The organism is Streptomyces sp. NPDC002888 (assembly GCF_042888465.1).
Classification (GTDB): Bacteria; Actinomycetota; Actinomycetes; order Streptomycetales; family Streptomycetaceae; genus Streptomyces.
This window is the reverse complement of sequence record NZ_JBIAPU010000053.1, coordinates 1-41,722: the sequence shown is the minus strand read 5'-3', so window position 1 is coordinate 41,722 and position 41,722 is coordinate 1. Positions and strand designations below refer to the sequence as shown.

General features: G+C 68.6%; 40 protein-coding genes and 6 pseudogenes. 32 read left to right on the top strand and 14 right to left on the bottom strand.

Annotated features, from left to right (window positions below; translation table 11 throughout):
- Positions 1-469: 469 nt before the first annotated feature.
- From ACFYWX_RS46880 to ACFYWX_RS46825, 12 genes are all read left to right on the top strand, one after another.
- Positions 470-1,858 carry a DNA-binding protein gene (locus ACFYWX_RS46880; RefSeq protein ID WP_389431659.1) on the top strand — a complete coding sequence of 463 codons (1,389 nt, stop codon included), beginning with the start codon at positions 470-472 and terminating at the stop codon, positions 1,856-1,858.
- Positions 1,859-2,027: 169 nt separating this feature from the next.
- On the top strand, positions 2,028-2,936 hold the full coding sequence (locus ACFYWX_RS46875; RefSeq protein ID WP_389431658.1) for a TnsA-like heteromeric transposase endonuclease subunit: 909 nt from the start codon (positions 2,028-2,030) through the stop codon (positions 2,934-2,936).
- On the top strand, positions 2,933-4,942 hold the full coding sequence (locus ACFYWX_RS46870; RefSeq protein WP_389431657.1) for a transposase: 2,010 nt from the start codon (positions 2,933-2,935) through the stop codon (positions 4,940-4,942). Before ACFYWX_RS46875 ends, ACFYWX_RS46870 begins: the two co-directional genes overlap by 4 nt.
- Positions 4,936-7,035, top strand: a complete 2,100-nt coding sequence (locus tag ACFYWX_RS46865; RefSeq protein WP_389431656.1) for a Mu transposase C-terminal domain-containing protein — start codon at positions 4,936-4,938, stop codon at positions 7,033-7,035. The genes ACFYWX_RS46870 and ACFYWX_RS46865 overlap by 7 nt, the downstream gene beginning before the upstream one ends.
- Entirely contained in the window at positions 7,032-8,063 is a 1,032-nt protein-coding gene (locus ACFYWX_RS46860) for a TniB family NTP-binding protein (protein WP_389431655.1), read from the top strand. The genes ACFYWX_RS46865 and ACFYWX_RS46860 overlap by 4 nt, the downstream gene beginning before the upstream one ends.
- The gene (locus ACFYWX_RS46855; protein WP_389431654.1) at positions 8,060-8,212 is read left to right on the top strand and encodes a hypothetical protein; all 153 of its coding nucleotides are present in this window, start codon (positions 8,060-8,062) and stop codon (positions 8,210-8,212) included. The genes ACFYWX_RS46860 and ACFYWX_RS46855 overlap by 4 nt, the downstream gene beginning before the upstream one ends.
- A 213-nt stretch (positions 8,213-8,425) precedes the next feature.
- Positions 8,426-8,974, top strand: a complete 549-nt coding sequence (locus tag ACFYWX_RS46850; RefSeq protein ID WP_389431653.1) for a hypothetical protein — start codon at positions 8,426-8,428, stop codon at positions 8,972-8,974.
- Between the two features lie 285 nt (positions 8,975-9,259).
- Positions 9,260-10,138: a helicase associated domain-containing protein gene (locus tag ACFYWX_RS46845; protein WP_389431662.1), complete on the top strand. Its 879-nt coding sequence runs from the start codon at positions 9,260-9,262 to the stop codon at positions 10,136-10,138.
- A 35-nt stretch (positions 10,139-10,173) separates the two neighbouring features.
- Positions 10,174-10,737, top strand: a complete 564-nt coding sequence (locus tag ACFYWX_RS46840) for a helicase associated domain-containing protein (protein ID WP_389431652.1) — start codon at positions 10,174-10,176, stop codon at positions 10,735-10,737.
- Between the two features lie 28 nt (positions 10,738-10,765).
- Positions 10,766-11,014 carry a hypothetical protein gene (locus ACFYWX_RS46835; RefSeq protein ID WP_389431651.1) on the top strand — a complete coding sequence of 83 codons (249 nt, stop codon included), beginning with the start codon at positions 10,766-10,768 and terminating at the stop codon, positions 11,012-11,014.
- The gene (locus ACFYWX_RS46830; RefSeq protein ID WP_389431650.1) at positions 11,011-11,988 is read left to right on the top strand and encodes a hypothetical protein; all 978 of its coding nucleotides are present in this window, start codon (positions 11,011-11,013) and stop codon (positions 11,986-11,988) included. The genes ACFYWX_RS46835 and ACFYWX_RS46830 overlap by 4 nt, the downstream gene beginning before the upstream one ends.
- A 62-nt stretch (positions 11,989-12,050) precedes the next feature.
- Positions 12,051-12,374: a hypothetical protein gene (locus ACFYWX_RS46825; RefSeq protein WP_389431649.1), complete on the top strand. Its 324-nt coding sequence runs from the start codon at positions 12,051-12,053 to the stop codon at positions 12,372-12,374.
- Positions 12,375-13,317: 943 nt separating this feature from the next.
- Here the strand turns inward: ACFYWX_RS46825 and ACFYWX_RS46820 are convergent.
- Positions 13,318-15,180, bottom strand: a complete 1,863-nt coding sequence (locus ACFYWX_RS46820) for a WD40/YVTN/BNR-like repeat-containing protein (protein WP_389431648.1) — start codon at positions 15,178-15,180, stop codon at positions 13,318-13,320.
- Positions 15,181-15,786: 606 nt separating this feature from the next.
- Here ACFYWX_RS46820 and ACFYWX_RS46815 point away from each other — a divergent pair.
- The 3 genes and pseudogenes from ACFYWX_RS46815 to ACFYWX_RS46805 all read left to right on the top strand — a co-directional run.
- Positions 15,787-17,553: an amidohydrolase gene (locus tag ACFYWX_RS46815; RefSeq protein WP_389431647.1), complete on the top strand. Its 1,767-nt coding sequence runs from the start codon at positions 15,787-15,789 to the stop codon at positions 17,551-17,553.
- 1,001 nt (positions 17,554-18,554) lie between these two features.
- A complete protein-coding gene (gene ltrA / locus ACFYWX_RS46810) occupies positions 18,555-20,075 on the top strand; it encodes a group II intron reverse transcriptase/maturase (protein ID WP_389431646.1) in 1,521 nt (506 codons plus the stop codon).
- Positions 20,076-20,190: 115 nt separating this feature from the next.
- Positions 20,191-20,391: pseudogene (locus ACFYWX_RS46805) on the top strand (ATP-binding protein); the annotation flags it as partial.
- A 335-nt stretch (positions 20,392-20,726) separates the two neighbouring features.
- Here the strand turns inward: ACFYWX_RS46805 and ACFYWX_RS46800 are convergent.
- Entirely contained in the window at positions 20,727-21,236 is a 510-nt protein-coding gene (locus ACFYWX_RS46800) for a hypothetical protein (protein ID WP_389431645.1), read from the bottom strand.
- Positions 21,237-21,240: 4 nt separating this feature from the next.
- Positions 21,241-21,492: a MerR family transcriptional regulator gene (locus ACFYWX_RS46795; protein WP_389431644.1), complete on the bottom strand. Its 252-nt coding sequence runs from the start codon at positions 21,490-21,492 to the stop codon at positions 21,241-21,243.
- Positions 21,493-21,995: 503 nt separating this feature from the next.
- Here ACFYWX_RS46795 and ACFYWX_RS46790 point away from each other — a divergent pair.
- The 4 genes and pseudogenes from ACFYWX_RS46790 (at position 21,996) to ACFYWX_RS46775 (ending at position 23,350) form a co-directional block, all read left to right on the top strand.
- Positions 21,996-22,175 (top strand): hypothetical protein, encoded by a 180-nt coding sequence (locus ACFYWX_RS46790; RefSeq protein ID WP_389431643.1) that lies wholly within the window; start codon positions 21,996-21,998, stop codon positions 22,173-22,175.
- 51 nt (positions 22,176-22,226) lie between these two features.
- A pseudogene (locus ACFYWX_RS46785) lies at positions 22,227-22,628 on the top strand (hypothetical protein); the annotation flags it as partial.
- Positions 22,629-22,737: 109 nt separating this feature from the next.
- The gene (locus ACFYWX_RS46780) at positions 22,738-23,061 is read left to right on the top strand and encodes a TnsA-like heteromeric transposase endonuclease subunit (RefSeq protein WP_389431642.1); all 324 of its coding nucleotides are present in this window, start codon (positions 22,738-22,740) and stop codon (positions 23,059-23,061) included.
- Positions 23,062-23,140: 79 nt separating this feature from the next.
- Positions 23,141-23,350 carry a hypothetical protein gene (locus tag ACFYWX_RS46775; protein ID WP_389431663.1) on the top strand — a complete coding sequence of 70 codons (210 nt, stop codon included), beginning with the start codon at positions 23,141-23,143 and terminating at the stop codon, positions 23,348-23,350.
- Here ACFYWX_RS46775 and ACFYWX_RS46770 read toward each other — a convergent pair.
- Positions 23,310-23,528 (bottom strand): annotated as a pseudogene (locus ACFYWX_RS46770) (MFS transporter); the annotation flags it as partial. The gene ACFYWX_RS46775 and the pseudogene ACFYWX_RS46770 sit on opposite strands and share 41 nt — an antisense overlap.
- Before the next feature lie 145 nt (positions 23,529-23,673).
- Here ACFYWX_RS46770 and ACFYWX_RS46765 point away from each other — a divergent pair.
- From ACFYWX_RS46765 to ACFYWX_RS46755, 3 genes are all read left to right on the top strand, one after another.
- A complete protein-coding gene (locus ACFYWX_RS46765) occupies positions 23,674-24,171 on the top strand; it encodes a hypothetical protein (protein ID WP_389431641.1) in 498 nt (165 codons plus the stop codon).
- Positions 24,168-24,473, top strand: a complete 306-nt coding sequence (locus ACFYWX_RS46760) for a transcriptional regulator (protein ID WP_389431640.1) — start codon at positions 24,168-24,170, stop codon at positions 24,471-24,473. Before ACFYWX_RS46765 ends, ACFYWX_RS46760 begins: the two co-directional genes overlap by 4 nt.
- 161 nt (positions 24,474-24,634) lie before the next feature.
- Positions 24,635-24,907: a helix-turn-helix domain-containing protein gene (locus tag ACFYWX_RS46755; protein WP_389431639.1), complete on the top strand. Its 273-nt coding sequence runs from the start codon at positions 24,635-24,637 to the stop codon at positions 24,905-24,907.
- 26 nt (positions 24,908-24,933) lie between these two features.
- On the opposite strand, the gene ACFYWX_RS46750 is transcribed toward ACFYWX_RS46755, so the two are convergent.
- The 4 genes and pseudogenes from ACFYWX_RS46750 to ACFYWX_RS46735 form a co-directional block, all read right to left on the bottom strand.
- Positions 24,934-25,956: a GNAT family N-acetyltransferase gene (locus ACFYWX_RS46750; RefSeq protein WP_389431661.1), complete on the bottom strand. Its 1,023-nt coding sequence runs from the start codon at positions 25,954-25,956 to the stop codon at positions 24,934-24,936.
- A 154-nt stretch (positions 25,957-26,110) separates the two neighbouring features.
- Positions 26,111-26,824 (bottom strand): alpha/beta hydrolase, encoded by a 714-nt coding sequence (locus ACFYWX_RS46745; protein WP_389431638.1) that lies wholly within the window; start codon positions 26,822-26,824, stop codon positions 26,111-26,113.
- A 47-nt stretch (positions 26,825-26,871) separates the two neighbouring features.
- Positions 26,872-28,067 (bottom strand): annotated as a pseudogene (locus ACFYWX_RS46740) (phosphotransferase family protein); the annotation flags it as partial.
- A gap of 442 nt (positions 28,068-28,509) precedes the next feature.
- Entirely contained in the window at positions 28,510-28,674 is a 165-nt protein-coding gene (locus ACFYWX_RS46735; protein ID WP_389431637.1) for a hypothetical protein, read from the bottom strand.
- A 1,165-nt stretch (positions 28,675-29,839) separates the two neighbouring features.
- Between ACFYWX_RS46735 and ACFYWX_RS46730 the strand changes: the two genes are divergently transcribed.
- The 4 genes from ACFYWX_RS46730 to ACFYWX_RS46715 all read left to right on the top strand — a co-directional run bounded on the left by ACFYWX_RS46730 (position 29,840) and on the right by ACFYWX_RS46715 (position 32,550).
- Positions 29,840-30,094, top strand: coding sequence for a transposase (locus ACFYWX_RS46730; RefSeq protein WP_389431636.1), 255 nt, complete (start codon positions 29,840-29,842; stop codon positions 30,092-30,094).
- A 39-nt stretch (positions 30,095-30,133) separates the two neighbouring features.
- Positions 30,134-30,529, top strand: a complete 396-nt coding sequence (locus ACFYWX_RS46725) for a GNAT family N-acetyltransferase (protein ID WP_389431635.1) — start codon at positions 30,134-30,136, stop codon at positions 30,527-30,529.
- Between the two features lie 651 nt (positions 30,530-31,180).
- Positions 31,181-31,795 (top strand): DUF1326 domain-containing protein, encoded by a 615-nt coding sequence (locus ACFYWX_RS46720; RefSeq protein ID WP_389431634.1) that lies wholly within the window; start codon positions 31,181-31,183, stop codon positions 31,793-31,795.
- Positions 31,792-32,550: a DUF2182 domain-containing protein gene (locus ACFYWX_RS46715; protein ID WP_389431633.1), complete on the top strand. Its 759-nt coding sequence runs from the start codon at positions 31,792-31,794 to the stop codon at positions 32,548-32,550. The genes ACFYWX_RS46720 and ACFYWX_RS46715 overlap by 4 nt, the downstream gene beginning before the upstream one ends.
- Before the next feature lie 547 nt (positions 32,551-33,097).
- On the opposite strand, the gene ACFYWX_RS46710 is transcribed toward ACFYWX_RS46715, so the two are convergent.
- A complete protein-coding gene (locus tag ACFYWX_RS46710) occupies positions 33,098-33,406 on the bottom strand; it encodes a hypothetical protein (RefSeq protein WP_389431632.1) in 309 nt (102 codons plus the stop codon).
- Positions 33,407-33,895: 489 nt separating this feature from the next.
- Here ACFYWX_RS46710 and ACFYWX_RS46705 point away from each other — a divergent pair, with 489 nt between their 5' ends.
- On the top strand, positions 33,896-34,150 hold the full coding sequence (locus tag ACFYWX_RS46705) for an ATP-binding protein (RefSeq protein WP_389431631.1): 255 nt from the start codon (positions 33,896-33,898) through the stop codon (positions 34,148-34,150).
- Positions 34,151-34,362: 212 nt separating this feature from the next.
- Here ACFYWX_RS46705 and ACFYWX_RS46700 read toward each other — a convergent pair whose 3' ends face one another.
- Positions 34,363-35,742 carry an IS1380 family transposase gene (locus ACFYWX_RS46700; RefSeq protein WP_389431630.1) on the bottom strand — a complete coding sequence of 460 codons (1,380 nt, stop codon included), beginning with the start codon at positions 35,740-35,742 and terminating at the stop codon, positions 34,363-34,365.
- Between the two features lie 280 nt (positions 35,743-36,022).
- Between ACFYWX_RS46700 and ACFYWX_RS46695 the strand changes: the two genes are divergently transcribed.
- A complete protein-coding gene (locus tag ACFYWX_RS46695) occupies positions 36,023-36,985 on the top strand; it encodes an SDR family NAD(P)-dependent oxidoreductase (RefSeq protein ID WP_389431629.1) in 963 nt (320 codons plus the stop codon).
- A 115-nt stretch (positions 36,986-37,100) separates the two neighbouring features.
- Here ACFYWX_RS46695 and ACFYWX_RS46690 read toward each other — a convergent pair whose 3' ends face one another.
- Complete coding sequence (locus ACFYWX_RS46690) at positions 37,101-37,415, bottom strand: DUF6221 family protein (protein WP_389431628.1); 315 nt, start codon at positions 37,413-37,415, stop codon at positions 37,101-37,103.
- Between ACFYWX_RS46690 and ACFYWX_RS46685 the strand changes: the two are divergent.
- Positions 37,399-38,166, top strand: a pseudogene (locus ACFYWX_RS46685) (transposase). The gene ACFYWX_RS46690 and the pseudogene ACFYWX_RS46685 sit on opposite strands and share 17 nt — an antisense overlap.
- 168 nt (positions 38,167-38,334) lie before the next feature.
- On the opposite strand, the gene ACFYWX_RS46680 reads toward ACFYWX_RS46685, so the two are convergent.
- A complete protein-coding gene (locus ACFYWX_RS46680) occupies positions 38,335-38,751 on the bottom strand; it encodes a hypothetical protein (protein ID WP_389431627.1) in 417 nt (138 codons plus the stop codon).
- A 262-nt stretch (positions 38,752-39,013) separates the two neighbouring features.
- Positions 39,014-39,364 (bottom strand): hypothetical protein, encoded by a 351-nt coding sequence (locus ACFYWX_RS46675; RefSeq protein WP_389431626.1) that lies wholly within the window; start codon positions 39,362-39,364, stop codon positions 39,014-39,016.
- A 288-nt stretch (positions 39,365-39,652) separates the two neighbouring features.
- Between ACFYWX_RS46675 and ACFYWX_RS46670 the strand changes: the two are divergent.
- Positions 39,653-40,081: pseudogene (locus ACFYWX_RS46670) on the top strand (ATP-binding protein); the annotation flags it as partial.
- A gap of 221 nt (positions 40,082-40,302) precedes the next feature.
- Positions 40,303-40,512, top strand: coding sequence for a hypothetical protein (locus ACFYWX_RS46665; protein ID WP_389431625.1), 210 nt, complete (start codon positions 40,303-40,305; stop codon positions 40,510-40,512).
- Here the strand turns inward: ACFYWX_RS46665 and ACFYWX_RS46660 are convergent.
- Positions 40,496-41,038 carry a GNAT family N-acetyltransferase gene (locus tag ACFYWX_RS46660; protein ID WP_389431660.1) on the bottom strand — a complete coding sequence of 181 codons (543 nt, stop codon included), beginning with the start codon at positions 41,036-41,038 and terminating at the stop codon, positions 40,496-40,498. The genes ACFYWX_RS46665 and ACFYWX_RS46660 overlap by 17 nt on opposite strands.
- Positions 41,039-41,216: 178 nt before the next feature.
- Here ACFYWX_RS46660 and ACFYWX_RS46655 point away from each other — a divergent pair, with 178 nt between their 5' ends.
- Positions 41,217-41,618, top strand: a complete 402-nt coding sequence (locus tag ACFYWX_RS46655) for a helix-turn-helix domain-containing protein (protein WP_389431624.1) — start codon at positions 41,217-41,219, stop codon at positions 41,616-41,618.
- The last annotated feature ends 104 nt before the right edge of the window (positions 41,619-41,722 follow it).

The following is a 41,722-nucleotide window of genomic DNA, read 5'->3' as shown; positions in this document are numbered from 1 at the left end:
CTACGAACGCAAGGCCGAGCACTTTCTGGCCTTCACGAGCATCGCCTGCACCCTCATCTGCTACCGCAGGCTCACCAAATGAGATGTCCTCTAAATGCCGAACACGCACGGCCATGGCACGCACCCCACACTCTCCACTCGGTCCGTCACTGGCGTACTCAAAGAGTCCCATGGAGCACTGACAATCGGCAGAGCGAGAACCCAGCCAAGCAGGCAGAGATCCGTACCAGTCTGTGCACCCTCCCGCGTCTGTCACCGCTGTCCCGAAGAAGCGATGCTGGCCAGTCGACGGTGATCACCGTACGGAAGCCTGGGGTGTGTCGACCTGCGTCGACAAGATCCAGGTAGAAACGTGGGCTTGACTGCATCGTGCCCTCGAGCCACTGCTTGGCTCTGCGTGCCCCCGAGAAGCCCTTCACCTACTGCGAACGCGCCCGCTCCGGATCGGCGAACACGAGACCGTAGTGGCGTGACCCATCATCCCGGCCTCCTGCAGACCGCTCCCCTGCAGGGGGAGACGACCTCGTCGCTGATCTGCCGCATCGCAGGCCGCTACGGGATGGAAGCGAAGGTGTTGCGGTCGTGCTGGCAGTGGCACAACTACCCGCCAGGGCAGGACGGCGGGGGCGCGCGGGCCGACGCCGAGGTGCTGCTGAACGCGGCCGGACGGCAGCTCCTGGCAGGCCCGTGCGGCGTCACCGAAGACGTGCTTGCGCGGGCGTTGCCGTCCTGGGGACAAGAGGACGCCAAGCTGCCGGCCGGGAAGAACGGGGTGCCAGCGGCGGCGTGGCGGATCGGCGGCGCGGTCGCCGGGCTGGTCGCCTTCGGCTGCCGACTGTGCGCGGCCCGGCGCACGGGGACAGCCGGGCGGGTGGTGCGGTACGCGTCGCGCTGGCAGCGGGTGTGCGTGCGGCACGGGCAGTGGCTCCTGGACGCGGACGCCGACCAGCCGCTGGAACACCTCGACCTGCGCGGCGTGCCAGAGGTGGCCGCGGCGCAGCGGCGGTGGGCGGGTGTGGCGCGGCGGGCGGTGCGGGCCGGAGCGGAGCCGGAGCGGGTGTTCGCGCTGGCGCATGCGGTGGTCGCCCGGTGGTGGGAACAGGCCCTCAACTGGGATCGGGAGACGGTCTGGCCGCGGCGGCTGCACCAGGTCGCGGGCGGCAACGCTGGTGGTGATCTGGCGCGGTGGCGGATCGTGGGCCGGGACGCGGTCGTCTTCCCCGAGGTGGTGGCCGTCGCCGACGCACTGCTGGACCCCGCCATGGCCCAGCTGGCGTGGACCGACAGCGGCGCCGGGCAGCCGCGGGCGCTGCCCGCCGACGGCGCGTTCTTCCGCAGGCTCGGCGAGCGGGTGGACCGGGACTGGCTGGGGCCGCTGGCCGCCACCGACTACGGCGGCCCGCTGAGCGGCTGGAGAGGCGCGATCTTGCGCGCTCGCCGCGGCAGCGGGCCGCCGGGGTGGGGGGACGATCCGTGGCATCTGAAGCGGGAGCAGCAGCCGGCAACGATGGCCGGCCAGCTGCGTGTCATGGCGGCAGAGGCACAGGCGGGCGGCTCGGGTACCCGGTGGTGTGCCAGCGTTTCTGCCGAACACCGCTTCCACATCACGCGGTTGCTCGACGAGGCCCGCGAGGAGCTGGCGCAGTTGCGCGGCGTGCAGAGCGGCACCACCGCCGAGGTGGCCCGGGAACTGCTGGAGCACCTCAGTCAGGGTGCCGAGCTGATCGACCGGGCCGTGCTGCATACCGCCGCCGCGGCCGTCGCTGCCGGGGTGGCGCTTGAGGAGGTGGCCCGGTGGTCCCGCCTGCCCGCCGAGGAGCTGTCACAGATACTCGCCGCGGTCCGCAGTGAAGACTGACGCACCCGACGCCAGCCAGGCCGTGGCATTACGGTCCGCTCTGCGTGCGGCGAGCAGTGGTCGAAGAAGGGCGGCCCGGAAGCCGAAGAAGTGCAGGAGTGCGCACTGACACCGGCGAGCCCGGGTGGCACCCTGGCCCCCGCGTGCAGCCCAACAGGCTTGCCAGGCAATGCAGTTGACGCGATTGTGGGTTACCGGCCGGTTCGCCTGCGCGGCAGGACAGGCATGGCGTTATGTGGAGTTCGTGATCATCGACAGCAGCCAGGACGGCGCACAGGCCGGCTTGCCCGCTGTCGCGTCCGGCGCCTGCCGGGTGCCGGAACCGGGCGCGGTGGAGGCTGAGTTCGCCGGGCCGGAGGGCATGCTGGTGCAGCGCCGCTGGGTGGAGGCGGCCGTGGCGGTGCGGTTCGAGCAGCTGGGGCCGGTGGCGGCGTTCCCGGTGGTGCCGGGACGGCGGTGGGGGCCGGGCTGGTGGTGGTCGCCCACGACCGGGCGGCATGTGATGCACGGTTCGCAGGCGATGTGCATGCAGCTGATGGTCCTGGACCGCGAACCGCAGGTAGTGGGTTTGTCGGCGCGGCCGGTGCGGCTGATCTGGCGGGATCCGGACAGCGGGCGAACGCTGACGTGGGTGCCCCAGCTGTTCGCCCGCTACGCCGACGGCCGCGCCCTGCTCGCCGACTGCCCCGCCACAGCGGCGCCCGCCGCAGGCCGTGCCGAGCGCGCGGCCGCGGTGCTTGCCGCGGCGTGTGCGGCGGTGGGGTTCACCTACCGGCGCCTGGTGCCGCCGGATTCGGTGGTGGCGGGCAATGTGCGGTGGCTGGCCGGCTACCGCCATCCGCGCCACCGCGACGCCGGCGGACTTGAGCAGGCGGTGCTGGCGGCGTTCACCAGCCCGCGGCCGCTGATGGCCGGGGCCGCGGCGGCGGGCGAGGTCCTCACCGCGCTGCCGGTGCTCTATCACGCGCTGTGGAGCGGCCGGCTGACCGCAGACCTGACACGGCCGCTGGGCGAGCACACTCTGGTTGCGCCCGGCCCGGCCACAGGCGACGGGGAGCAGGAGCAGCACGGCAGGTGAGCAGGCACAAGGTAGCCGCCCCCGGCGGGCGGTGTGTTGAGGTGGGCGCTCAGGTCAGGTTCGAGGCCCGCATCTGGCAGGTGACCGGTCTGGTCGACGGGCGGGTGTATCTGGCCGCCGACGACGGAGCCACCGGGTGCGTGCTGGCCGCCCGCTTGGTGGCCGCTCACGGCTTCGAGGTCGTCGGCCAGGCCGCCTTGCAGGTTCCGGCCGCCGCCGTGTGGGCGGCGCTGCCGCTGCCGGCCCGGGAGCGGGCGATGGCCTGGCTGCGGCACATCCGGGAGGTGGAGACCGGCCTGCCCGACGGCCCCGGCAGCGGCGGGGTACCGCGGCCTGAGTACGACCCGCAAGCCTTCACGCTCGCCGAGCGGGAGCACGCCAAGGCGAAAGAGCTTGTGGGACTGGGCTGGACGAAGGTCAGCCGGCCCACGGTGCAGCGGATGCGGCTGGCCTACCAGCGCCAGGGAATGGTGGGGCTGGTGGACAAGCGGTCCCTGCGCGTCCCCTCCCCCACCGGGCGTACGGACGAGCGGGTGGTGGCCGCCGTGTTGGAGGCGCTGCGCCGACGTCGCAGCCGCCGGGCAACCAGCGTGAAGCAGGTCATCGACCTGGCCGAACAGATCGTGACGGAGACCCATGGCAAGGGCCGGGTGCGGCTGCCGGCCCGGTCGTCGCTGTACCGGCTGGTGAGGGTGCTGGCGGATCCGGCCGAGCCGCCCGGCAGCCCGGCGCGCACCGCCACCGGCCCAGACCGGGCAGGCGGCCCACCGCCTGCACTGCGGCCCGCCGAGCGGGTCCATGTCGCCACCGCCCGCCTGGGCATCGAGGTGGTGGGCGAGGACGGCCGTGCGGTGGCGGTGGCGGTCACCTGCGCGCTGGACGGGGCCACAGGCTGCGTGCTGGCCGCCGTGCTCCATCCGCAGCAAGCAGCGCCGGTCGAACTGTCGGTGCTGCTGGCCGAGATGGCCGTCCCTCTCGCGGTGCGCCCCAGATGGCAGGAGATGCTTCAAACAGCGCACGAAGGGCTGCCCAAGCGGCTGATGCCCCTGGACGCGCGCATCGAGGCAGCGGCGGCGCGACCGGCGGCCGTGCCCGAGACGCTGGTCCTCAACCCGGCGGCGGCCGCCGTCACTTCCTGGTTCCTCACGGTGTGCGAAAGCCTCGGTGTGAGTCTGGAATCCGTCCCCTCACGGCAGGGCGGCGTGCGCAGTGTTGCCGGGGACACGGTGAAGGCTCTCGCCGCTCTGTTCACACGGCACGCCGCCTCCCTGGCCGCTGTCACCGGGTCTGCCGTGCACCCTCAGGACAGCATGGCTCGGCAGGCAGGATCAGAGGTGTTCTTCAGTCTGGTGCACCTGCAGGATGTGCTGGACGAGTGGATCACCGCCCGCTGGCACAACCGCCCCCAACAGGCCTTGCGGCACCCGCTGCTGTCCAAGGCGGCCCTGACCCCCAACGAGATGTGGCGGGTACTGCTGGGCGCCGCGGGGTCGGTACCTCTGCCGCTGACCGGGCAGCACTTCGCCGAGCTGCTGCCGGTACAGCACCAGGCGGTCACCGAATCCGGGATCCGCCTGGGCCGGCGCCGCTACGACCACGAGTGCCTCGATGAGCACCGCGGCCGGGCTTGCCCCACCACGGACGACGGCCGGTGGGAAGTCCACCACCACCCCTACGACATACGGCAGGTCTACATCCGGCTGCCCGACGGTCTCCTCCACGAGATCCCCTGGACCGAACACGCACACGCCTTGCGCCCGTTCGACGACGCCGTGCGGCGGCGCGCCGGGCAGACCTTCGCCGGCCGGAGCGGCCCGCCCGGGCATCCGGCACGACCGGACGGCGGCCTTCAGCAGGAGGCCGGTGTGCCGGTGCTGGTGCCGGGCCAGGGCACGGTGGACAAGCCGGCACCGGGCGGCGGCGCCGTGGCACCGGCCCCGGACGGGCCCGGGCGAGCGGGCGCCTTCGGAGTGTGGGACGCGCAGGCGGAGGCCGAGCAGTGGTGAGCGCACCCGGCCGTCCGGGCCGCCCCGTGGCCGCTGCGAGCAGCAGGCAGGTGAAGCTGGGAGCGTATGTGACATTCCAGGGCGGTACCTGGCAGGTGGCCGCCGTGGCCGGTGCGTCGGTGACGCTGGTCGACGAAGACGGGCAGACAGCGTCGGTCCTGGCCTCGTTCCTGTTCGCCGACCCCGAATTCACGGTGATGGGCTCCCCCGCTACCGGTGTGCAGCCGTGGGGGCTTATGGAGTCGGTGCCCGCCCGGGAGCGGGAGCGGGCTCTTGCCTGGCAGCGGCACATCCGCGAGATCGAGACCGGACTGCCCGACGGCCCGGGCAGTGTCGGGATGCCGCGGCCCGAGTACGACCCGCAGCGCACATCGATGGCCGAGCGGGAGCAGGCCAAGGCCGACGAACTCACCAGACTGGGCTGGCCGCGGGTCAGCCGGGCCACCGTGCGCCGCATGCGCTCCCGCTACCACGACCAAGGGTTGTGGGGTCTTATCCCGCGCCGCAAACCGTCCAGTGCGACCGGGCAGGCCGACGAACGGGTGGTGGCCGCGATCCTGGAGGCACTGCGCCGCCAGCGCGGCCGCTCCAAAGGCACGCTGAAGGGGCTGCGGGAGCTGACCGGGCAGATCCTGGCCGACACCCCCGGGCCGGGCACGGTGGCACTGCCACCGCCGTCGACGTTCAACCGGCTGGCGCGGGTACTGGCCGACCCGCTGGAGCATCCCGGCCGCCCGGCCCGCACCGCCACCGCGCCGGTACGGCCCTTCACACCCACGGTGGCCCTGCGCCCGGGCGAGCTGGTGCAGATCGACACCACCCGCCTCGATGTGATGGCCATCAGTGAGGACGGCAAGCCGCTGCGTCCGGAACTCACCATCGCTCTCGAGATAGCGACCCGCTCGGTGGTGGCGGCCGTGCTGCGCGAGGAGGGCACCAAGGCCGTGGACGCCGCCCTGCTGCTGGCCGAGATGGCCGTACCGCACCCGGTGCGGCCCGGCTGGGGCGAACAGCTGCGTCTGGCCCACGCCGCCGTCCCCTACGACCGGCTGCTCACCCTGGACGAGCGGCTTCAGTCGGCGGCGGCCCGGCCGGTGGTGGTACCGGAGACGATCGTCATCGACCGCGGGGCCATCTTCGTCTCCACCGCTTTCCTGGCCGCCTGCGAAACCCTCGGCGTCAGCGTGCAGCCCGCACCGCCCCGCTCCCCGGCCGCCAAGGGCGCCGTCGAACGGACCTTCGGCAGCATCAACACGCTCTTCGCGCAGCACGTCGCCGGATACACCGGCCCCCACGTCCTCGCACGCGGCGAGACAGTCCAGGGCGAAGCACGCTTCACCGTGGCCCAGCTGCAGGAGCTGCTGGACGAATGGATCACCGCATGCTGGCAGCACCGCCCCCACGACGGGCTGCGCCACCCGGTACTGCCCAAAGCGGCGCTGGCCCCGAACGAGATGTGGGGTGCGCTGCTGGGCGCGTGCGGATACGTGCCGCTGCCCCTGACCGGTGCCGACTACGTGGAACTGCTGCCGGTGCGCTTCCATCCCGTCACCGGCCGCGGCATCCGCATCAACCACCGCACCTACGACCACACCCTGCTCAACGAGCACCGCGGCCAGCCCTCCCCGGCCGCCGGCCGAGGCGGCAAATGGGAGATCCACTACAACCCCCACGACGTACGCCAGATCTACATCCGGCTGCCCGACGGACACCTGCACGAGATCCCGTGGATCCACCGCGAACACGTCCACGCCCCGATGAGCGAGACCACCTGGCGCCACCTCCGCGCAGCCCTCAACCGGCGCGCCGGCCGCGAGAAGCACGAAGCCGCCCTCGCTGAGGCCGCCGACCAGGTCCTGCGCCGCAGCCGCCCCCTGCCCGGCAGCCCCGCGGCTGACACCCCGTCCGGGACGGCAAGCTCCCCGGCCGGGACACTGCCGGCTCAGCATCCCGTCGAGGCCGCCGCGCATAGTCTCGACGCCGGCGACGCCCGCACCCATGACGATGACGACAGCCGAGCCGGTGGCGAAGAGCCCCCGCCGCCGGCCCGATTCGCGCTGTACGACGCCTTCGAGGAGGCCGAGCACTGGTGACCAAACCCGACACCACGCCCCCCGTCGAGGAGACGTCCGCACAGGCAGTCACCACCTTCGACGCCTTCGCCCGGTTCGCCCACGCCGCACCGCCCACGCCGCCGCAGCCGGGCCAGACACCGCGCTCGCTGGAGGAACGTCTGGCCTACCACTCACAGTTCGTCACCGTGCGCACCCCGGCCATCGAGAACCTCTCACGCAGTGTGCGCACCCTGATGATCCTCGGCCGCCACCAGAGCGTCACCGCACGTCCGTCCCTGATCGTCACCGGCCCGGCCACCACCGGCAAAACGACCGCGCTGCTCGAGGTTGGCCGCACCTGCCACCTCGCCCACACCCGCCGCGCCGCCCCGAGCGACGACAGCGTGCCCGTCGCGTATGTGCTGGTGCCGCCGGGCGCCACAGCCAAGACGCTGGCCGGGGAGTTCGCCCGCTTTCTCGGCATCCCCATCACCACGCGCATGACCACCGCACAGATCACCACCGCCGTCTGCCACACCTACACCGCGGCCGGGGTCAAGCTGGTGCTCATCGACGAGATCCACCGGCTCAACCCCCGCACGTCCACCGGCGCGGAGGCCGCCGACTGGCTCAAAGACCTCACCGAACGCGTGCCCGCGACGTTCGTCTACGCCGGCATCGACGTCACCGCCAGCGCCGTGTTCACCGGGGTGCGCGGGGCGCAACTGGCCGGACGCGCCTCCCTGATCGACTGCGGAGCGCTACCCGCCCGCGCCGGCGACCGGGAACCGTTCCGCGAACTGATCACCGCCCTGGAAGCGGCCCTCGACCTGAGCGCGCACCGGCCGGGCAGCCTGCCCCGGCTGGCGCCCTACCTGCACGAACGGACAGCCGGACGGATCGGCAGCCTGGCCCGCCTGATCCGCCAAGCCGCCATCGAAGCCATCCTGAATGGCCAAGAACGCATCACCAAGACGCTGCTGGACGGAATTACGCTGGACCACCTCGCCGAGGAGCACTACCGGCCCCGCACCCCCGGACGCCGCGCCCGGCCCGGCAGCCGGTGACCGCCCACACCGCGAGCCGCCCCGCGGTACGAGCCAACGCCATGTGGCCCACCCCGCCCGGCGCACTGCACGTACGGCCACTGCCCCGCGAGGCCACCGCCTCCTACCTCACCCGCCTCGCCGCCGCCTACCACCTGAGTGCCGCCTAACTGGTCGACGGCCTGCACATCACCACCACCGGCACCCCCGCGGCCCCGCCCGCCACCGACATCCACCTCAGCAACGAAGCCACCCGCCGCCTGTCCGACTTCACCCGCATCCCGCCCGCACACCTCTCCCGCGCACTGCCCCGCCAGCCCCCGCCCGCCGCCATCGGCACAGCCCACGCCGCCACCGCCCGCTGGCAGCCCGTCCAGCCCGCGATGCAGCCGCTGCCCGTGTGCACCGCCTGCATCATCCGCCGCAGCCCCCATCAAGCCGTCCCCGCCTGGATCCACCCGGCACCCGACCTGCCCCGGGCCCTCATCTGCACCCGCCACCAACAGGCCGCCAGCGACCCCAGACAGCGCACCCCCCTCGACATCCGCTCCGCCCCCGAACTCACCCATTCCCGCCTCACCACCCGCCGCCCGCCCACCGCGGCGTCTCTGAGCTGGTCAACAACGATCACCACGCGCTGGTACGACCACCACCAGCACCTCCACACCCGCTGGCACACACGCCTACACCGGCTCCGCGCCGCCAACCCCCACCTCACCCCAGGCCCGGCCTCCCTCACCTTGACCTGCCGGAACCTGATCACCTACCCCGAGACCCTCACCCTCGCCACAACCCTCGACCGCCTGCCCCCACACCCCCTGACACGCACCCAGCAGACCGCCTTCCTCCACCACCTCGCCGGCCGCCTCCAACTGCCCCGCCTCGCACCCGCCGACCACGACCTGCTCTGGCAACGCCTCACCACCCGCTGAACGGCCCACACCCCTTGCCGCCCCAGCCCTCACAAGACCGGCCGGCACCGGTACCTATAGGCGCGCCAACCACACTGAGCAAGAACTGCTGCCCCACTCAGCTCACTGCGCAGCACCAAACAGCCAGCTCAGCCCACGAATCCCCCGGCGCCAGACACTCGACTCCGCGTGAAACCCCACCCACGGAACAGACCCACCGCTCAGCACAGCTGAGCAACACCAGGCCACAACCAAGATCAATAAGCAACCACGTCAGCTACGCCACATGTCCCCACGCCTCGCGCGCTGGCCCTGTCGGCGATCGACCCCTGGTGGAACCCGCCCTGGACGCTGGAATGGCAGCGCTCCTGGCACCAGGCACGCACCCACGTCCAAGACGGCCACGTCCTGGATCCCGCCGCCGGATTCCCCGGCACCAGCAGCGCGCTCGCCACGTGGCTGACCACCCAGTGCGCCCAGTACGACACGCTCCTGCCCGATCAACACGGCCTGCTCGCCTGCATCGGAATCACCGCGGACCAGGCCCGAAGTGCCGCCGCCCGGCCCGCCGAAAGCGAGGCCGACTTCGCCACCGCCCTGGGCTACGCACGCTCCTACCACGCCGTCCACGGCACCCTCGCCGCCGCAGTCGACACCGTCCACGACGGCTTCCAGCTCGGGCGGTGGCTGCGCCGGCAACGCCAGCACGCCCGCGACCACGCCCACCGCGGCACACCTCCATCCGCCCCGACGAAGGCCCTGTCGGCGGTCGATCCCTGGTGGTGCCCGCCCTGGAGCCTGGCGTGCCAGCGCGCCTGGCAGCAGATCCACGACCAGATCAAGGCCGGCCACCGGCTCGACGCCGACCACCACTTCCGCAGCTTCGCCCCCGACCAACGCACCTGGCTACGCGCACAACGCAACCACTACGACGACCTCCACCCCGACCAGCAGCGCCTCCTAGCCGACATCGGTCTGACCCGCGACAGCGCCCGCACCCGGCCCCTCAACCCCTACGCCGAGACCGCCCTCGCCCACGCCCGCGCCTACGCCGACACCCACCACACCCTGGCCGTGGCCTACTCCACCGTCCACGACGGCTTCCCCCTCGGCACCGCTGGCTCAACGACCAACGCCAACAGGCCCGACGCGAGACCACCCCCAGCGCCCGCCACCAGGCCCTGACCGCGATCGACCCGTGGTGGAACCCGCCCTGGGATTTGGCCTGGCAGCGCGCCTGCACCCGCGCCCGCACCACACAAACCCGCCCCCACGGTGTCCCGGCCGACGTACGCACCTGGATCAGAGCACAACACGCCGCCTGGCCCCACCTACGCCCCCAACAGCAACAACTCCTGACCGACCTGGACATCACCCCCGAAGCCGCCGCACGCCGCCGGACCAGCCGCGTCTACCCCATAAGCCCAGGCCTCGCCCACGCCCGCGCCTACGCCGCCCTGAACGGCCACCTCTCCTGCACCAAAGACACCCGCCACGACGGTTTCACCCTGGGCGACTGGCTCGTACAAAAACGCCGCGCAGCCCGCCAAGGCCGCCTCTCCCCCACCACCAACCACGCACTCGACACCCTCGACCCCTGGTGGAACCCACCCTGGCCCAGCATCTGGCAACGCACCTACCAACAAGCCAAGTCGCACCACCACACCGGCCAGCCATACTCCCCCGCCCTCCAGCGATGGACCGACAGGCAACGCACCCGCTGGACCACCCTCCACCCCCAGCAGCAACACCTCCTCACCACCATCGGCATCCACCCCGGATAGAACCGACAACACCGCCACTGTCAGACCCATGCGGAACAATCCCGCCATGGGCGAATCCCTCGCGACACAGTTCCTCAGCGCGGACCTCGAGACGGCCTGCCCTGCCTGCGGCTACCTGATGTGGGTCCGCTACTCGGAGGTCGTGGCCCAGACCGCCGTGACCTGCCCCTGCTGCTACACCCAGGTCTGGCTGGTCGATGAGACCGGCAGCGCGCAGAACGCCGGCGACGCCGTCCAGCAGCAGGTCGCACAAGCTCTGAAAGGCCTCTTCCGGTGAAGTACCAGCAGCGACTCCAAGTCTCCGTACGCGAACGCCTCCGCAAACTCATGACCGCCCCCTTCTCCAGCGCCGGCCACGAAGTCCACCTCGCCGTCACCTGGATCAACAGCCAACCCGCCCTCACAGGCCTCCTCGAAGAGGCGTCCCAAGCAGAACCAGGCCTCGACCGGGAACGGTTCCGCACCGGCCTGACCCGCAGCGGCCGGTTCGTCTGGCCCAGCCGAACCGAACAAGGGCGAGCCACCCTCATCTGGGAACTGATGCAGGACATTGCTGACCAGGAAGCGGACAATCCCGAGATCGGGTGGCAGACCGCTATCGGCTACAGCATCAGCGGGCGCCCCCAAGACAGTTGGCGGGAGTTCACCGAAGACATCCTGCAGCCCCTGTTCGACTTCCTCAGCGAACGCGTCGGCGCCGAGAGCAGCATCCTGCACACCCTCGAGCGCTACCGGACCCGCATCGAATGGTTCGACCGCCAGGAGCTGTACGCGCGCTTCGAAGCCGACCGCGCCAACGGCGAAGAGGTCTACAACCTCGACCTGCAGCGCTTCCTCTTCCTCGAGGGCGACCACATCACCCACGCCAAACCACGCTCAGCCTCCGGCGAAGCCGACCTCATCGGCGACCTCGACGGCCGCGACCCCCTGGTCTGCGACGGCAAGATCTTCGACGGACAGGGCCGCGGCAAGAGCTACCTCGTCAAAGGCGTGCACCAGATCATCAAGTACGCCCACGACTACGGGCAGCACACCGCCTACCTCGTCATCTACAACATCACCGACAAACTCCTCGAACTGCCCACCGACGGCACCCCCGGCACATGGCCTTCGTACACCGAAATCTCCGGGGTCCGCGTCTACTTCATCCACGTCCGCGTCCTGCCACCCACCACCACCGCCAGCAAAGCCGGCAAAGCCACCCGCGTCACCCTCACCAAAGAGAATCTCACCAACCCGGACGCCGCCTGACGTCCGATTCAGCAGGTACTTTCGGCAGAATCCATGCCTCAGCCATTTCGACGGGGAGCACTGTGAACAGCCGTGACCGCATCCCGTACTTCCGCTGGCAGCGCCACTTGCGGCGCCTCATACAGGACCGGAGCACAGGCCTGATGATGGCCGCGGCGGCGGTCATCGCCCTCTCGTTCAGCGTCATCGGCGGTCTCGCTGAGCTGTCCAGCCCATCATCAGATCCGTGCCAGCGGGCCCGCGACATCGCCGACGAAGCCCGCCCCGCCGACGGAAAGGTCGACTCCGGACCTGAGCGCGAGCAAGCCATCGAACCAGCAGACGACTGGCTCGACGCCGCGACCGATTGCCAACACCGCGGCGGCGACCCTGGCCCCGGGTTCTAGCCGCCACACCGCAGTCCCAGAGGCAAGGCCTCAGGACCCCTGACACCACCGACACCTCAAGTAGCGACCCAGGAAAACTGCACTGCGCCCGATCAACCTGCACACACCACATACACGCAGGTCAGAAGCCACCGCCGCGCTCAGCCCCACACTCCGAGCGTCCCGGCCACCACGAAGACGACTCACAAAACTGAGAAGCCCCTGCTCGTAGCCACAGCAACACTCAGAAAGACTGGGCGACGACACAGGCCCTGGCTGCCGACGTGGGGGACACCCTCATCCGCGGCCTGTCCTTCGCCACCCCCGGCTGGCTCAGGCCCAACGGCCAGTGGCCGGGCTAGCCAAGCTCCTGGAGAACCTCCCGGCCGTGAAGGACGACGACCCCACAATCCGCAACCGTTCCCGACGGCGCTGGAGCCGTTCTGGCCGCCAGCCCCGGTCCCTGAGCACTTCAACCGGCACGCCACGGCTCGCGCAGCCGCGATCACGCAGTACACCCCGGTCAACGCCGCAACTGCGGTCATGCTCGCCATCAGCGTGCTCCGAGGCATCGACGACATGGGCTACCCCGTCCAACTCCACGCCTGATCTGAACACCCTGTCCGCCCTCATGGGCTCCCCCGCTGGCCTTGTTCACGAGAACGGGCTCTGGCTCAACTTCTGTGGTGACGGGCCGACGCTCGGCGCATCGGGCTACCGAACGCGGGGAACCGGCAGGTTGGTCCGGCGCCGATACGAGCGCGCACGGCACCGTTCCACAGAAGTTGAGCCAGAACCCGAGAACGGACAGCACCTGTTCACTACTTCGGGAGGCACCTGGTGAGCTGGCAGAAATCGAACTGCTGGGGCGGCACGAGATGCTGCACCGTCATGGGTGTGGCCGGGTTTCCGTACCGTTCGAGGAACGAGGGTAGGGAAACCCTATGCGCCGACAGTGCTGCCGCTACAGGGCCAGCCGGTGCACGCTGCCGCCGCGCAGGCCGGCGTACAAGCACGGCTCCGCGGGATCGATCGCCAGGGCGCGCACGTCGAGGAGGGGCAGGCCGCCGGAGGCGTCGTGCCACGTCCGGCCGTTGTCGCGGGAGCGCAGGACGCCTCGGCCGACTGTGATCCCCGCCGGGTCCCCCTGGTACCACACACTGGCCGTGGCGGCGAACAGGACGCCGTCGTGCTGGGCGAACGCGACGACGCGCAGGGGATCATCAGCGTCCTCGATGCGCGCGGCATGGAACGTGGTGCCGCCGTCGTCGCTGTAGCGGATGGCTTCGCCCCCGATCAGCAAGCGACTGCCTGCGAAGTGAACGGCGCTGGCTTCGTCGGCGGTCTTGGCCTCCCAGGTCTCGCCGAAGTCACCCGAGTAGTAGAGGCCGTTGGTGGAGGAGGCCATCCAGACGCCGTCGGGGTTGCCCGGGTCGGCCACGAGATCGAGGTAGTAGCGGCCGTGGCCGTGCTCCACCCAGGAGACACCACCGTCGTTCGTCGTCCGTACCCCGAGGACCTCCGCACCGTCGTGCACGTAGCCGAAGCTGTGCATGACGCGGTCCGGGTCCTGCGGGTGGATGTGGACGGCGAAGATGGCTTCCGGCCACGATCCCCGCTCCTGCCACGTCAGGCCCGCGTCCAGGCTGCGCTCGGCCGCGCACTTCAGGCCGATCCTCCGGGTCCGCCACACCAACGACCGGTCGTCCGCCCATACGTCCAGGTCGACGACGTGGTTCCCGCTGGCGAACAGCCCACCGGGTGACTCCCAGTCGGGCCCGGCGACAGGCACGGGGGCACGGAGCACGCCCGCCTCGGTCCCTGCCAGGACGGCTCCCTCGGCAGCGGCCAGCGCCGTGACGACGGACGCTGGAACGCCGACGCGTTTGAAGTTCCTCCAGTCCGTCGTGGAGTAGAGGCCGTGGACAGAATCGGCGGCGAGCCAGCCACCCTCGGGCAGAGGGCAGAAGTCGGCCACGGTGTCCGCCGGCCGCTGGACCTTGTGGAAGGAGCCGTCACCGGTGTCGAGCTGGGTGACGTGGTCGGACTGGTGCAGGATCTGGTCACCCTCCCTGGAGGTGCTCACCACCGCGGTGCCTCCGTAAAGATCCTGCTGGGGATCGGCCCACGTGTCGCCGGCGTCCCGGCTGATAACCAGTCCGCCTCCGGGGCCCAGGGCGACCGCCCCGATCGTGTGGCCGGCTCCGTCCCACGAGAACAGGGTCTGTCCGTCCTTCAGGAACTCAAGGAGCGCAGGGGACTGTGGCTCACCGGCGGCATCGCGGACGGCGTAGAGAGCCCTGTCATCCCGCTGGGCCTGGAAGATGAGGTCGTCTCCCAGGAAGGCGAGCTTGGAGACGGCACGACCCGCCATGAGGTCCTCGGCCTTCCAGGTGTCGCCTCCGTCCCGGCTCACGTACGTGTCGCCGGTCGCCGTGAGGGCCACCAGGACCTGCCCCTCCCTGTGCGCGGAGATCGACTCGACGCCCTCCGGCACTTCGACGTCGAGCCGCTCCCAGGACGCGCCCTTGTCGTCGGTGCGGAAGATGCCGCTCTCGTGCGCCCCGGGCAGGGCGGCGGTGGACAGCCACCACCGCCGCGGGTTCGCGTGGCTTCCGACGAGACAGGTGCCCACCGGGTAGCGGGTGGGCGGCTTGACGGGCTGCCAGGTGTCGCCGCTGTTCTCACTCCAGAAGCCACCTGCGGTGGCGGGGGAGGAAGCCAGGATCAGGCGATCCCCGTCGGGCCCGGACAGGCACTCCACCGTCGCAGCCGAACTGTAGGGGCCGACCGACTCCCACCGGTCCGCTTCCGTCCTCGTTGACATCGCATCTCCCTCTGACCGGGGGCTCGGAGCCCTGAGGCGATGACTACTGAAAGTAGTCGAGTGATCTGCCCGCCCGCCGATCACAATGCCCCTGAACTCGCCGCTGAGGACCTTCCACGTCGTCACCGAACCACGCCGGGCACCCACTCCCACGGCCCTGAGAATCGAACAACCGCCGAGCGCGGCGCCTCCCGAAGTGGTGAACAGGTGCTGCCCGTTCTCGGGCTCTGACTCTGGCTCAACTTCTGTGGTGACGGGCCGACGCTCGGCGAATCGGGCTACCGAACGCGGGGAACCGGCAGGTTGGTCTGGCGCCGATACGAGCGCGCACTGCACCGTTCCACAGAAGTTGAGCCAGAACCCGTTCTCGTGACCAAGGCCATGGCGCAAGTCTCAGATGACCTGATCCGCCTGATACCCCACCTCGCGACGGTCGTCTCACGGGTCGGGTTCGCGGCTCTGTCAACGAGTAGCTCAGGTAGCGCCCGGGGCGCGGCGATGCGACTTCATCCTGCTACTGGCGGCGTCGGTCCGTCATGTTTTGCATGCAGTTGATTACCCTTCGTAACGAAGGTTGATCATTCACGGGAGAACAGGTGGTGTGTGATGTCCCAGGAAATCTCGCCGGGAACGCGGTCTGGAGATGCCGACATCATCTTCTCCGGCGGTTCCATCGTGACGGTCACCGACGACAAGTCGGCAGCGCCCGAGGCAGTGGCGGTCAAGGACGGCCGGATCGTCTTCGTCGGCAGCCTGGCCCAAGCGCAGGCCGAGTGGCGGGGGCCGGACACACGGATGCACGCCCTGCTGCCCGACCAGGCTTTGCTGCCGGGCTTCATCGATGCGCACGGCCACGTCACCGGTACCGGCCTGCAAGCCACGATCGCCAATCTCCTGGCCGCTCCCGACGGCGACGTCACCGACATCGCGTCCCTCCAGAACAAGCTGCGCGAGTTCGCCGAGAGTGAGGTGGGGGAACGCTCGGACTGGATCATCGGTTTCGGTTACGACGACTCCATGCTCGCCGAGGGCAAGCACCCCACCCGCGACGACCTGGACGCGGTGTCCACCGAGAAGCCCGTGCTGGCGATCCACCAGTCCTTCCATCTGGGAGCGGTCAACAGCCTGGGGCTGGAACGGCTCAAGTACACCGCCATGACACCGGACCCGGAGGGCGGGGTGATCCGGCGGAGGCTGGAGCGCGGGACGGAAACCGGGCCCCCGTACGGAGAGCCGAACGGGGTGCTGGAAGAGACCGCGTTCAACCCCGCTGCCGACCTGGCCATCGCCGGGATGGACCCCATCGACAGCGCGCAGTTCCTGCCCATGGGCCTCCTGTCCGCGGCGAGCTTCGGTTTCACAACCGTGCAGGAGGGGGCAGCGAGCCTGGAGGTCCTGGGCCTCATGCGACAGGTCGCTGACGCCTACCCCGCCGGCCTGCCCACCGACGTGGTCGTCTACGTCAAGGCCGACCAGGCCATGAAATCTCCTGAGACGGTCCTGGCCAGCCGAAAGTACAGCAAGGGCCTGCGCGCGGCCGGGGTGAAGCTGATTCTGGACGGCTCGCCCCAGGGGCGCACCGCCTGGCTCACCGAGCCCTACCTCACCCCGCCCGACGGCAAGGATGAGAAGTACCGCGGCTATGCGGCCCTGTCGGACAAGGACGCCCTGGCGCAGGTCCAGGCGGGTTTCGCCAACAATTGGCAAGTCATCGCGCATGTGAACGGCGACGCCGCCATCGACCAGCTCATCCAGTGCGTACGCACGGCCACCAAAGAAGCCGGACAGGACCGGCGTACGACGGCGATCCACTGCCAGACGGCCCGCGAGGACCAGATCGAGGTGTTTCGGGAACTCGGGATCATCCCGTCGTTCTTCTCCATGCACACCTACTACTGGGGCGACTGGTACCGCAAGACCGTGCTCGGCCCCGAACGCGCTGTCGACATCTCGCCGGCCCGGTGGGCCGTGGATCGCGGCATGGCCTACACCTCACACCACGACGCCCCCGTCGCCCTGCCCAACTCGATCGCCATCCTGTCCAGCCAGGTCACCCGTGTCACCCGCACCTCAGGAAGCGTCCTGGGCCCGGACCAGTGCGTGTCGGCCCTGGACGCGGTGAAGTCCATCACCATCAACGCCGCCCGCCAGTACTTCGAAGAGGACACCAAGGGCAGCATCGAGGTCGGCAAGCTCGCCGACTTCGTGATCCTCAGCCACAACCCGCTCACGATCCCCGAGCGGAAGATCAAGGACATCACCGTCGTGGAGACCATCAAGGAGGGCAGGACCGTCTACCCGCCCTCTCCCACGCTCCCAGGTCCCGCCCCCGTCCTGCGAAAGGCCATGCCCGCAGCCTTTGCCCACTGCTAACGCCCCGAAGGTCACCCAGCCGAGGGGCTGAGTACCGGCCCGTCTACCGCCGCCCAGCTCGTCACCACCGGCCGACGACACATCCTCCGCCTCGCGAAGCACTGGCCCTGGACCCACCTGATCACGGAAGCCCTGGCCCGTCTCGACACCCTCGCGAACGCTGGCTGACCAGCACTCTCCCGTCCCTGCGAGCAGCACCATCCCGCCGGAGCCGTGGAACCCGGCGCCCACCCGACGCGACAGCCGGGCCCTCAGCCTGCCCATCACCAGCCCGACAATTCCAAACGGCCCACCCGTTGAACTGGCGAGCCGTCACGAAATGCCGAGGTTAAAGATCAAGTTAGGCAGGTAACTGACAGGCCGCGTCGGCCTTCTCTGCATAGACGAACTCGGCTGTGCGCCACGAGGCGCTGATGGATCTCGCGGGATGAGAGGCCCGCCGCCAGTCCTCGCAGGGACCGGTTGAAGCTGGAGGCAGGCTGAACCCCGGATTGGGGGCAAGGCCGGAAAGCAGCCTCGACAACGTAGGGGCGGACCGACACCACCAGACGGTTCGTGCCCGCAAGCGAAGACGGAATGGGTGCAAGGAAACTGAACCAGTGGTTGACGTCCCGTGAGTCGTCAGCGGCCTGCCGAACCTGGTGGATGGGCCGCTTTGCAGTGCTGGAGAGTGCTCTATCCGATGGCCTCTCCTCTCCCGCCGCCTTTATCCCATGGGTTTCGGGAGGCCCGGACCAAGACTGCGATGTGCGGTCCGTGGCGATGCTGCCGGGGTATAGCTGGGCACCGACGTCGTCACAGAGATCCTCAGTGAACGTGGGAAGCGATCTGGCATCGCCCTTCCCGTCCGGCAGCCGGCCGGGCGTCGGGCAGGCGCAATGCCCGCTGATGAAGCCAGATCGTGGCGGAGTCGCCGTAGTACTCGGAGGCCGGGAAAGCCGGTCACATGGGGAAGGGCGACAGCGTGATAGCAGCGGGGCTGCTGTCGGGGAGGAACGTTGTTGAACAACGACGCGCCGCCGCTTTGGCCGGGCAGTATGACGGCCGGGCGACGGGTACTCGATCATCAGATCAAGCTGCACCGATGGGCAAGGAACGAGCCGGAACGCCGGTTCGATGATGTATTCAACTTGATCTGCGACCGGGCCACTTTGGTAGTGGCCTGGGAACGGGTGTCCGGCAACCGGGGTGCCAGGACAGCAGGCGTGGACGCGGTCACCCGCTACCACATCGAGGAACGCCATGGAGTGATCCCGTTTCTGGAGGAGCTTCGCTCCTCGCTCAAGGACGGGTCCTTCACTGCGCTGCCGGTCAAGCAGGCGGTGATTCCCAAGAAGAACGGCAAGGTCCGTTACCTGGGCATCCCGACCCTGCGGGACCGCGTCGCGCAGATGGCCCTCAAGCTGGTCCTGGAGCCGATTTTCGAGGCCGATTTCTACCCGTCCAGTTACGGGTATCGGCCTGGTCGTCGAGCCCAGGATGCCATCGCCGAGATCCACCGCCTCACCCGCAAGCCGTCGACCTACGACTGGGTCATCGAGGGCGATATCAAGGCTTGCTTCGACAACGTCGACCATCACGTCCTGATGGACCTGGTGGCCGAGCGCATCAAGGACCGCAAGGTCTTGCGGCTGGTCAGCGCGTTTCTGCGGGCCGGAGTCGTCGAGCTGCACGGTGGATTCGCGGAGACCCTCACGGGAACTCCGCAAGGAGGAGTCGCCTCACCGCTGCTGGCCAACATCTATCTCTCCGTTCTGGACCGGCATTTCTCGCGGATCTGGAACACCGAGATGAGTCCCGGATGGCAGAGGCAAGCCCGACGCCGCAAGGGACTGCCGAACTACCGACTGGTGCGATACGCCGACGACTTCGTCGTGCTGGTGCACGGCACCAGGTCCGAGGCCGAAACGCTCAAGGCGGAGATTGGTGAACTGCTGGCCCGCAGGCTGAAGATGACCCTCTCGGTTGAGAAGACCCACATCACCCACATCGACGACGGCTTCGTCTTCCTGGGCTTCCACATCCAGCGAAGGCCCTGGTGCGACGGTCGTCGCGTCGTGCTCACCATTCCGTCCAAGCCCGCCTTGGCGTCGGTGATGCACAAGATCAAGAAACTGACGGGGCGAAGTACGACATCGCTCTCGTTGGAGGAGGTGCTGCGGTCGGTGAACCCGGTCCTTCGGGGCTGGGCTGCCTATTTCCGCTACGGCGCATCCAAGAGAACGTTCTCCTACCTCGGCTGGTACGCGTGGTGGAGGCTACTTCTCTGGATCCGCTACAAGCGCCCCCATCTAACCTGGAAACAGCTGCGGCGCCGCTACTACGGGGCGGACCGCATCACCGAGGGCGGAGTCGTCCTCTACAACCCGGCGAAGATGAAGGTCCAGCGATACACGTTTCGTGGAGCGCAGATCAGCACGCCTTACAACATCGACGAGGTCGATCCCGATGGAGCACGCTTCCGCCGGACGAACCACGACGATGTGGCCTTCGTCGGCCAGGTCAGCGAATACCTCGCCTGATCCAGCGGATCACGTGGAGAGCCGGATGCCCGGCCAACGGGCACGTCCGGTTCGGCGGGCGGGGACGGGAAAACCGGCACCGGAAACGGAGCACGGCGTCCCGTCCCCGACCCAACACATGGAGCTCGACCGGCGCGGCGCCGAACTCCTTTTCCAGGTGCTGACCGAACGCGAGGAGAAGAACAGCGTCGCCATCGCCTCCAACGAGTCCTTCTCCGGCTGGACCAAGACCTTCACCGACCCCCGCCTCTGCGCGGCCATCGTCGACCGCCTCGCCACCACCCGTGCCCGAGCCGGACAGCAGTCCCGGGGCTGAGGGCTGAGAACCCTTGAACTGCTCTAAACGAAGGCAGTTGAGGCGAACTGCGGGAGACTACATCTGCTCACTCGGAGTTCGGGCGGCCGGAGCGGGCCTTCGACAGCCTCAGATTCAGGCGGGAGAAGTTGACAGCGGCCTGGACCACGAGCGCCCCGGCAGGGCAAGAAGAAGGGCCCACGGCACCGCGCCGACCGCGGCCAAGAGGCAGATGACGGGAAGGGCGATGAGAGTGGGGACCGTTGCGGTCAGGGCGATACGCACGCGGGTTCGACGGCTCATAACCAGACTCCTTGGGCACATGAGGACGACGGGGTGACCACATCGGGCTCGGGTCAGGCGGGGCTGTGGCGAGCGCGGTCCAGGTACTCAGCCAGCTCTCGCCAGTCGTCGGCCGGAGCGCCGAGGTCTCCCGACATGGCGGCTGGATCGTCGTGCCAGGCAGCCCTCACACCGGCCGAGATACCGGCATCGCCGCCGGTGAACAACGCGCTGAGCTCATCCATGCGGGCCACCAGCCGGCGGACCTTCTGATCAGTGGCAGGAGTACCTGCCCCACGGAGTCTTTCGGCTCTCCGGTACAACTCGGGCCACTCGACTTCGAGCAGGTAACGCATCGCGGGCCCCAGGGCGGCGGCACGAGTCTGCAGGACCTGTATCTCGTCGGCATCCAGGTGGCGGCCCAGCGTGTGCTCGCTCTCCGGACCGGTGCCGCCGATCGCCTGCAGCGCATCTAGCAGAGCCGTGGCCGCCGGAGCCTGGTCAGCTGACAGCTCCTCACCGAGTCGCACGAGCCGCTCTCGCAGGACACCGAGCGCGGCTATGGACGCCTCTACACCCGCCAAGTGATCACGGACCAGCCGTGTCGGATCGACACCAGCATCGAGACAGACGGCGATGGTATCCAGCGCCAGCCAGACTACGCAGCGCCAGCACCTGATAGAGGCGAACGAGGTCGTCCTCGGTGTATTCCCTGTGTCCTCCCGTGGTGCGCTGTGAGGGGCTGAGCAGGCCGATGGTGTCCCAGTGGTGCAGCGTGCGCACGGTCAGTCCGCTGGCCTCCGCGAGTCGGCCTACTTTCCAGGTTGCAGAAGAGGTCATGCAGCCACGATGCATCCTCACGCCGCGTGAGGTTCAAGCCATGATGGCAACCTGCCTGCCGCAACTTGCGCACAGGCAGCTTCGATTGGCCGGGGCTCTCGGGCCATCTATCGGTCTTCGTCACACCACGACACGCCGCCGGGGCGGCGTTCTGGGAACTCGACGACATTGTGGACCCGCTTGATCAACATCTGTTGCCCGAACTCGGCATCAACCGTTCTCGCCTTACACCGATGAAGCCATGCGGGCCTGGCGCCCCGCGTTCAGGACGTCCTCGATCGCGGCGACGGCCGCGGATTTCTCGGGGTCGTCCTTCTGCCTAAACGTCTCCCAATAGCGGGCGAGCTGCCGCAGCGTGGCATCGGCCCGGTCGAATGGTGTCCGAACCCGCTGGCGCGACCGGCTGAGTCGTCGCCCGACGATGCCAGGGGCTGCACTCGCACGGGTGGCATCCCGGCCGTATCGCTCTATCTGCGGCTTTCTCACCAACTTGGCTGGCCGTCATGGCTGATCAACGCACGCGTGTGCCGGCGGGACCAGAGCTGTCCGACTTCGAGGCAGTGTTCGACATGGCCGGCGGCCTGGAGCAGGAGCGGTGGGAGCGCGCCGCGGCACGGGTGCGGTTTGAGGGCTGCTGGAGCCTTGCTGCCGCGATGTCTCCCCTGGTCTCGCTCCGGCTGTAGCAGACAGGTGCTGGCCGTGTCCCGCGCTTGGGACGTGGCCCCTTCGTTCGCGTGACGCTCCTTGGCGACCAGTGTTTCTGCGCATGGTTCACGTACTTGGCTTGCGGCTGTGAGCAGTCGCGCAGACGTAGCGGGCGGCCCGGGGCTGGTTGTGAGTCAGTGTTCAAGGATGTGTCGGGCTGTGTGCAGCAGCTTCCCTGGCAGAAGGCCGCCGCATCCGTCTCGTTCGAGGAACTGCCGCCGGTCGCGGCTTTTCCCGTGATCCCGGGGAAGCGGTGGGCACCTGGCTGGTGGTGGTCGGCCACCACCGGGCGGCATGTGGTGCACGGGTCTGCGGCCATGCTGTCCCAGCTGATGCTGCTCGATCGCGACCCCAGGGTCATCGGCCTGGCCGGGCGGCCGGTACGTGTGGTGTGGCGCGACAAGACGGGCATGGTGCGGTCCTGGGTGCCGCAGCTCCTCGCCCGGTACACCGACGGAACGGCACTCCTGGTCGACTGCCCCGCGGTCGCCGGCGGGGGGCGGAAAGCGGGCGCTCCTGACCGCGCATTGGGTGGGTGCGGTGTGCGCGGAGGTGGGCTGGACGTACCGGCGGCTGGCACCCGTCGACCGGGTCCTGGCGGCCAATGTGCGGTGGCTGGCCGGCTACCGGCACCCGCGCAATGCCGGCGGGCCGGAACGGATCACCGCGGTCGAGAGCGCCTTCAGGCAGCCGCGGCCGCTGATCGAAGGCGTCCACGCGGCAGGTGATCCGGCCGCGGTATGGCCGGCGGTGTTCCACGCCCTGTGGTCCGGGCGCCTGACCGTGCCGCTGTCCAGGCCTCTGCACGAGCGGGCCCTGGCCGGATTGGCCGGCCGTGCCGGTGCCGCCGGCGGGGAGGCGTGATGGGACGTGCTGCGGGACGGCCTGTGGTCGCTGTCGGGGGCACGTGGTCTTCGAAGGCCGCATGTGGCAGGTGGTGGCCATGGACGGCTCTGTCGTACGGCTGGTTGCCGAGGACGGAACCGTCACTTCGCTCCTGGCCGGCCATCTGTGCGCGGCTGCCGACTTCGCCGTGGTCGGGGCCCGGCCTGCGGCGGGGGTGCCGCAGTGGGGGCTGTTCGAAACGGTGCCGGTGCGGGAGCAGGAACGGGCGGCGCTGTCAGCTCGATGTCAGCAGCCACGACCAGGATGACGAGGCAGCGCAGTGCGTCACTGCCGAGTATCACCCGACGGGGGTCGAACCGGTCGGCCACCACGCCCCCGCCGAGCATGAGTAACGCTCGTGGTAACGCCCCTGAGGCCATGACGAGGCCGACTTCGGTGGGACCGGCGGCCTTCTGGGCGGACCAGGCGAGGGCGACGAAGTACACGAGAGCAGGGCAGGCTTCTCCGCCTGCAGGGCGAGACCCCTTTGCCCCGACGGCGCACGGTGACCCGTGCGAGGACGGCACCAGACTTTCCATTGCGGAAATTTGAGTCTTGCCGCACTGGAAACACTCCACTAGTCTTTCCATCATGGAAACCAACGGGGACGTCATCCGACCGACACCGCAGCAGGCTCGCGACGCACTGGCCGACACCGAGCAGATCCACGCCTCTACCACCGCCCTGTCCGCTACCCCGTGGCCGCTGTGGTTCACCACCGCGCTCACGCTGTACATAGCTGCCATCCCGCCGGTCTACGGAGGCCTGGTGGCGGCTTCCGAGTGGCTGCTGCCCAAGGTCGCCTGGGCTGTCGTCATGGCGGTGATGACCGCCACTTACCTGGCACTCTTCGCCGCCGCGGCCAGCTCCTGGAAGAAGAAGACGGGCGTCGCACTGCGCCTGGACGTGCTGCCCAAGCGTGCCACCGTTCCGATGGCCGTCGCATTGCCCGCGCTCCTGGTGGGATCGGTGATCGCTTTTCGCGCCACCGGCGAGCCGGTGTGGCTGTTCGCCGCCTCTGCCGTAGGCGCCGCGGTATCGATCGCCTTCCACCTCACCTTCATCCGTCTGCACCGGAAGAACTCGTGAGCCCCGACCCCGCCGACCCCATGGATGGCTTCGACATCACCATCCACGCCCCCAACCGGCTGCGCATCTGCGCCCTGCTCGACACCGCAGGCGAAGCCGAGTTCGCCATCGTCCAGCGAGAGCTCAATGTCTCCGCCTCCGTGCTGAGCAAGCACGTCACCGTGCTGATGGACGCCGACTACGTCGAGCAGCGCAAGGCCGTCCGCGACACTCGCCAACGCGTCTGGCTTCGGCTCACCAGCCGGGGCCGCGACGCCTACCAGGCGCACCTGGCCGCCCTGCGCGCCATCGTCGGCTCGTAAGGCGAGCCCCGGCCGGCTGGTCGCGGCACTCAATATCTGATGAGACGGAATCCCGGCGACCAAACTTCGGTGAGACGGCTCACTCTTCGGTGCTACAGGACAGGCTCCTCACAGAGGTCCGTGGAGGCCGTTGTGCTAGGGCACGTATCCGGTCGTGATCAATGAGCACCGCAGCTTCCGGGGCGGGTGCCCCGTACTACACCTGGTACCGGCGCTATCAGGCCGAGGGAGTCGAGGGCCTGCGGGCCCGTTCCAAGGCGCCCGAGCACAGCCTCAACGCAACGCACGTCGAGATCGTCGGGAAGATCATCTACCTGCGACAGAACTACCACTGCGGCCCCGAGAAGATCGCCATGTACCTCAAGCGCAACCACGACGTCACCATCAGGAAGTCCGGCGTCTGGCGGATCCCGAACCGGCTGGATGCAGCCTGATCACACAGTGAATCCTGCGCAGCGCATCAGAAGGGCAGGCCCCGCAGGTCCACACTGACGGTGGGATGAGGCAGGCCGACTAGGTCGTGGATCATGGTGGTCACTGGCAAGGTCCGAGCGCTGTCGGGCTGCTGGAAGGTGACGGGCACGGAGAGTCGGCTCCATCCCAGCTGCGTGTAGAGCGGGACCAGGTCCGGGTGGCAGAGCAGAATCATCGTCTCGGCACCGGCTGCTCGTGCGTGTTCGACCGCCACACTGATCACGGTCCGGGCGATGCCCTGGTCTCGATAGGCGGGGTGCACCAGCACACCGCCCAGCCCCGCGGTGCGACGCGGAGATCCGTCGAAGGCCATGTCCCGCAGCAGCCATCCCACGGAAGCAACCGATCGGCCTTCGGAGACAGCCGTGAGGGTGTGCTGTTTGTCAGCCCACACCGGGCCGAGCCCGTTCACCCCGAAGGGGTCGGGCAGGCCATCGCGGAGTGCGGCTTTGTCATCCGGGGAACCGGGGCCCAGCGCATGGATCAGCTGGAGGTCCGTACAACCGTCGTCGACCATATGCTCCGCAGCGGCTGTGTGGGCGGGGCCAAACCGGTAGCGCAGGCAATGCAGGCCACTGGACTGGACAGTCCCGTCCGTCTGGGCGCCCAGACGGCGCAGTACCGCGATCGAGGCCGCATTGTCGGGCAGGACGAACGCGAAAACGGCAGGGAGCGAGAGGCGGCGAAACGCCAGGTCCAGGCACGCACGGCCCGCTTCGCCGGCGATCCCACGGCCTTGGGCCCGTGGGTGCAGGGCGAAACCGAGGTCGACTCCGTACTGGGGCCGATTTCGCAGTCCCACCCGGCCGAGAAACGCGTGCGTTGCGGCATCCCTGACGGCGAAGTCGCCGTAGCCGTGTCTAGCCCAGTGGGCAACGTGATCGTCGCACATGGCCTCGGCCGCAGACCGACTGTCCGCCCGGCCGGTCGCCAGCCATCGCATGACGCTGTCCTGACTGACCACAGCCTCGAAGAGATCCTCGCTGTCCCCTCGGCGGATCGGCTCCATCACAAGCCTCTGGGTAGACAGAACGGGTCCACGTAACCGGGCCACTCAGCAACTCCTCTCGACCAAGGACTGAAGGAGCGTACCCAGCGACTCAGGCCAGGACCCGCCGCTCGGCAACAGGCATCTTCAGCTACAGCCCCTCCGTTACAGAACGTCACAGATCACCGGCTCCGACACAGCTTCTGACTCCTTCATCGGGCCGGCCCGGCGTGTTGGCGGCGAGCAGTTCCTGCAGGAGTTCAACGATGAGGTCGGGCTGTCCTACGAACGGGGAGTGGCCCGTCTGCCACTCGCGCACGTCGGTGCAGCGCGAGGCCATCTTCCGCTGCAGGGCCGGGTCGATGGCCCGGTCCTGCGCGCAAACAACGTAGGTGGAGGGAGCATGCTTCCAGCTGTGGCGCTCTGGGATCCCTCGCCCGCAGCCGGGGGCTTGCGCACGCAGGAGGCCAGCCGCCCAGGCGGCGAGAGGCTCGGGACAGTCGCCGTAGAGGGTGTCGGCAGCCCGGTCGGGGTGCAGGCTGGTCGAGCCGTCGGGCTCAGGGTTGATCGCGTCTTGGAGCTGCGGGGACGCGCCACCCAGCCCGGCCGCGCTCTCGCCGACATCCGGCACGAAGGCCGCCAGATAGACCAGGTCTCGCAGCCCGCGCAGCCCAGTGATCACTGACCCTCCGTAGGAGTGACCGAGCACGGTCGGTGGCTCCGGTAGCGAGTCGATCACAGCCTGGACCGTGGCTGTGTCAGCGGACAATGAGCCCCGGTGGAGCTCCGGAACGACGACCTCGGTTCCTGTGGTCCTCAAGCGTTCTGTCACCAGGGCGAAGTGTTCGGGACGGTGATACAGGCCATGAACGAGCACCACGGCGGCCAATGCGTACGCCTCCTCGGGTCGGTGTCAGACGAGTGTTCCAGGTCCGGTCAGCCGTACCGCTGCAGCAATCCGTCCACGTACGCCTCCAGCCGTTCTCCCAGCACCTCGGACGTCAGATCGTCCCGCCCAGTTCACGCCACGGCCCGGCCAGCTTCGCCGCGTCGGGGCAGTAGTGCAGGGCGTCGAGCAGCCGCCAGTACAGGTGGTCGGGGTCGTCGGCGAGGTCCCGGCCGCCGTGTGCCTCGTACCGTTCGGGGAAGTCCAGCCCGTACGCCGGCCCGTGCAGCAGCGCGAGCGCGGTCGAGCAGTGCGCCACGTCCAGGTCGGCAGGTCCCCACGAGGTCTCGACCCAGTCCACGACACCGGTGATCCGCAGCCCCTGCCCGGCCCCCGTGAAAAGCACGTTCCCGGGGTGGAAATCGCGGTGTAGAAAGCGCCCTTCGTACGGCGGCGGATCGCGGCGGATCACGTTCACGGCCCGCTCCCACAGAGAACCGTCCGGGGTGCGGACGCGCTCCGGGGACGTCCACGCCTGGTACGTGCGCGGTCTTTCGTCCGGTACAACGTCGTGGACGCGGACGAGCTGGGCCGCGAGCAGGTCCAGGCGACGGTCGAGGTCCTCCTCGTCCACGCGGACGCGGCCGGACAACGCGGACATCAACAGGGTCGGGTGGTCGCAGTGTTGGGCCGTGGCGTCCACAGCGACGAACCCGGGCGCTGGGATGCCCTCCTGCCCGGCGAGCAGCGCCAGAACGGACGCCTCGCGGGCCAGCAGCCCGGGCCCGTGGTGGTGGAAGAACGGCTTCACGAAGGTCCATTGCATCAGGGCCGTGCTGTCGTCGAACGTGAGCCGGCGCATCTGGGAGCTCCAACCATCGGACAGCAGGCGGGAGTCGGCGACCGAGCGGCCGTTGCCGAGCTGCTTGGCCACCCACGCACGCGTGGCCGTCCAGCCACGGTCGTCGAGGCCGGTCAGCACCGCCTCCGCGAACTCCCGCCGGTCGTCGCCGTGATCGCGGAACCACACTCCCAGCCGGTGCTGTGCGTCCGGAAGGTCGAACCGCGTGTACTGGGCGCGCGCGGTCAGCGCTTCCTGTACGGCCTCGGTCACCGCGGGCGGGATCACCGTGTCCGTGCCCGGCACGGCGAGCACCGCCCGGCCCTCGTACGCCCGCAGCACCTCAAGCGCGGGCGCCTGCCGCCAGCCATCCCGCCGCCGGATGATTTCGCTGAACCGGCCGTTCGGGGCCCGGTGGCGCCGACTGTTTGATTCCCTGGGGGTACCGGATTGGCTTTCCCGTGACGGACGGGTGCAGGATGCGCCCTGAGATTTCCGAAGTAGCTGCGCAGCAGTTCATTCGTAGACCTCTTCGCAGGGGGCGGCGGCTAACACCATGCGGTCTTCTGCTTGGCCATCGTGGTCCCCGCATGCAAAAGGGGAGCCCTGGAGGTCGTACCCGAAGCTTGCCGGCGGGGTACGGCTGAGGACTCCCTGGCTTTATGCGTGAGTAGTGCCGTCAGATGTTCACGGGTTTGGGAGGCACCCAGATCCACGGTCGGGTGATGTTCACGAGTTTCGACAGCACTGTGGTACTTGCCCGTCGCCGCGGCGCCGTCCGCGAGGGACTGCATGCTGGAGGCAAATGGACGGCCGCCTCCGGTCGCCTCGGGCGGCCGTCCTGCGGTCAGTCGAAGAAGTCCTCGAAGACTTCGTTCTCCCCGCCTTCCAGGATGCGCGCGACCGGCGTGTACGGCGGGAGTCCCGCCTTGGTCACGTACTCCTGGGCTGCGCTGCTGGCCTTGCGGCTGCTTACGGCCGCCTTGACGGGCCTGGCCGTGTACAGCCCCACCGCGTTACCGGCCTCGTCCAGGATCGCGACCCGTCGGGAAGATGGTCCCGCCGGTGACGGTCAGAACAGAAACTCCGTCCTTGTGCTGAAGCGTCAACGTGCCCACCTTCACGGATGCGGGCCCCATCGCTTCGGGCATGCGATCTCCTCTGTTCGTTTTCCCTGCGGACGAGCGTGAATCTTCCCATCACGTACAGCAACAAAACAGCAACGTTCAGTGACGACTGTGGTGGCGAACAATCTGGAGGAGCGACGAGCGCCGGCCGCACTCGGTCCGGGAGGAAGGCCGCAGTGCCTCCCGAAGTCGGCTCTGGTCCACTTCTCGTGGTCGCGTACGCAGGGTGACTGTTGATCTTCGTGTGATGGAGGGTGAGTTCGCCTGAAAATCGCCCGGCTGGATGGTGGTGTGGTCGACAGTCCTTCGCCGTGAACGAAGTGCTACCGGAGTTGGATCGTCTGCCGTGACCGGGCTCCCTTCTTTGCCGAGGGTGCGACCCGCGGCGCCCCGCAGGCCCTCCAGGTCGCCGACCGGTGGCATCTCTGGCACAACCTGGGCGAAGCCGCCGAGAAGTGCGTCGCCCGGCACCGCAGCTGCTTACGTCCCACGCCGGAACAGCCGGAGGAGCCCCAGGAGGAACGAGCCCCGGTCACCTCATCGCCCTGGCCGACAGGGCACCGGTTCGCCGAGCGCACCCGCGCCAAGCACGCCACCATCCACGCTCTCCTCGACGCCGGTCACAGCAAGCGGTCCGTCGCCCGGCAGCTCGGGATGACCCTCAACACGATCCTGCGCTTCTCCCGCGCCACCACTCCGGAGGAGATGTTCACCGGGCAGTGGCAAAACCGTTCGACCAGGCTCGATGCCTACAAGCCCTACCTCGATCAGCGCTGGCAGGAAGGCTGCACCAACGCCTGGAGACTATGGGGGAGATCAGGGAACAGGGCTGTCCCCGGGCTACGCCGGCGTCCGCGGCTACGTCAGCAGGACGCTTCGCGACAAGCCCCAACCGGTCGGCCCCCGCCCGCCGTCGGCCCGCGCCGTCACGCGCTGGATCCTCACCCACCCCGACGCCCTGCCCGAAGGCGACCGGCTCCAGCTCAAGCCGTCCTGACCAACTGCCACGAACTGACAGCACTCTCCGAGCACGTTCGTTCCATCGGCCACATGGTCGCCCACCTCCAAGGCGACCAATTGCCGACCTGGATCGAAGCGGCCACCGCCACTACCGACCTGCCCAGCCTCCGGCACTTCGCCCAGCACCTCGAACGCGACCTCGACGCCGTCATCGCCGGCCTCACACTCCCCTGGAACTCCGGCGTCGTCGAAGGCCACGTCAACCCGATCAAGATGCTCAAGCGGCAGATGTTCGGCCGTGCTGGTTTCGAACTCCTCCGCAAGCGAGTTCTCCTCGCGCCGTAATTTGATTGCTGGACCTGCCCCGGACTCTACGATCGAGGAGTGACGATCGAGTACGAGTGGCGGGGCGACTTCGACAACACCGCCCTCAACGCGCTGCATGCTGACGGCTTCGGCCACCCGGTCACTCAGACTGACTGGCGAGAACGACTTGAGCGCCACAGCCTCGGCTGGGTCTGCGCCTGGGAAGACGGCTTGCTGATCGGCTTTGTCAACGTGGTCTGGGACGGCGGAGTTCACGCCTTCGTCCTAGACACGGTGGTCGCCCAGCATCGCAAGCGGAGCGGTGTTGGCGGCGCGCTGGTCGCAGCTGCTGCTCACGAAGCTCGTGCCGCGAAGTGCGAGTGGCTCCACGTTGACTTCGAGGAGCACCTTCGTTCGTTCTACTTCGACGCCTGTGGCTTCAAGGAGACGACTGCCGGACTGATCGCCCTTTAGCACGGTGGGTCAGGCTCTGGGCCAGGATGCACAGAGCCGGAAGCAGTATCAACAAGCCCTCACCAGACCCCTGACCCAATCTCAGACGTCACCGGGAGTGACTGCACCACACGAAGTGGACCAGAGCCGAGAACGGGAGGCGTTTGTAGGGGCATTCGGAAGTCACCTCGGGGGCCCGGCTCATGATCAATGTCGATGAGTTTGGGAGTCCCTGCGGCCTTCCGTTCGAGGCGGGTCGCCATCTCACCCGCTCCCCGTTGTGGCCTGTAGGGCATCGGCACCAGATTTCCCACGTCTGTTCGCTAAGCCCAGCCAGGACGGACCGTGCGAAGCATGGCGTCTCCACCCCCGACGGTGCCGGATCACAGGTGCGCGACCTTCGGCGTCTCGGTTGTGCAGGCGACGAGCGCGCCGGCCACGACCACCAGAGCTCGGAGTTCGAACAAGCCGTGAAGAGGACTCGTCAATGACGAATCCGGGGCCGCGGGTGCCCCCACGACCCGGTACAGGACGGTGAGCTGCGCTGGCAGCGGATCTGCGCGACATGGGTCGTCGGGAATAGTCTGGAGAAGAGTGGCACCGGGACGGAAACAGAGCCTCCCGATGCATTCCCTTTACTGAGGGGGACGTAGAAGAGGGAGGCGAAGAGCCATGCCCTGGACTCTGAACGGCACGTATCTGGAGAGCTGCAACTGCGACGTGGTGTGCCCCTGCACCACCTCGGGCCTCACCGCACCGGCCGACCACGAGCGCTGCCAGGTGACCTTCGCGTTCCACGTGGACAGCGGGAACGTGGACGGCGTGAACGTCTCCGACCGCAGCGTCGCCGTCTTCGTCGACGCGCCCCGGGTGATGGCCGAAGGCGGCTGGCAGGTGGCGCTGTACCTAGACGCTTCGGCCGACGACGGCCAGGCGGAGGCGCTGGGCAAGGTCTTCTCCGGCCAGGCCGGCGGGCCGATGGCGGCGCTCACTCCGCTGATCGGCGAAGTCCTCGGCGTGGAGCGCGTTCCCATCGACTACCGCGACGACGGCCGCCGCCACGCCGCACGGGTGGGCGACGCCATCGACATCGAGATCGAGGACCAAGTTGCCCCACAGTTCGGCGAGGACGGTCCGGTCATGGGCCTGACCGGCATGTTCCACCCGGTGAACAGTACGCTGACCATTGCCCGGTCCACCCGGGCGACGGGCGACGGCGTGTACGGCCGGTCCTGGGACTTCTCCGGCGGCAACGGACACTCGGCGCCCTTCACGTGGTCCGCGTGACCGGTCGGCTGGTCACCGTCCGCCGCAGGGCGAGTCCCGCCGGACTGCTGCTGGTCGCGGCGGCTACCGCCTGGGTCTGGGTGGTGACACGCTGGGGCGGCATACAGGCGATGCCGGGCACCATGGGCCTGGGCCTGCTCGCTTTCCTGGCCATGTGGACGCTGATGACGGCTGCGATGATGCTGCCCGCCACGGCGCCCGTCGCCGCGCTGTACGCACGCACCATCACCGTGCACCGGGCGCCGCGCATGGTCGTTTTCACGGTCGCCTACCTGCTTGTCTGGGCCTCGGCCGGACTGCCCGCGTACGGGCTGGCCGCCGGCCTGGGCCGCGCGGCGAGCCTCCCCGCCGAGGCGGGGACCGCAGTGGCCGCGTCCGTGTTCGCGGTCAACGGCGTCTACCAGCTCACGCCCCTCAAAGACCGCTGCCTGGCGAGGTGCCGCTCGCCGATCGGGCTCATGCTGCGCTACGCCTCGTACCCGGGGCCCTCGCGCGATCTGCGTGCCGGAGCCCACCACGGGGCCTTCTGCCTGGGCTGCTGCTGGTCGCTGATGGTGTTGCTGACGGCATTCGGTGCGATGAACCTGTGGGCCATGGTGGTCCTGACAGCCGTGATCACCACTGAGAAGCTGGCTCCGGCCGGCCGCCTGGTGGCCCGTGCCGTGGGAATCGCCTCGATCGCCCTGGCCGGCGCCGTCTTCTGGGTCCCGGCGTTGGCTCCGGGCCTCACCGGTAGCGGCATGGCCGGGATGTGAGGACGGGGCCACGCCCGCCGAGAAATCACACTTGGATGAGACGGCGACCCGGTTCACTTCAAGGAGAGCAATGCCGCCGGCCGCAGCCCGGGTGCTTCCCGAAGTCATGTACATCGGGTATTCGCGCGATCGTGCGACTCCCCATCTCGCGTCAAAACAACGTCGCTACTCGGCTCTGTCACAGATCTTGGGGAGCGGTCTCAGAGGGTCACTGGAGCAGAATCAACTTGCGGACTAGTTCGAATCCGGCACGTCCATAGAGCTGCTTTCTGATCTTTTTGATGCGGTTTACGGCGCCTTCGGTGCCGCCGGAACTCCAGTGCAGGGTGAGCCCGGCGGCCACGGCGTCGAGGTCGCGGAGCAGGTGGAGTGCGAAGCCTGTGAGGCCGGGCAGTTGGCTGGCGTCGACGGGCGTTGATCCAGGCTGGGAGCGTGGCGCCGAGGCGGTCGCTCATGATTTCGCCGAAGTCGCGGACGTGTCCGGCGGCGGTGTCCAGTTCGGGGCAGCTGGCCAGGACGTTCTTCAGCCCGGCGCGTTCTTCCTCGCTCAGGGTTGCTGGTGTCGGGTGAGCCAGCCGGTCACCTTGCGCACCGTCGGCGGCGGGGGCGGTGCCTGCGGCGAGGCCGTGCGCAGGGAGGCAATTTGGGCGCGGACCATCTGGTAGGTGACGGGGGCGTCCTTGGCGAGGAGTTCGCGGTGGAGGCGGGTGACACTGGTGCATCCGGAGGCGAAGCGCCGCTCCAGGTAAGGAGTGTAGGGGTCGAAGCGGCTGGGCCGGGGCCGGTTCTCACGGAAGGTGTCCTGCCAGTGCGCGGCGTGTGCGTAGCGCAGCACGGTATTGAGGCCCCAGCCCATCCCGCCGCACGTCCTCTCGCCACTACGTCGACCGTGCCGAAGGCGGCGGTCACCGCCTCGACTTCCACGTGGTCGATCCCGGCGAACACCAGCGAGTCCCAGAACGATAAGTCGGCCTGCATGACCAGCAACGTCACCGGCCACAGCCGACCAAGAGCCTGGCCACCGCACGCCTGACGGAGCGTCAACCCCGCCCGCCGGACGGCGGGGCGTACGCCGTCTCATGCGAACCCGGACCTTCGCAATCGAACCACAGCGGTCATCCTCTGCGACCGCTCCCCAAGATCTGTGACAGAGGCGAGTTTTGGCAACACCTGAGGGCTTGCGGTGGGAGCATCGAGGTGCTCCGCGGGATGAGTAAGGCGATTAGCGTGATCCACCTTGCAACAGGCGGCGCTACTCCTCATCGACATTCTCGGGCTCGTTGATCGCGAAGTGATTCCCAAACCCATCGACAAGCGTTGCTCACTCCCACCTACGAAGCCACGCATGCGGGAACTGATCCGCCCCGACGTCCTGGTCCTCGACGACTTCGCCATGCGCCAGCTCACCGCCACCCAGGCCGACGACCTCTACGAGCTGGTCAGCGAGCGGCAGGGCCGGTCCCTGATCATCACCAGCAACCGGGCACCCAGCGATTGGTATCCCCCCGTTCCCCAACCCCGTCGTCGCCGAGTCCCTCCTGGACCGGCTCATCAACACCAGCCACCAAGTCATCATGAACGGCCCCAGCAGCCGACCTAACAAACGCCCCAAGAAGACCACCGACACGCTGCCGACCGCTAGCCTCGATCGTTCATGAGTCCTCGTCGGTGTGCTGACGGGACTCTGTGTTTGCGAGGTGCGGTCTTTGCGGGGCAGGGGCAGGTTGAGGGCCCGGTTGTCGCGTCGGGTGGGCGCCGGGTTCCACTTTCCCGGGTGGTGGTGCGGATCGTTGGGGCGGTCGGTGTGGCTGGTCAGCCGGGGCTGGGCAAGGCGCTGAGCCGGTCGATTGTCCGGGTGATCTCGCCGGTCCAGGGCCATCGCGTCGTGAAGCGGAGCCGGCGGGTGCGGCCGGTGGTGACGAGTTGGGCGGCGGCGGAGAACAGCCGCAGGCGGAGCTTCTTGGGTTTCCAGCGGCGGTTCTTGCCGGTCAGGGCGAGCATCGGCATCCAGGCGAGGAGGTCGAGTGCGAGGGAGACGATCTCCAGCCAGATCCGGTTCTGGGCGGAGTCGTGCAGAGGCAGGTTGCGCAGGCCGGTGTCGCGGGCGCCTCGGATGCGGTCCTCGCAGCGGGCCCGGCGGCGGTGACGGAGTTCGAGGGCGGCGAGCTGGCCGCCGTTCGTGTTGGTGGCGAAGCAGGTCAGCCGCAGCCCGTCGACGTCGGTGAAGCGCAACTGGGCGCCGGGGTGCGGCCGTTCCTTGCGGACGATCAGCCTCATGCCTTTCGGCCACGTGCTCAGGTCTGGCATATCGGTGATCTCCGCGACCCAGGCGCCGGGCCGCTCGGTGCCGCCGGCGTCGTAGGCAGGTGTCCACGCCTTCTTCGGGATCTTCAGGACGGCCTGGTGGATGGTGTCAGTGATGGTCATTCCGACGGAATACGACAGCCACCGGCCCCGGCGGGTGAGCCAGTCGAGGAAGGCGTGGGTGCCGCCGGCGGAGTCGGTGCGGATCAGTGTCTGCCGGCCCCGCCGCAGGTGTCTGGGGAGTTGGGCCAGGGCGAGTTGGGTGGTGGCGATGTGGTCGGTGGCGGTGTTGGAGCCTGCATCGCCGGGCCGCAGCAGCGCGGCCACCGGTTCCCCGGAACCGGCCTGGCCGTGGTAGACGAACGCGACGAGCGGATGATGGCCGAAGGTCTTCTTCCAGGTCGCGGTGGCGTCCTGCTTCTCGGAGTGCGCGAGGACCAGCACGCCGTCGATGTCCACGATCACGCCGCCGTCGGCGGCCGGACTGTCCGCGCCGGCCAACTCCCAGACCCGCGTGCGTACTTCGGCCCGCGCCGTGCGGATCGCAGTGAGCGCCTGCGGCCCGGCCGCCGCAAGGACGTCGATGAGCCGGGAGACCGTGGGGTCCGATGCCACCGGGCCGAACGCGTCGGCCTCGGCCCGCAGCATGGCGACATCGGCGAGGCAGTCCCCGCCCAAGGCGACTCCGAGCGCGACATCCAGCAGAACCTTGCCCGGGTCGTGCACCGCCCGCGGCTTGCGCCACGGAGCCATTGCCGCCGATATCGCGGTGTCCAGGCCCACCTTGCGGACTGTCTCGACCAGCAGCACCGCCCCGGCCTGCGAGACCGTCCTTCGGCCACCGCCCTCGACGCGGACACGCTGGTACAACCCGATACGCTTGCTCACCTGGAGAGTGCTTCTTTCCGTGCAGCCAACAGGACCCTAAGGACTGTCCCGTCAATGGTTCTTGGTCGGCTGACGTGGCTGTTCGTTGCTGGCCGCCCACCGCCCGCCTACCCGACGAGGGCAAGGTTGTGCATGCACGCGATGCCGAGCATGGCGTGGTGGACGCCGTCACCCACCGTCGGTGATTGTGGTGATCTAGCACAGGTGCAACGGCTGGACCCGGACGTTCGCCCCACCGGCCCTTGACCTAGAGCGCGGTCCAGCATCTAGCTTCTCCGTCATGACGACACCTCAGCACAAGATCGGGTCGGGCTTCGGCGCCCGGAGCACCGCGGACGACGTCCTGAGCGGGATCGACCTGTCCGGCAGCACCGCGATCGTCACCGGTGGCTACTCGGGACTTGGTCTGGAGACAACCCGCGCCCTGGCGGGTGCCGGAGCCCGCGTCGTGGTCCCCGCCCGGCGACGGACGGCCGCTCAGAAGGCGGTCGAGGGCATCGACGGCGTCGAGACCGACGACCTCGACCTGTCCGACCTCGAAAGCGTCCGCGGTTTCGCCGAGCGGTTCCTGGCCTCGGGTCGCAAGGTCGACATCGTGATCAACAACGCGGGGGTCATGGCCTGCCCCGAGACGCGGGTCGGCCCGGGGTGGGAGGCGCAGTTCGCCACCAACCACCTCGGTCACTACGCGCTGATCAACCATCTCTGGCCGGCGATCGCCCGCGGTGGCGCGCGCGTGGTCGCCGTGTCCTCCGGCGCCCACGGCATCACCGGCGTGCGCTGGGACGACGTGCAGTTCGAGCGTGGCTACGACAGATGGCAGGCGTACGGGCAGGCGAAGACGGCGAACGTACTGTTCGCCGTGCAGCTCGATGCGCTCGGCCGCGACGCCGGAGTCAGAGCGTTCGCGCTGCATCCGGGCAGCATCCTCACCCCGCTGCAGCGCCACCTTGCGAAGGCGGAGATGGTCGACGCGGGCTGGATCGACGAGAACGGCAACCCGACCGATCCCACCTTCAAGACGCCCGGGCAGGGCGCGGCGACGCAGGTATGGGCGGCGACCTCCCCCCAGCTGGCGGGCATGGGCGGCGTGTACTGCGAGGACTGCGACATAGCCGAGCCAGCCGGCGTCGGCTCGGAAGGCGGCGTGCACGCACACGCGACCGACCCCGAGCAAGCCGCGCGCCTGTGGGCGCTGTCGGCCGACCTCACGGGCATCGACGTTTTCGCGGCGGCAACCTAGCCCCGGACGTCGCGGGTCACCGTTCCAGGTCTGTGGCCAGCCGACCCCCCGGGCCGGTCACACCATACGAATCAGCGACCCGCGAGGTACGGGCCTACTGTCCCGTAAAAGATCTTCAGTAGGTGGTCGGCGTGACCTGCGGGGTGTGCGCACCCGTCATGCGCTCTGGTGTGCAGCTGTGCCGCCTCAGGCTTGTCGGGGGGAAGTCAGGGTGCTCGCTGTAGGACGACCATGTCGTGGCATGGCCAGGGGTCGCCTCGAACTGGCAGCCGCGGCGGTCGTCCCACGGCAACTCCGGGTCGCTCGCTGCCGGACTGAGGACGTGACGGGCCAGGACGAGTCGCTTGGCCTCGATCTCACGCAGAACGCGGGCCGGGTCGTGCAGCGCCACGTGCAGCTGAAATGACCTTGTTGTGCCTAGTTTGATCACGGCGTCGGAGCCGTCCTGGATAGCCCCGTTCGCCGGGCTGAGTCCCCGTCTGTTCGGCAAGCTGGCGAGTGCGCTGCGGCGTGACGGTGCTGACGCTGTCCCAGGGGGCCGGCGGTGGGGCCTGCCGCTAGAGGATCGGGTGCTGTTGGTAGCGGCTTACTGGCGGAGAAACTTGACGGTGCGTCAGCTAGCGCCGCTGTTCGGGGTTTCGAAGTCGGCCGCGGCCCGCATCATTGACCACCTTGGGCCGATGCTTGCGCTCCAGGCGCGTAAGAGGTTCGCCAAGGATGCCGTGCTCATCGTGGACTGCACCCTCGTTCCGACCCCCGCGATCACACCATCGCTCAGCAGTCCAAGAACTACAGGTACTCCACCAACCACGAGGTCGTCATCGACGCCGACACCCGACTTGTCGTCGCGGTCGGCCGACCCCTGCCCGGCAACCGCAACGACTGCAAGGCGTGGGAGGAATCCGGCGCCGAGGCCGCCATCGGTAAGACCACCACAATCGCCGACGGTGGCTATCCCGGTACCGGACTTGTCATACCTCACAGGCGGCGCAAGGGCGAAGCTCTGCCCGACTGGAAGGAAGCCCACAACAAGTCCCACAAGCAGGTCCGCGCCCGAGTCGAGCACGTCTTCGCCCGGATGAAGACCTGGAAGATACCGCGACTGTCGCCTCAAAGGCGACGGCGTCCACTACGCCATGCTCGGCATCGCGCACATGCACAACCTTGCCCTCGTCGGGTAGGCGGGCGATGGGCGGCCAGCAACGAACAGCCACGTCAAGCCGACCCAAGAACCAATTTACGGGACAGCCCTTCGACAAGTCCCATCGTTGGAGGTCAGCAGCACTCTCCTCTTATTTGATCAAGGCATGGACGAGCACGCTCATGAAAGCGTGAGGCTAGCGTCCGGCTCAGTCCACGTTCCACTCCTGCGGCAGCACCCCGTCGCAGAAGACGCAGACGAAGTCCTCCTCTCGCACGACGTTGAGCTGCTGACAGGAAAGACAGCGGCGGAACACCACCTCCTGAGTGAACCCGGTCGGGTGAACGATCCCGGCTCGGTCCAGGGCCAGCGAAACGGCCGACCACGAGTCAACATCCGGGCAATACCCAGTCGACTGGTTGCTGACCTCATCAACCACCAACCGTCGGGACTCCTCGCGGAAACTCACCTCACCCGCACTCAGCACCGCCCCTCCGCCCGCGCACACCACGTGCTCGCTGCGGCGCGGCGCAAGCCGCAGGATCCCGGCGACATCGACAACGAAGGTGAACGGCTCGGTCAGCTCCTCCGTTGTCCGAGCCGCTGCCCACTCCTCGAAGTCCACAGGCGAGAGCATGCGCTGGCCCTCGCCTCCTGGCCGGACAAGAGCCGGCAGATCGGCAGGACCCACATACCGATAGCTCCGTCCCCGCGCGTTCATGCCGGTCAACCTATCCCCACACCGGGGCGAGAGCCTGGGGAATTACGTGACCGCAGGCACGGGGAACAACGTGATCGTCCACACCAGAGTCGAATACCCGTGGACGACGGCGGGGGCCGGGGATGTCATGACGGATCCTCCAGGGCTCGTGGCGTTGCCGTAAGGGCTACTGGACCAGCGCGGCGAGGGCCTGGTCGGCCATCTGAGCGCCCATCGTGGCCGCGATGGTGGTACCGGCCTCCAGGAGCTTGTCCTTGAGCTGGGTGGCGAACTGGCGCAGGCGACCCGGGGCAGGGTTCTCGGAGGTCGCCTCAGTGTGAAGGTCCTGGGCGACGCGCTCCAGCTCGGCTCGGTCCGCGTCGGACATGCCCAGGGTGGTGCTGACCTGGCCGATGTACCCGGCGAGCTGGGCGAACAGCGTCGGGTCGACGCCGTCGGTGTGAAGAAGCCGAGCCCGGGAGGACGAGACGCAAGCACCTGAGGCCTGCCATTGTCCCGCTTCCTCATCCGAACTCATGCCGGAGGCAGTACCGATGACCACCCCCAGGAGCCCAGGGCAATACCCGCGCCGATCGCCGCTACGCTGAACACGCCACCCTGGGCTCGGGCCGAAGCCCCGCAGGGACGCTCTCAGGCAGAGAGCAGGAGGACCGCCGACCGCGAGGCGCGCACCACCCCCACGCGGACGACACCACGACAGGTGTCCGCCGTCTCTGTTCCTCCGCCTCGTAGGAGACTCCCGATGTCTCGGGACCCGCAATCCCCTGTACCCGCTCGCCCGGAACCGCCCGGCCCGCCCAGCACGGGCCTGCGGTTGTCGAAGCTGCCGCACCACAAAACGCTGGACGACTACGACTTCTCCTTCCAGCCCGAAGTCGACCCGCGCAAGGTCAAGGACCTCGCCGCCCTCTCCTTCATCGAGGACAAGGCCAACGTCGCCCTGCTCGGCCCGCCCGGGGTCGGCAAGACGCACATCGCCGTCGCCCTGGCCGTCGCGGCCTGCCAGGCCGGCTACTCGATCTACTTCACCAGCCTCGACGACATGGTCCGCAACCTCAAAGCCGCCGAGGCGGCAGGCCGGCTGACCAGCAAGCTCGGAACCTATCTACGGCCGGGCGTTCTCGTGGTCGATGAGGTCGGATACCAGCCCCTCGAACGCGCCGAGGCGAACCTGGTCTTCCAGGTCATCTCCAAGCGTTACGAGAAGGGTTCGATCATCCTCACCTCGAACAAGGGTCGTTCGGGGCGCACTGACGACGTGCAAAGAAGGCACCTGCGACCGTCTCGTGGCAGTAGCCCTTCGGACGCCCGCCCCGGCCCGCGCCATCCCGGCACCGGCAGCAGATCCCGCACCAGCGCCCACTCGGCATCACTCATGTCCGAGCCGTACCGGGGCCGGCGTCCGGCCGATCGGACGCGTTCCCGAACCTATGGGCGAGACAGTCACACCCAGGAGTGGGCGGACAGGTCCGCAACCGCAAGAAGCGCGGGTCCAGCGGTGGCCGGCCACCGAAGTTCGACCCAGAGGACTACAAGGCCCGGCACGCGGTCGAGGGCGGCATCAATCGCCTCAAGAGACATCGAGCCGTGGCCACCAGGTACGACAAACTCGCGGCCCGCTACGAGGCTACCGTCCTCGTTGCCGCCATCAACGAGTGGTTGTGACGTACTGGTCCGACGACAACTCGAACACCCGCACTCGCCGACCGCAGGTGGGATTGACGGTCTCACGGACCGGATGCATCCCCAGTTTGGTCATGATCCGTTCGGAGGCGTCGTTGCCCACTTGAGCGATGCTGACGATCCGCTCCAGCCCTCGCTCTTCGAACCCGAACCGTACAGCGGCCGCAGCGGCCTCGGTGGCCAAGCCCTGCCCCCAGTGGGAACGTCCCAGCCGCCAGCCGACCTCAACCGCCGGCAGTACCTCCGGCAAGAAGTCGGGCACCGAGAGGCCGGTGAACCCGGCCAGCTCGCCAGTAGACCGGATCTCCACGGCGAACAGACCGAAGCCCTGTGACTCCCACTCGCTCTCCCATGCCTGGATCCCGCCGCGAGTCTGCTGTTCGTCACGGACGCTGCCGTCACGGATCCACCGCATGACCTCGGGGTCGGCATTGACGGCAGCCATGGGCGCAACGTCTTCCTCGCGCCAGCGACGCAGGATCAAACGGGGAGTCTCAAGTGTGACCATCCAATCATTCTGGATCACAAATGGGCTCTCCTCCATCCTCACCAGGCACTTTCGATACACGCCCCAGTCTTCTGAGTCAGGAATTCTGTTCAGATGTGCAAGCTTGCCGGGTGGCACGGACCGGGCGGCCGAAGGCCGAATTGGCGCTGTCGGATGAGGAGCGGGCTGCCCTGGAGGGGTGGGTGCGCCGCCTTTCGACGCCGCAGGCGTGGGCCTTGCGGTGCCGGATCATCCTGGCCTGTGCCACCGGCGCTCGAACAAGGACGTTGCTGCTCAGCTCGGTTCGACACCGCATGCGGTGGGGCGGTGGCGGGCGCAGTTCGTCGAGCACCGGATCGCCGGGCTGGGTGACATGCCCCGTTCGGGTGGACCCAGGACAGTCACCGACGATCAGGTCGAAGCCGTGGTCAAAAAGACGCTGGAGACCACGCCGAAAACCGCCACGCATTGGTCGACGAGGGCGATGGCCAAGGAGTTGGGGCTCTCGCAGTCGACCGTGTCGCGGATCTGGCGGGCGTTCGGCCTGCAACCGCACCGCTCGGAAACGTCGCCTCGCAAGCTATGTGAACAGAATTCCTGACTCTGAAGACTAGCTTGATCTTTAACGTCCGGCATCGAATGGTGCGTCGAACTTGATCACTCAGTCCGGTAACTGCCGTACGCAGAAGCGGCCTTCGTCTGAAC

Excerpts from the sequence above, each read along its gene's own strand:
- ACFYWX_RS46750 (WP_389431661.1), bottom strand. The coding sequence starts at position 25,956 with ATGGAGCCGATCCGCCGAGGGGACAGCGAGGATCTCTTCGAGGCTGTG.
- ACFYWX_RS46710 (WP_389431632.1), bottom strand. The coding sequence starts at position 33,406 with ATGGGCTGGGGCCTCAATACCGTGCTGCGCTACGCACACGCCGCGCAC.
- ACFYWX_RS46660 (WP_389431660.1), bottom strand. The coding sequence starts at position 41,038 with ATGGTCACACTTGAGACTCCCCGTTTGATCCTGCGTCGCTGGCGCGAG.
- ACFYWX_RS46875 (WP_389431658.1), top strand. The coding sequence starts at position 2,028 with ATGCAGTTGACGCGATTGTGGGTTACCGGCCGGTTCGCCTGCGCGGCA.
- ACFYWX_RS46720 (WP_389431634.1), top strand. The coding sequence starts at position 31,181 with ATGCCCTGGACTCTGAACGGCACGTATCTGGAGAGCTGCAACTGCGAC.
- ACFYWX_RS46705 (WP_389431631.1), top strand. The coding sequence starts at position 33,896 with ATGCGGGAACTGATCCGCCCCGACGTCCTGGTCCTCGACGACTTCGCC.
- ACFYWX_RS46820 (WP_389431648.1), bottom strand. The coding sequence starts at position 15,180 with ATGTCAACGAGGACGGAAGCGGACCGGTGGGAGTCGGTCGGCCCCTAC.
- ACFYWX_RS46815 (WP_389431647.1), top strand. The coding sequence starts at position 15,787 with ATGTCCCAGGAAATCTCGCCGGGAACGCGGTCTGGAGATGCCGACATC.
- ACFYWX_RS46775 (WP_389431663.1), top strand. The coding sequence starts at position 23,141 with ATGGACGGCTCTGTCGTACGGCTGGTTGCCGAGGACGGAACCGTCACT.
- ACFYWX_RS46790 (WP_389431643.1), top strand. The coding sequence starts at position 21,996 with ATGGCTGATCAACGCACGCGTGTGCCGGCGGGACCAGAGCTGTCCGAC.
- ACFYWX_RS46765 (WP_389431641.1), top strand. The coding sequence starts at position 23,674 with ATGGAAACCAACGGGGACGTCATCCGACCGACACCGCAGCAGGCTCGC.
- ACFYWX_RS46695 (WP_389431629.1), top strand. The coding sequence starts at position 36,023 with ATGACGACACCTCAGCACAAGATCGGGTCGGGCTTCGGCGCCCGGAGC.
- ACFYWX_RS46730 (WP_389431636.1), top strand. The coding sequence starts at position 29,840 with ATGGTCGCCCACCTCCAAGGCGACCAATTGCCGACCTGGATCGAAGCG.
- ACFYWX_RS46795 (WP_389431644.1), bottom strand. The coding sequence starts at position 21,492 with ATGACCTCTTCTGCAACCTGGAAAGTAGGCCGACTCGCGGAGGCCAGC.
- ACFYWX_RS46835 (WP_389431651.1), top strand. The coding sequence starts at position 10,766 with ATGCGGAACAATCCCGCCATGGGCGAATCCCTCGCGACACAGTTCCTC.
- ACFYWX_RS46755 (WP_389431639.1), top strand. The coding sequence starts at position 24,635 with ATGAGCACCGCAGCTTCCGGGGCGGGTGCCCCGTACTACACCTGGTAC.
- ACFYWX_RS46850 (WP_389431653.1), top strand. The coding sequence starts at position 8,426 with ATGCAGCCGCTGCCCGTGTGCACCGCCTGCATCATCCGCCGCAGCCCC.
- ACFYWX_RS46675 (WP_389431626.1), bottom strand. The coding sequence starts at position 39,364 with ATGAGTTCGGATGAGGAAGCGGGACAATGGCAGGCCTCAGGTGCTTGC.